At 44.3% G+C, this 44,979-nt stretch carries 35 protein-coding genes, 2 tRNA genes, 1 other RNA gene and 2 pseudogenes; 23 read left to right on the plus strand and 17 right to left on the minus strand.

Features of this window, described 5'->3' with window-relative positions; translation table 11 throughout:
* The 3 genes and pseudogenes from CXF58_RS03205 to CXF58_RS03215 form a co-directional block, all read left to right on the plus strand.
* Nucleotides 1-193 (plus strand): annotated as a pseudogene (locus CXF58_RS03205) (hypothetical protein); the annotation flags it as partial.
* A gap of 196 nt (nucleotides 194-389) precedes the next feature.
* Nucleotides 390-1,004, plus strand: a complete 615-nt coding sequence (locus CXF58_RS03210) for a glutathione S-transferase N-terminal domain-containing protein (RefSeq protein WP_068404413.1) — start codon at nucleotides 390-392, stop codon at nucleotides 1,002-1,004.
* A 140-nt stretch (nucleotides 1,005-1,144) separates the two neighbouring features.
* On the plus strand, nucleotides 1,145-1,582 hold the full coding sequence (locus tag CXF58_RS03215) for a ClpXP protease specificity-enhancing factor (RefSeq protein ID WP_068404415.1): 438 nt from the start codon (nucleotides 1,145-1,147) through the stop codon (nucleotides 1,580-1,582).
* A 148-nt stretch (nucleotides 1,583-1,730) separates the two neighbouring features.
* On the opposite strand, the gene dcd is transcribed toward CXF58_RS03215, so the two are convergent.
* From dcd to CXF58_RS03250, 7 genes are all read right to left on the minus strand, one after another.
* Nucleotides 1,731-2,306: a dCTP deaminase gene (gene dcd / locus CXF58_RS03220; protein ID WP_102076576.1), complete on the minus strand. Its 576-nt coding sequence runs from the start codon at nucleotides 2,304-2,306 to the stop codon at nucleotides 1,731-1,733.
* Between the two features lie 162 nt (nucleotides 2,307-2,468).
* Nucleotides 2,469-3,572, minus strand: coding sequence for a DUF2804 domain-containing protein (locus CXF58_RS03225; protein WP_102076577.1), 1,104 nt, complete (start codon nucleotides 3,570-3,572; stop codon nucleotides 2,469-2,471).
* 26 nt (nucleotides 3,573-3,598) lie between these two features.
* Nucleotides 3,599-4,021: a hypothetical protein gene (locus tag CXF58_RS03230; RefSeq protein ID WP_068404420.1), complete on the minus strand. Its 423-nt coding sequence runs from the start codon at nucleotides 4,019-4,021 to the stop codon at nucleotides 3,599-3,601.
* A 91-nt stretch (nucleotides 4,022-4,112) separates the two neighbouring features.
* The gene (gene apbC / locus CXF58_RS03235; protein ID WP_102076578.1) at nucleotides 4,113-5,348 is read right to left on the minus strand and encodes an iron-sulfur cluster carrier protein ApbC; all 1,236 of its coding nucleotides are present in this window, start codon (nucleotides 5,346-5,348) and stop codon (nucleotides 4,113-4,115) included.
* 260 nt (nucleotides 5,349-5,608) lie between these two features.
* Nucleotides 5,609-6,961, minus strand: a complete 1,353-nt coding sequence (gene mgtE, locus CXF58_RS03240) for a magnesium transporter (RefSeq protein ID WP_102076579.1) — start codon at nucleotides 6,959-6,961, stop codon at nucleotides 5,609-5,611.
* 187 nt (nucleotides 6,962-7,148) lie between these two features.
* Nucleotides 7,149-7,778, minus strand: a complete 630-nt coding sequence (locus tag CXF58_RS03245) for a CoA transferase subunit B (protein WP_102076580.1) — start codon at nucleotides 7,776-7,778, stop codon at nucleotides 7,149-7,151.
* A 68-nt stretch (nucleotides 7,779-7,846) separates the two neighbouring features.
* Nucleotides 7,847-8,563: a CoA transferase subunit A gene (locus tag CXF58_RS03250; RefSeq protein ID WP_102076581.1), complete on the minus strand. Its 717-nt coding sequence runs from the start codon at nucleotides 8,561-8,563 to the stop codon at nucleotides 7,847-7,849.
* Nucleotides 8,564-8,969: 406 nt separating this feature from the next.
* Here CXF58_RS03250 and metG point away from each other — a divergent pair, with 406 nt between their 5' ends.
* From metG to CXF58_RS03280, 5 genes are all read left to right on the plus strand, one after another.
* Nucleotides 8,970-11,087, plus strand: coding sequence for a methionine--tRNA ligase (metG, locus tag CXF58_RS03255; protein ID WP_180952517.1), 2,118 nt, complete (start codon nucleotides 8,970-8,972; stop codon nucleotides 11,085-11,087).
* Nucleotides 11,088-11,396: 309 nt separating this feature from the next.
* Nucleotides 11,397-12,446, plus strand: coding sequence for an ABC transporter substrate-binding protein (locus CXF58_RS03265; protein ID WP_102076584.1), 1,050 nt, complete (start codon nucleotides 11,397-11,399; stop codon nucleotides 12,444-12,446).
* 166 nt (nucleotides 12,447-12,612) lie between these two features.
* Nucleotides 12,613-13,641 (plus strand): ABC transporter substrate-binding protein, encoded by a 1,029-nt coding sequence (locus CXF58_RS03270; protein WP_102076585.1) that lies wholly within the window; start codon nucleotides 12,613-12,615, stop codon nucleotides 13,639-13,641.
* A gap of 341 nt (nucleotides 13,642-13,982) precedes the next feature.
* Complete coding sequence (locus CXF58_RS03275) at nucleotides 13,983-14,882, plus strand: ABC transporter permease (RefSeq protein ID WP_068404436.1); 900 nt, start codon at nucleotides 13,983-13,985, stop codon at nucleotides 14,880-14,882.
* Between the two features lie 31 nt (nucleotides 14,883-14,913).
* Nucleotides 14,914-15,708 carry an ABC transporter ATP-binding protein gene (locus CXF58_RS03280; protein ID WP_068404438.1) on the plus strand — a complete coding sequence of 265 codons (795 nt, stop codon included), beginning with the start codon at nucleotides 14,914-14,916 and terminating at the stop codon, nucleotides 15,706-15,708.
* Between the two features lie 75 nt (nucleotides 15,709-15,783).
* Here CXF58_RS03280 and CXF58_RS03285 read toward each other — a convergent pair whose 3' ends face one another.
* Nucleotides 15,784-16,437, minus strand: a complete 654-nt coding sequence (locus CXF58_RS03285) for a response regulator transcription factor (RefSeq protein WP_082894261.1) — start codon at nucleotides 16,435-16,437, stop codon at nucleotides 15,784-15,786.
* Between the two features lie 105 nt (nucleotides 16,438-16,542).
* Nucleotides 16,543-18,762 (minus strand): sensor histidine kinase, encoded by a 2,220-nt coding sequence (locus tag CXF58_RS03290; RefSeq protein ID WP_102076586.1) that lies wholly within the window; start codon nucleotides 18,760-18,762, stop codon nucleotides 16,543-16,545.
* 235 nt (nucleotides 18,763-18,997) lie between these two features.
* Between CXF58_RS03290 and CXF58_RS03295 the strand changes: the two genes are divergently transcribed.
* From CXF58_RS03295 to CXF58_RS03325, 8 genes are all read left to right on the plus strand, one after another.
* Nucleotides 18,998-20,374: a cytochrome c gene (locus CXF58_RS03295; protein WP_102076587.1), complete on the plus strand. Its 1,377-nt coding sequence runs from the start codon at nucleotides 18,998-19,000 to the stop codon at nucleotides 20,372-20,374.
* Nucleotides 20,374-21,342: a c-type cytochrome gene (locus CXF58_RS03300; RefSeq protein ID WP_219621717.1), complete on the plus strand. Its 969-nt coding sequence runs from the start codon at nucleotides 20,374-20,376 to the stop codon at nucleotides 21,340-21,342. The genes CXF58_RS03295 and CXF58_RS03300 overlap by 1 nt, the downstream gene beginning before the upstream one ends.
* A 200-nt stretch (nucleotides 21,343-21,542) precedes the next feature.
* On the plus strand, nucleotides 21,543-23,945 hold the full coding sequence (locus CXF58_RS03305) for an FdhF/YdeP family oxidoreductase (protein ID WP_102076588.1): 2,403 nt from the start codon (nucleotides 21,543-21,545) through the stop codon (nucleotides 23,943-23,945).
* A 132-nt stretch (nucleotides 23,946-24,077) separates the two neighbouring features.
* Entirely contained in the window at nucleotides 24,078-25,031 is a 954-nt protein-coding gene (fdhD, locus tag CXF58_RS03310) for a formate dehydrogenase accessory sulfurtransferase FdhD (RefSeq protein ID WP_102076593.1), read from the plus strand.
* 902 nt (nucleotides 25,032-25,933) lie between these two features.
* The gene (locus CXF58_RS03315; protein ID WP_198328706.1) at nucleotides 25,934-27,580 is read left to right on the plus strand and encodes a sodium:solute symporter family protein; all 1,647 of its coding nucleotides are present in this window, start codon (nucleotides 25,934-25,936) and stop codon (nucleotides 27,578-27,580) included.
* A 102-nt stretch (nucleotides 27,581-27,682) separates the two neighbouring features.
* On the plus strand, nucleotides 27,683-27,817 hold the full coding sequence (locus CXF58_RS13915; RefSeq protein WP_219621718.1) for a putative transporter small subunit: 135 nt from the start codon (nucleotides 27,683-27,685) through the stop codon (nucleotides 27,815-27,817).
* 218 nt (nucleotides 27,818-28,035) lie between these two features.
* Nucleotides 28,036-28,109, plus strand: a tRNA-Cys gene (locus CXF58_RS03320).
* Nucleotides 28,110-28,231: 122 nt separating this feature from the next.
* Nucleotides 28,232-28,318, plus strand: a tRNA-Leu gene (locus CXF58_RS03325).
* Between the two features lie 198 nt (nucleotides 28,319-28,516).
* Here CXF58_RS03325 and ssrA read toward each other — a convergent pair.
* From ssrA to prmB, 4 genes are all read right to left on the minus strand, one after another.
* Nucleotides 28,517-28,875, minus strand: a transfer-messenger RNA (tmRNA) gene (gene ssrA / locus CXF58_RS03330).
* 85 nt (nucleotides 28,876-28,960) lie between these two features.
* Entirely contained in the window at nucleotides 28,961-29,632 is a 672-nt protein-coding gene (locus CXF58_RS03335; protein ID WP_068404444.1) for an alpha/beta hydrolase, read from the minus strand.
* 189 nt (nucleotides 29,633-29,821) lie between these two features.
* Complete coding sequence (gene aroC / locus CXF58_RS03340) at nucleotides 29,822-30,925, minus strand: chorismate synthase (protein WP_068404446.1); 1,104 nt, start codon at nucleotides 30,923-30,925, stop codon at nucleotides 29,822-29,824.
* Between the two features lie 86 nt (nucleotides 30,926-31,011).
* On the minus strand, nucleotides 31,012-32,184 hold the full coding sequence (gene prmB / locus CXF58_RS03345; RefSeq protein ID WP_068404448.1) for a 50S ribosomal protein L3 N(5)-glutamine methyltransferase: 1,173 nt from the start codon (nucleotides 32,182-32,184) through the stop codon (nucleotides 31,012-31,014).
* 427 nt (nucleotides 32,185-32,611) lie between these two features.
* On the opposite strand from prmB, the gene CXF58_RS03350 reads away from it, so the two are divergent.
* On the plus strand, nucleotides 32,612-33,997 hold the full coding sequence (locus CXF58_RS03350; protein WP_180952518.1) for a L,D-transpeptidase family protein: 1,386 nt from the start codon (nucleotides 32,612-32,614) through the stop codon (nucleotides 33,995-33,997).
* 208 nt (nucleotides 33,998-34,205) lie between these two features.
* Here the strand turns inward: CXF58_RS03350 and CXF58_RS03355 are convergent, their stop codons facing one another.
* Nucleotides 34,206-34,415, minus strand: a complete 210-nt coding sequence (locus CXF58_RS03355) for a hypothetical protein (protein WP_068404450.1) — start codon at nucleotides 34,413-34,415, stop codon at nucleotides 34,206-34,208.
* 357 nt (nucleotides 34,416-34,772) lie between these two features.
* On the opposite strand from CXF58_RS03355, the gene CXF58_RS03360 reads away from it, so the two are divergent.
* The 5 genes and pseudogenes from CXF58_RS03360 (at nucleotide 34,773) to CXF58_RS03380 (ending at nucleotide 42,069) form a co-directional block, all read left to right on the plus strand.
* The gene (locus tag CXF58_RS03360) at nucleotides 34,773-36,533 is read left to right on the plus strand and encodes a TIGR00341 family protein (protein WP_228706528.1); all 1,761 of its coding nucleotides are present in this window, start codon (nucleotides 34,773-34,775) and stop codon (nucleotides 36,531-36,533) included.
* Nucleotides 36,534-36,721: 188 nt separating this feature from the next.
* Nucleotides 36,722-39,394, plus strand: coding sequence for an alanine--tRNA ligase (gene alaS / locus CXF58_RS03365; protein WP_102076590.1), 2,673 nt, complete (start codon nucleotides 36,722-36,724; stop codon nucleotides 39,392-39,394).
* Between the two features lie 298 nt (nucleotides 39,395-39,692).
* Complete coding sequence (locus tag CXF58_RS03370; protein ID WP_068404454.1) at nucleotides 39,693-40,979, plus strand: aspartate kinase; 1,287 nt, start codon at nucleotides 39,693-39,695, stop codon at nucleotides 40,977-40,979.
* Between the two features lie 373 nt (nucleotides 40,980-41,352).
* A pseudogene (gene csrA / locus CXF58_RS03375) lies at nucleotides 41,353-41,520 on the plus strand (carbon storage regulator CsrA); the annotation flags it as partial.
* Between the two features lie 174 nt (nucleotides 41,521-41,694).
* The gene (locus tag CXF58_RS03380) at nucleotides 41,695-42,069 is read left to right on the plus strand and encodes a HopJ type III effector protein (protein ID WP_068404458.1); all 375 of its coding nucleotides are present in this window, start codon (nucleotides 41,695-41,697) and stop codon (nucleotides 42,067-42,069) included.
* A gap of 158 nt (nucleotides 42,070-42,227) precedes the next feature.
* On the opposite strand, the gene CXF58_RS03385 is transcribed toward CXF58_RS03380, so the two are convergent.
* Nucleotides 42,228-42,539 carry a YeaC family protein gene (locus tag CXF58_RS03385; RefSeq protein WP_068404460.1) on the minus strand — a complete coding sequence of 104 codons (312 nt, stop codon included), beginning with the start codon at nucleotides 42,537-42,539 and terminating at the stop codon, nucleotides 42,228-42,230.
* A gap of 62 nt (nucleotides 42,540-42,601) precedes the next feature.
* Nucleotides 42,602-43,603, minus strand: coding sequence for an NAD(+) kinase (locus CXF58_RS03390; RefSeq protein WP_068404461.1), 1,002 nt, complete (start codon nucleotides 43,601-43,603; stop codon nucleotides 42,602-42,604).
* A gap of 309 nt (nucleotides 43,604-43,912) precedes the next feature.
* Between CXF58_RS03390 and CXF58_RS03395 the strand changes: the two genes are divergently transcribed.
* Nucleotides 43,913-44,635 (plus strand): Bax inhibitor-1/YccA family protein, encoded by a 723-nt coding sequence (locus tag CXF58_RS03395; protein ID WP_011280732.1) that lies wholly within the window; start codon nucleotides 43,913-43,915, stop codon nucleotides 44,633-44,635.
* Between the two features lie 89 nt (nucleotides 44,636-44,724).
* On the opposite strand, the gene CXF58_RS03400 is transcribed toward CXF58_RS03395, so the two are convergent.
* Nucleotides 44,725-44,979, minus strand: a 255-nt coding sequence (locus CXF58_RS03400; protein ID WP_145989795.1) for an IS3 family transposase, incomplete at its 5' end; no start/stop codon positions are given.

The following is a 44,979-nucleotide window of genomic DNA, read 5'->3' on the forward strand; positions in this document are numbered from 1 at the left end:
CAGCCTCAGAACCAATAGCGATTGGCTATTCACTTATCAAGAATATGAGCACTTAGACATACCAAATACCACCAATTCTCTTGAAGGATTATTCAGTGAGTTAAAGCGACAATTACACAATCATCACGGTCTAAGTGAGCAGCGTAAGTTGCGGTTTATTAAAGACTTTTTAGGGTCAAAGTCACTCAAATAGCATGAATTTTGTCCATTAGCGAGTACCTTCTACTTTTTAGCATGAATTTTGTCCATTACACCTTATGTTTGAATAAATGGTTAGTTATAAAGTTTTCTGTTAAAAATAACCTTATGGGCAATGTTTACGTACACTACCTTGATAAACGCGGCGACATTGTTTACGATAATAGGCTTTATTAACACATTAGGCTTCCATGATTGATGCGAATGACATACCAAGTAGTCAGCTGATTTTATACGCTGACGATGGCTACAACAGCCATGTGGTCCGCCTATTGCTTGAAGAAAAAAAACTTGCCTATTATTTATCACGGCTACATTCTGAGCGTCCGGAAGACTTGACCGAGCTCAATCCTTATCATACTTTGCCTGTCTTGCAACAGCGTGAGATTGCGCTATATGAGATTAACGTTATCTTCGAATACCTTGAGGAGCGTTATCATGCCAATAAACTACTGCCAGATACGCCGCAAGAGCGCGCCCAGTTTCGCCAATTGGCTTGGCGTATACAACATGATTGGTTAGTACTCGGCAAACGATTGCTGATGCATCCGGACAGTTTTAACAAAGCGCAAGCAGCCTTGGCGAAAAAGCAGCTAAGCGACTCCTTAATTACTTTGTCGCCTTTATTTGCTCATAAACCTTATTTTATGGCCGACGAGTTTGGTTGGTGCGACGTACTTCTAGCGCCGTTATTATGGCGATTGGAAGAGATGGGTATTGAGTTACCGCGCGCTATCAGTCGCCCCCTATTTGACTATCAAAAACGGGTCTTTGAACGTGACAGCTTTCAAAAAAGCGTACGTTAATTAGACAACCGCTGATGACTCCCCTAAAATAGACTTTGATATAGAGTAACGATACAGTGAATAATTTTTTAATAGATACCACTCTGTTAGGAATTACTCATTAAGCAGTATTTAATAACCATACCTAAGGAAACCAAAAGATGAGCGAAGAAACCACCTCTATTACCCCAACACGTCCCTATATGGTGCGCGCGCTATATCAATGGATAGAGGACAATGCGCTCACCCCATACCTGATGGTAGATGCTACTGCTGACAATGTCCAAGTCCCTAAAGAGCATATCCAAGACGGACGTATCGTGCTCAACATTGCTAGCCGCGCGACCGGTAATATGAGCATGGAAAATGATTATATTCATTTTAGTGCGCGCTTCGGCGGTGTCTCGCAAGAGATTTGGGTACCATTGACGGCGGTAATGGGGATTTATGCCAAAGAAAATTCGCAAGGGATGTTTTTTGACCCTAATGAATACGATGATTATGTCCCTGAAGAAGACGCAGCGACTACCTCCAAGAAAAGTACTGCTGCCCCAAAACCTAAGCGCGATAATAAAGCAGGGTTAAAAGTTTTAAAATAATTATGTTAAAAAATCGACTTTAAAATAGCCGAAAGAATTAGCCATAAAAAAGCCAGTCATATTCCATATGCTGGCTTTTTTTATGGTCAGTCCAAAATGCTAACAGGCTCAAAAACACTTAATCTCTTGGCGTTTAAGTGCTTGAGTATTAAGTTCTTGGCAGTGTCACACCGCGCTGACCTTGGTATTTACCGCCGCGGTCTTTATAACTGGTCTCACAAACGTCGTCCGCATCGCTTTGAAAAAACAGCATCTGTGCCACGCCCTCGCCCGCATAAATACGCGCAGGCAAATTGGTGGTATTACTAAATTCCAACGTCACATGCCCTTCCCACTCAGGCTCAAGTGGTGTGACGTTGACAATGATACCGCAGCGTGCATAGGTCGATTTACCAAGACAAATCGTCAATACATCACGCGGAATACGAAAATACTCCATCGTGCGCGCCAAAGCAAAAGAGTTTGGCGGAATGATACACTCGTCACCGATGACGTCAATGAAGCTTTTTTCATCGAAGTTTTTAGGATCTACAATCACTGAATGCACGTTGGTAAAGACTTTAAACTCAGGCGCACAGCGTACATCATAACCGTAGCTTGAGGTGCCATAACTGACCAAACGCTCGCCGGCATCATTAAAACGTACTTGACCTGGTTCGTATGGTTCAATCATGCCATGTTCTTCGGCCATTTTACGAATCCAGCGGTCAGACTTGATAGACATTGTTGTTCCTTAAAAAATTTTCAATAGCCAATTTTTAATAGCCATTGTGATAATAGATTTTTGGTAGCGATGATTATACGGAATTGACGGCGCAATTTATAGAGCGGCAACGACTTTAAAATTAAGCCTGCTATTTATAAATGCATAATAGGCGCTCATCAGTTACCATTTAGCAAAATGATCTTCCGCTAAGCCCATTACCTTATTAAGTTTAATCACCTCATCTGCTAGCCGTATCTCACCACTATACAAACCAAGCCATTGCTCAAAGATACTGGCGAGCACACCGAAGTTATCGGACTTTTTATAGACAGTAATCGGCGTAAAGGTTAAATCAATATCAACCTTGCTCCAGCCAAGATTTTGATGATAAATACGCCAAGTATGCTGCGCGGCTGCATCCAAATCTTGACGTACAAACATCACAGGCGGCAGATACACTATCTGCCCATCAAGCCAGCAAGCATTTTCACTAGCGCCAGTTTCGTTGACGCCCATCGATAAGTTCAAGGTAAAATGACGGCCATCGGGCAAATAACTATTGATACAGCTCCAAAACCAATTGGTCTTGTGGCGCATATAGCCAAGCGTCCAATCTAAATTGGCAATAGTCGTGTCAGTAAAGTCAATTTTTTTGAGCTGAATATCAGGAACAGTAATATTAGATGTTGAATAAGATTTAATAAGTAGATGTCCAGATATTGCTGTCAGCGGCTCTTTTTGGGTAAAGGTCCAACCGCGTCTGCCCGTTGGTGTACAGATAGCTAGTGGCCGTGATTGTCTTGCTAAGGTTGCATTGAGTGCAAGGTTTTGACTATCTAGCACAACGTCAATCTGGGAAGGCGTAAAACCCAATGTTACGGTCAGCTTATTATGGGTAAACGCCATTTGACCTTGATAGCAATCGCCTTCTAATAAGGTCTGCCGCGTCAAAGGTTGCAAGGCTTCGCAAACTTCTAGCTCATTAGTTTCTTCATGATAAATATAAACGAAGGCGCTGGTCGCAAGCTTAATCGTCGCCAGTGCTAGGCAAACTCGATAAGGCGGCTCGATAATTTGGATAAAACAAAATTGGTTGGCTTTAAGCGCTTTGCGCCAGTTTGGCAGCGCTTTTTGCGAGATAAGATAACTATGATAGTCAAGATAGTTGATGCGCTTAACGCTAGCAAAAACGCCAAAGCTAGGTTGACCGTTTTGAATAAGTTGGTCAATCTCAACTGCTCTCAAGTGATTAGCGATAGGTTGGTGATTATCGTTTTGCTTCATTTTTACGGCATCCTAGCCAAAATTCATTACGAGACTACCTGGCCTTGGTAGCTAACTGTGCTGCTAACTATTCTTCTTTTTGCTTGTCCTGAAGCAGCCCAAACGGCTTCCCTAATAGCTTTAATCTCTATCATCGTCAAACCATCTATAAGCTCTTCTGTCACATTGACTACTGCAAAAGAACTTATTCCAAACGGATGCCTAGAAAATTTAAGCAATAAATCAGTCATAGCTTGTATTGCTTGTAAAAAATCAGCAATCACCATTCGGCGATTGCTAAAATCTGCATTAACCTGATAGCGTTTGCTACTGCTATCTTTATAGTAGCAAACGGCGCTCACTTGATTGTTTGAGAGCTCAATCACGTATATAGGCGGACGAAATAGCTTTAGGAGCCGATATTGCTTGGGGATAGTATCTAAATGACGTTGATAAATGGATGGACTCACGATACTTCCTTTTTAAAATTCAAAGCCATTTAGATTGTAAGACTTTATACGCTTAGGCTATTTTACTAACTTTAGAAGCCATTAAAAACTATTAGAAAATCCGCTTATCATCGACAGGTTTGGCAAATTTATTGATATTGGCTTCGATATTTTTAGCAATACTTAGATAATACGGCGCAAATTCATCATCGGCCAACACGCTCGGCTCACCTTTATCCACTTGGGCGCGAATACCACTAGCAAGCGGCAACTGACCCAAGAGTGGCACATGGTATTGCTCAGCGATTTTTTCGCCGCCACCCGTACCAAAAATCGCTTCGGTATGGTTACAGTTGCTACAGGTATGCAGCGCCATATTTTCAACCACGCCAAGTACTGGAATATTGGTTTTATTAAACATCTCGATACCTTTTTGCGCATCAAGTAAGGCGATATGCTGCGGCGTCGTCACAATCACCGCACCCGTTACCGGAATGCGCTGCGCCAATGTCAGCTGAATATCGCCAGTACCGGGCGGCATATCAATGACTAAATAATCGAGCTGCGGCCAATTGGTTTGATTATATAGCTGCATTAAGGCGCCAGTGGCTTTTGGTCCGCGCCATGCCACAGGCGTATTGTCGCCATCGAGCAAGCTACCAATCGATAGCATTGCCAAACCATGCGCTTCAATAGGAACAAACTGCTCATTTTCCAGCTCAGGCTTGACTTTATCTACGCCCAGCATCGTCGGCATACTCGGCCCGTAAATATCAGCATCCAGCACACCAACACGATTGCCCAATTTCTGTAATGCTAAGGCGATATTAACGGTAGTGGTTGATTTACCAACGCCGCCTTTACCCGAAGCGACGACGATAATATGGCGGATACGCGGATGCGCCGTTAAGGACGCTTGCGTCGGCGCCGCTTTCGTAATCGGCGGTTCGGCCTGATTGCTGCTATTTGTATTTGCAGAAGGTTTGGTCTGCTTTTCCATCGCGTTGGTGGTTTTTGGCATGGCTTTTGGCATGGCTTTTGGCAGGCTTGACCCCGCGCCTTTTGCAGGCGCTGGCAGGCGCACATTCATATGAATCACTCTGATGCCATGCGGATGCAGCAGATTGCCAAGCTCTTGCTGAATGGCCTCAGGGTCGCTATCTTGCGGCAGACGCAAATCCAAAGTCAGCTCATCGCCATCGCGCTCTAGACCTGTGACCATAGTCGCAAGACTACTATTACCTAAATGGTAATTGAGCAACACTTGATCAACGACGCTATCACGAGCCGCTTGTTGCTGCGGAGATTCGGATTTCGAAGATGCTCTTTTTTTTATAAAATTAAACATAGCTACCTCTACTACCTATATCGATGGTTAAATTTGGCAAAAATGATGAATCTTTTTAAACAATAACTGTTTGAAATTGTTTAAAAAAACTCTTAGCTAAAACCTTAGCCCATAAAACTTTTGCCAAATGCTTTTATATAGATACAGTGTAGCTCAATGGGCGCTATAAAAAAACCACACTGTCAGTAGGTATGAGGGTCAAAATTGGTGTTATTTTTTTATTTAAGCGGTCTTATGTAAATGACCGTTTATTAAACAAACTAACCAATTGGTAAAAACCTAGAAGCGATGAATAAATAAATCAGCACGCCCGACGCATCACTGATTGAAGTAATCAAAGGCGCACTGGCGGTTGCAGGGTCAAAACCGAGTTTATTGAGTATAAAAGGCAGACTCATGCCAATGACACTACCAATCATAACGACACACAGCATACTTAGTGCCAGAACCAAAGAGACGGTCGCGTCACCACGCACATAACCAATAAGGGCAATGGCAACGGCCATCGTCGCACCGAGCAGCAGTGCAACTAAGGCTTCGCGGCCAAGGAGTGAAAACCAATCACGCATCACCACATCACCCGTCGCTAAAGCACGTACCATTAAAGTCGCTGATTGCGAGCCGGCGTTACCGCCACTATCAACCAGTAAAGGTAAGAAAAATACCAATACTAAGTTTGCCGCAATGACGTCTTCGAAGTTAGCAATACTTAGCCCCGACAGCAAGTTGCCAAATACTAAAAACACCAGCCAAAAAACCCGCTTACGGTAAAGGACAGTAATACTGACGTCTTTTAAGCGCCCAACCATGGTCGAGACACCGCCTGACTTATGGAAATCATCCGTGGCTTCATCACTTGCCACGTCCATCGCATCATCATGCGTGACGATACCAACCAACGCCCCACTGGCATCAGTAATGGGTAGGGAGATTAAGTCATAACGGGCAACAGTTTTCGCAACGTCTTCTTGATCATCGTTGACATCAGAAGAGATGACCGAGCTGACCATGATGTCTTTAATCAGCTGCTCAGGCGATGATAAAATAAGCACCCTTAATGACACCACGCCCAAGAGCTTACGCGCGTCATCAATCACATAAGCATGATAAATAGTTTCGGCATCGGGCGCTTCTAAACGTAGCGCGTCCAAGGCTTCGGCGACAGTCATCTCAGCCCCTAACGTCGCATAATCGGAGCTCATTAAGGCACCAGCCGTGCCTTCTTCATAGGCCGATAGACGGCGAATATCCTCACGCTTCGCCTGCGCTAAGGCAGGTAATAGCACGTCGCGTTGGTCTTGACTTAAGCGCTTATACAAATCAGTCCGTTCATCTGACGGCATCTCGCCGACTATCTTGGCTAAAATAGCGCGCGGAAAGACATAAGCGAGCGCCACTTGACTCTCTGGGTCTAAATAAGCAAATATCGTCGAGCGATTGGGCAAATGCGCAAGGAGCTGCCAAGCGAGTTTGGGTTCAATTAATGCCAATAAATCAGCTATATCGATAGGACGCAGGTTTTGAATCTCTTCAATCGCTTGCTCATACTGCTGCTGCTCGATAGCACGGCTTATTTTTTCGGCATAGGTCAACGCCAAGTCTTTATTATTCATTGCTTTTACTCCGTGCAGCGCAAAATAGGGCAACAGGCGCTCATAAAAAAGAGCCAATATTATTGGCTCAAATTAACATAAAATCAAATGCTAAAGGATTGGTGTTTTATTAGCAAGCGAATGATGCTTAAACCAAGCAAACACCTCACAAAGCCGAATATTTATTCACCAATCTTTTTTGACGTACTTATTGCATAATGCTCACCGGCGTCTTTTCTTGTAATTCTTTAAAACTCACTCCTTCTGCCAGCTCAACCAGTTTTAGACCGTTGTCAGTGACATCTAATACGGCAAGCTCGGTGATAATACGATCGACCACCCCTTTACCCGTTAGTGGCAGCTCACAGTCGGCAAGGATTTTTGGCTCGCCATGTTTATTGACCTGTTCCATCAGCACAATCACCCGCTGCACGCCAGCCACCAAATCCATCGCGCCGCCCATGCCTTTGACCATTTTTTTCGGAATCATCCAGTTGGCCAAATCGCCTTTTTCTGATACTTCCATCGCACCCAAGATGGCAAGGTTGACATGACCACCGCGAATCATCGCAAACGACTCTGAACTACTAAAATAGCTGGCACCCGGTTCGGTGGTGACGGTTTGCTTGCCCGCATTAATCAAATCCGCATCGACATTTTCTGCCGTTGGAAACTCACCGATACCGAGTAAACCGTTTTCAGACTGAAGCCAAACATCGACGCCTTCAGGGATATAGTTGGCTACTAAGGTCGGCAATCCGATTCCCAAATTGACATAATAGCCATCTTTTAACTCTTGCGCGGCGCGCTGTGCCATCTGCTCTCTTGTCCATGCCATGATAATTTCCTTATTTTTTACAAAGCCTATTGTTATTTTTTCATTAAAACCATTAAATAATCTTTCATTTAAGCGCTTGTAGTGGCTGCTTTGGTAGTAGTTTTTTCAATACGTTTTTCGGGATTATCATTTAAGACAATACGCTGGACAAAAATACCCGGTAGATGGATCTCATCGGGGTTTAGCTGCCCTATCTCTACGATTTCTTCGACTTCCACAACTGTAACTTTACCCGCCATCGCACAATCTGGATTAAAGTTACGCGCCGTTTTATTAAAGATTAAGTTGCCAGCTTTATCGGCCTTTTGCGCTTTGATTAGTGCCACATCTGCCCGCAAAGTATGCTCAAGCACATAGGTACGACCATCAAACTCGCGCGTTTCTTTGCCTTCAGCCACTTGTGTGCCAACGCCTGTAGCGGTATAAAACGCTGGAATACCAGCGCCGCCTGAACGCAGTTTTTCCGCTAACGTGCCTTGCGGCGTTAGCTCAACCTCTAGCTCGCCTGACAGATATTGACGCTCAAACTCTTTATTTTCACCGACGTACGATGAAATCATTTTTTTGATTTGGCGCGTTTGTAACAATAGACCTAAACCAAAATCATCGACACCGGCGTTATTACTGATACAGGTTAAATCCTTGACCCCGCTATCACGCAGCGCCTCAATCAGCGCTTCAGGAATACCGCACAAACCGAACCCTCCAATAGCGAGAGTTTGACCGTCGTTGACGATACCTTTTAACGCCTCTGCTGCGCTGCTATATACTTTTGATTGACTCATGCTTATCTCCTTGCAAGTCACATTATTTTTTATATAGGTAATGCCTCATCCTTTATATAAGACAATACATTATGTATCGATATAACTAAATTATAATCTCTTTGCTAACTTAGCATATTATTATCCTAGCGACCAGATAACAATCTTAAAATACTTATATGCTAAATCGTTGAGTAACTGCGTAGCTGCCTGCGTGATTAAGCATCGATTTAATTACCAAGGTAATATCACAAAATCGGCCGAATTACGGTATCATAGGCGCACTTTTTTAATTCTTCTCTTTTTTAGAGTTATTGGACGTTTTAAGTGTTAATAATTTAGCATTGATAATACGGTGCTGACTCCTCATAAAGTGCTCGAGACGTTTGAAAATCAACCCGTTTATATAAAAATATAGGTGACAAAAGTGCGTGAGATTTTAGTAACCAGTGCGCTGCCCTACGCCAATGGCTATATCCATTTGGGGCATCTTGTAGAATATATTCAGACCGACATTTGGGTACGTGCGATGAAAGCACAAGGCCATCAGGTCACCTATGTCTGCGCTGATGATGCACACGGTACGGCAATTATGCTCAAAGCAGAGGCCAATGGCGTCACCCCAGAAGAGCAAATCGCCTCGGTAAAAGCCTCACATGAAGCCGATTTTGCCAAATTTTTGATTGACTTTGATAATTATCACAGCACCCATTCAGAAGAAAACAAGCATTTCTCTGAGCTTATTTATCGTCGCCTTAATAGCGCCGGACATATCAGCACAAAGGACGTCAAACAGCTTTTTGACCCTGAAAAGCAGCTGTTTTTAGCCGATCGTTTTGTCAAAGGAGAGTGCCCTGAATGCGGCGCGCTGGACCAATATGGCGATAACTGCGAAGCGTGCGGTACCACTTATGATGCAACCGACCTTATCAATCCGCATTCAACGCTATCAAACGCGACGCCCGTGCTTAAAACTTCTAAGCATTATTTCTTTGATTTGCCTGAGTTTGAGCAATTCTTAAAAGATTGGACGCGCAGCGAAAACCGCTTGCAAGTCTCCGTCGCCAATAAACTGCAAGAATGGTTTGACGCGGGTCTGACCAGCTGGGATATCTCGCGTGATGCGCCGTATTTTGGTTTCCAAATCCCAGATACACCAAGCGATGAGCCAGAAAAATACTTTTATGTCTGGCTAGATGCACCAGTTGGCTATATGGCAAGCTTTAAAAACCTATGTGATAAGCGTGAAGGTACAGAGCAAGCACTTGATTTTGACCGTTATTGGATGCAAGAAAACGAGCATAAAACCGAGGTTTATCACTTTATCGGTAAAGACATCGTTTATTTCCATGCGCTATTTTGGCCTGCCATGCTAGCGGGTAGTGAATTCCGTACGCCAACCGGTGTTTTTGCCCACGGTTTCTTGATGGTCAATGGCGAAAAAATGAGTAAGTCACGCGGCACCTTTATTAAGGCCGAAACTTACGCGGAACACTTACACCCTGAATACTTGCGTTATTATTTCGCCAGTAAACTGTCTGACAAAGTTGAAGATATTAACCTTGATTTAGAAGACTTTATGCAAAAGGTCAACTCTGACTTGGTGGGTAAAGTGGTCAATATCGCCAGCCGTAGTGCCGGTTTTATCGTGAAGAAATATGACGGTATGCTGTCAGACAATTGCGTAGAATCAGAATTATTAGAAAATATCACCAAAACTGGTGATGAAATTGCCGCCGCTTACGAAAACCGTGAGTTCTCGCGTGCGATGCGCTTAATCATGCAGTGTGCCGACAAAGCCAATGAATATATCGACGAGAAAAAACCTTGGTCGCTTGCCAAGATCGAGGGCACTGAGCAAGAAGTACAAGACGTCTGCTCGGTGGCGATTAATATCTTCCGCCAATTGATGGTTTATTTGGCACCAGTATTGCCTGAGCTGACAGCCAATGCTAAAGCGTTCTTAAATATTGATGATTTAAGCTTTGCTAGCCGAAATCAATGGCTACTTGGTCATAAAATCAATAAATTTAAACCTTTGATGCAACGTATCGAAGAAAAAGACGTTGCGGCAATGGTTGAAGGTTCAAAGGCCTCGTTAGCGCAAGCAGACGCTCCTACTACTAGCAGCGATAATAATTCAGATAATAAAACAGCGGCAGTAAACACTCAGCCAGCAGAAAAGGCTGATACTGATACAAATGCTGAACAAGCTGACTATATCGGTATTGAAGACTTTGTCAAAGTTGAGATGAAAGTGGCGCACGTCTTAGCCTGTAATTATGTCGAAGGTGCGGATAAGCTTTTACAATTTACCTTGGACGTTGGCGAAGACAAACCGCGTAATGTCTTTAGCGGTATCCGTAAGTTTTATGAGCCTGAGCAATTGCTGGATAAAAAGGTAATTTGCGTCACCAATCTTGCGCCGCGTAAGATGAAATTTGGTGTCTCAGAAGGCATGGTGCTATCGACTGGCAACCCGAAAACTCAGTTAACGGTAGTGACATTACCGGACAACTGCGTGATTGGTGATGTGTTAGCTTAAATGCGGTTGTACTTATAGAATAAAAAAGATGCTTTCGTGGCATCTTTTTTATTGCTTAAAATTCATTGGTGATGAAATAAAAAGAGCGTGGGCAAAAAATAAAAATATCGACAAAAATCCATCTTTACTAACCTTTATAAAATCAATGACAAATGCGTTTTATTTTCTTATTGCCATAAGTTACATTACTGTCATAATATGGACGTAATCATCAAGGGATTGATTACCTTTATGTTCGCCCGTTATCTCAGCATCCACATAACATTGACTCGGGTAACCTGCACTCTTTAACCTATGAGCCAAAATAAAATGACCTTTGCCACTACTTTACGCCTTAGCCTGTGCGGCGCTGCTATTAGCGCGGCGCTTGGTTTAACCGCTTGCTCTAATAATGCGACCGACCCTGCCGTCAACGCTGATGATAGCGCAACTAATGATAAGCCTGCCAAAACCTTGGCCATCACGCAAATTGTCGAGCATCCTTCTTTAGATGAGATGCGCCGCGGCATTATTGATGAGCTGGCGGACAACGGCTACTCAGAAGGGCAAAACCTAACCGTTAATTTTCAAAGTGCGCAAGGGAATACCGCAACGGCTGGGCAAATTGCCAAACAGTTCGCCGGTGACAATCCAGATGCTATCGTTGCCATCTCAACACCTTCTGCGCAATCGGTAGTTGCTTCGACCAAAACTGTTCCCGTTATTTATACCGCCATTTCAGACCCTGTGGCAGCCAAGCTAATTGACGAAAATGACGTGCCTATCCAAACCAATGTGACTGGTTTGTCGAGCGAATTACCTATTGAACCGCAGTTAGACAATATTCAAAAAATCGTGCCCAATGTGAAAACCATTGGTTATGTCTATAGCCCAGGCGAAGCCAATTCGGTGGTGGTTCTTAAACAACTGGAAAAGGCAGCACCAGCACGCGGGCTTAAGATATTGGGCGTCACTGCCAATCGCCCTACCGACGTTGCAATGGCTACTCGTAGTCTGGCTGGCAAGGTAGAGGTTATTTATACCTCACTGGATAACAATGTGGTTTCGGCTTTTGAAGCGATGGCAAATGCGGCTAATGAGCTTGATATCCCAGTTATTGCCTCAGATGAATTTAGCGTCAGACGCGGTGCGACGGCAGCGCTTGGTGTCAATGATTATGACTTTGGTCGTACTACAGGCAAAATGGTGTATCGGGTATTAAACGGTGAAGCGACCAAAGATATCGCACCGCAAGTTATGAATACCTTAACGCTATATGTCAGCCCAAAACACGCCGCTGAACAAGGTACTAGCCTATCGGCAGACTTACTTAAAAATGCCATCAATGTCGACAAAGAAGCACAAAAGGCCAGCAAATAGTCACTAATAAATAGTTGCGTCTCAATAGTAAAGAATAAACGGACGGTAATTAATAATCAGCTATACAACGGATTACACAATCAGCTAGGATAATGGCTGGCAGCGCTACCCTTTTTTATCTTTTATATAATGTACGGACACATTATTATTTTCAGGAGTCAGACCCATGTTGTATCAAAATCGTTTTGCCAAAGCTTTATTATGGGGCGGTGTTTGCACCGCTATCTTGACCGGCTGTAACCAGCCAGCACAAGATGCCAACACCCCTGACGGCGCTGCTACGGGCGGCGATGCCAAAGCTGCCATGAAAACGGTCGCTATTACCGCCATCGTTGAACATCCAGCACTCGATGATGTGCGTAAAGGCGTTATCGACGAGTTAAGTGACGCCGGCTTTAAAGAAGGCGAAAACTTAACCATCAACTTCCAAAGCGCCCAAGGTAATACCGCCACTGCCGGTCAGATTGCCAAACAATTCGTCGCTGATGCACCAGATGTCATCGTGGCGATTGCCACGCCATCGGCTCAGTCTGTAGCCGCTTCTACCAGCAGCATTCCTATGGTGTTCTCAGCGGTCACCGACCCTGTCGCAGCAAAACTGGTACCGAAACTTGATGGCTCTGGCACCAACGTTACTGGCGCCTCTGATGCCCTTCCTTATGCGCCGCAAATCGATTTGATGCGTCAAATTATCCCAAGTCTAAAAAACGTCGGTTATGTCTATAGCCCAGGTGAGGTGAACTCAACCATCGTTTTAAAAGCGCTAAAAGAGAATCTGACCCCGCTTGGTATTAACGTTCACGAAGCGCCTGCGCAGCGTAGTAACGATATTGCGATGGCCGCTCGTAGCCTTGAAGGTAAAGTCGATATGATTTATACCTCAACGGATAATAACGTGGTTTCAGCATACGAATCACTGTACCAAATCGCTAAAGAAAGTAAGATTCCATTGATTGCCTCTGATACCAGTTCGGTTGAGCGCGGTGCCGTTGCAGCCTTAGGGGTGAACTATTACGATTTAGGCCGCGAAACCGGTAAAATCGTTACGCGTATCTTAAACGGTGAAAAAGCAGGCGAAATCCCTGTTTATACGCCGCAATCGCTTGATTTACATGTCAGTCCAAAGAATGCGCAAGCTGAAGGCATCACGCTACCACAAGCCGTTATCGATAAAGCAAAAGTAGTGTTAGAATAACTGCCGCTTTTAACTCTAATTCTTAGACGATAGTTTTTATCAATTATCGTCTAGGTTAATTGGATATAGCTATTTTGATATGGCTATATAGGTAGCGCAGACAAACCCAGCTCTCAGTCAGTAGGCTGGGCTTGTTTTTTCAAGGCTGTAAATAAGCAAAGCTTATAATCAAGCATTCTAAGAATAGGTTTTGCTTGACCCTAACTGCAGATACCTCTATCTGTTAAATTCACCGCTTAGTCGTTTAAGCAAAGTTGGCTGATTGATAGCGCGATATGTCGCCTATCTCAATTATCTCGCCATCATTTATTAAACGCTGGGTTATGACTTACTGATCTCTTATGTCTTTAATTGCTTTTTTTGGTGCGCTTGAAAGTGGTCTGATTTATGGCCTAGTGGCGCTTGGCGTCCTTATCTCATTTCGTACCCTCGACTTTCCGGATTTGACCGCTGACGGTAGTTTTCCGTTGGGCGGCGCTGTCGCGGGTATTTCTATCATCGCTGGAGTGAATCCTTGGCTTGCTTGTGCCTTTGGTATGCTAGCAGGGTCAGTCGCCGGTATTGTCACCGCGTGGCTACACGTTAAGCTGGGCATTTTACAGCTGCTTGCCAGTATCCTTGTGATGGTTGCTTTATACTCTGTCAATCTACGGATTATGGGTGCGCCAAACTTACCATTGTTAGGTGAAACGACCGTATTTAGTACCTTGGTCAGTGATGGTAATGGTTACTGGATGCGCTGCCTCATTATTGGTGTCGTCGTCCTATTGGCCATGTTGTTTTTAAACTGGTTTTATAGTACCGAAACGGGTTTATCGATGCGGGCGACTGGCTCAAACCTACGCATGGCACAGGCGCAAGGTATCAATACCTCATGGATGACCATCATTGGTATGGCGATTTCTAACGGCTTGATTGCGTTAGCAGGCGCATTATTTGTGCAGACGCAAGGTGGCGCTGATATCTCAATTGGTATCGGTACGATTGTCATTGGTTTAGCAGCGGTCATCATCGGCGAGACCATTATTCCAGCTAAGCGTATTTGGCTGATTACCTTTGCGGTGGTCGTTGGTGCGGTGCTTTATAAGCTCTTTATTCAAGTGGCTCTATCAAGCAGTACGCTACGTAGTATCGGATTTGGTCCCCAAGATTTGAACTTGATTACCGCGCTACTCGTGGTATTAGCCTTAGTCTTGCCAAAAGCTAAAAATAAATTTTTAAGTCGTAAAGTTCGGGCTTAATGTCAATATGCAACCATAAGGAATAATTATTATGATGCAAGCTACAGATTTGCGGTTGACCTTTAACCCTGGAACGCCCATTGAAAACCCTGCCCTACGCGGTATCAATTTAAATATCGCCGATGGTGAATTTGTCACCGTCATCGGTACCAATGGCGCAGGCAAATCGACCTTTTTAAATGCTGTCAGTGGCACCACGCGCGTGGATAGCGGTTCAATCTTGTTAAATGGTATTGATGTCACCAAAAAGACCGCGCACCAACGTGCCCATTGGGTTGCTCGCGTTTTCCAAGACCCGATGGCGGGAACTTGTGAGGCGCTAACCATCGAAGAAAATATGGCGCTAGCCTATAAGCGCGGCGGCAAACGTGGTTTGAACTTTGCCCTTAATCAAAATAACCGTGACTTATTTCGCGAGAAATTATCGGTATTAAAATTGGGTCTAGAAAATCGTTTAACCGACCGTATGGGCCTGTTATCCGGTGGTCAACGCCAAGCCGTGAGCTTACTGATGGCGTCATTGCAACCGTCTAAGATTCTACTGCTTGATGAGCATACGGCGGCCCTTGACCCTAAAACAGCGGCGTTTGTTTTAGAATTAACCGATAAAATCGTCACCGACAATCAGCTAACAACGATGATGGTGACGCATTCGATGCAGCAGGCTCTAGCTCATGGTACGCGTACTGTGATGCTTCATCAAGGTCAGGTGGTATTAGACGTATCTGGCGATATCCGTAAAGGCATGGATGTGCATGATTTACTGGATATGTTTGAGCAAACCCGCGGTGAAAAGGTCGAAGATGACAGTTTGATATTAAGCTAACTCATTTTACAAAATATTTTGAATTTAAAATAAAACGCCTTCTCATTAGGCGTTTTTTTATGGCTGTTTTAGTTTTTAAGAATCAAGCATGACCAATTTTTGAATCAATTCACTGACATGCTGCGCTTGCATTTTCTTCATCACCTGTGAGCGATGTACCTCTACCGTTCGTACCGATATGTCTAAATGGTCGGCGATATTTTTATTTAGATTGCCTTGCATCAGCTCATGAGCGACCTGTTTTTCTTTCTCGGTTAGCTGCGCATAGAGCTTTTTTATACTATAAAGCTCAGCTCGTTTGAGGGTTAATACTTGCGCACGCTCAAGCGCTTCTTGGAGACGGTGACTATTAATCGGTTTCTCTAAATAATCAGCGGCGCCTTGTTTGAGCATATTAACAGCATCAGCAATCTCACCTTGACCAGTTAATGCAATAAGCGCTATCGGACTGTCCTGTTGATTAAGGTGCGCTTGTAGTGCTTGACCGCTCATGGCTGGCATCATTAAATCACTGACGATCACCGCGGGATAATAGATATCAACTTGCTGCAAAAAAGTCAGGGCACTTGACCACACTTGGGTCGGCAATCCTAAGCTGCTAATTAAAAAATTACAGGAATGACGCACGCTTTCTTCATCGTCGATGATATGAACCAGTAGAGGTTCATTATTGCTATCAACTGGCGTTTGCCATTCTGAGTGCTTAACTGAATTATGCTGAGCATTCATACGCAACCTTATGATTAAGTTAATTTGTAAAATTTATAAATGCTTGGTTGTTGATAACCCTCTCTTGCTCACTTTCGCTTTTGCTTACTGTCTCTGTTGATTATCTTATTTCTGCGCATCATCTGCCAAATGCAGCGGCAGATAAAAAGACACTTGCGCACCTACCCTGTTTGCTAATGGATGAGTGTTTTCCATTTTTATCAAGCGCACTTTACCATTTAACGACCGCTTTAAGCGTTGCTGATAACCATCTAACGCTTGTATAGTATTAAGCTCCTGCTGGAATTCGATATTGCCAAGCTGCATCATACCGCCAATTGACTTGCACAAACGCTGACATATCATCAGCCCCAAGCCTAAACCATTTTCTTTGGTCGATTTGGTGGCGTATTTATTAGTCAGACGCTGTTGTGATTGACCCTCAACTAACTGCTGATTACCCTCTAACGGTTTATGGTCAAGCAACTGCGCCTCATCAAAACCGCCTGCATCATCGGTTATATGCAATACGATATAAGATTTACCATTATAATCTTTTGCCTGACAACGTAACATTATCTGCGTTGCCCCTTGCTGCTCGGCATTGAGCATACTATTCATCAATAACTGGTCAAGAACCAAGCTTGGCAACTGCAAAGTCTGATAGTCACTCGCCAACCAAAAGCCAATACTTGAGGCTTTTTCACCAAGTAGCAATATACACTGCGCATAGGTGGTGACGATGTCCACTTGAACGTTGTTCGGCTGCGAGCGCCCTGCCCAGCGCCGAATATTACTGATAACAGCCGCGACCCGTTCGGTTTCATTAACAATTTGCTGTAACGCACTTTCTGTCGCTTGTTTGTCTATTGCTTGCTTTTCTAGCACTTGCTTGTCCGTTAGGGTCTTTTCTAGCGCATTCAAACTATGGGCAGAGTTTTTATCCAGCACCGTACTTTCTTTACCGTCTTGGCGGCTGACACTGCTTTGACTGCGAATAAGTAAGCCTTGCGCATAATTTTGAATGGTCGCCAGCGGCTGATTGATTTCATGGGCGATGGATCCACTCATCTCACCGATGACAGCGAAGCGTTCTGATTGACGTAGCTGCTGGTCATAATCACGAATCAGTTGATTTTGCAGAATGATTTTTTGCCGTCGTCGCCATGCCAGCCAGCTCATCCACGCATAATTCACCGTTGATATCAGTACAATTAAAACGATAACTGCCATCCACAATCGATGCGCCTTTACCCAATCGACCATATGCGCGCCCAGCTGCTTTTGTGCTGGATGACGATTCATATCATAAAGGATACGTTCAGCATCGCTACTCGATTCGGCTGGTAGCCAGCGCTGTCCTATCCCTAACGACTCTTGCTCTGGTTGACTCTTTCCATATTGACTCAAACCAAATAAATTTTGATTGATTTGCCGAATCAAGGCAGCTGGCGCTTGCTCGGTCGCCGCCAATGTCCAATTGGGATATATCTTTGTTGAAGACTGACAGCTAGAAGCGGTCGCCACAGGGTGAATAAGTCGGTATTGTTTTTTGCTAATCTTCCCTTGCTGCGCCATTTCTTCCATCAAACAAAGTGGCGCAATCGCTGCATCTACGCTGCCACTGGCCAATGCATGTAAGGTACGCTCAATAGGATAACCGACGAACTGGGTCTGATAACGGTTGGATGGCACACCGTTTTGTTGTAATAAATGCGCGACGAGCAGATAACCACCAAAAGCCTCACTGTCGACGGCAGCAATTTTACGCTGCTGCAAATCTTGCAACTGATAAATGCCGCTGTCTGCCTTTACCCAAAGTGCACTGGCGACGGCTTCCATGGCGCTAGGTTCTTTTAACGGACTACCCTGACTGAGTTTATTAAATTTATTAGCTAGATTAACCGTTGTAGAAAGCTGCTTATCAGCGCTTTTATTAAAAATTTTTTTATGAAAGTTTTTACCCTGGTTATCATCAGGCCTATCCAATTGAGCGGTCTCTGTATCAGCTTGCAAGGTCGCAAGCCAGCGCCAATGGGTGGTATTCATTTTAATCAGCTGTACTTGCGGACCAAGCACTAGGGCAAACTGCTGCGCTTCGATTTCCTGCTGCCAATTTTCTAATGCTAGCGGTATCAAGACCACCGCGTCCTCTTGCAACTGTCCATTAAGCTGATTAAGCCAAGGTTGCCAACGCTCTTGTGCAGCCGTTTCCCCTTGCGGCGCGAGCACGCCTAAATAGTAAGTTTGCGCATTGGCAGTGGCTAGCATTAACCAAGTAAAGGACGCTACAACGATAATAAAATAAGCGTTCAAGCTAGCCCAGACTTTAGACTTTTTAACCATAAACCTAGCCTTACAGTTGAGCTATCAAACCGCCATTATAAATGAAAACCATAACTATAATGTGGTTTTCCACAATATCACAATGTTACACGCTCCTCTATACTGAATGACAATTGTGTAACTTTTCATTCATTAGTTTAACTTCTGAATATTTAATAAGGACGCCTGATGGACGTCATTAAATAGTGATGATGAGTGACAAGCTTAGTAAAAATATCTTATGGAGGGCAGGCTTATGAAAAAGTGGCCATTAATCATTATTATGGCAGCCATTGTCGGGCTGATTTTAGCGTTTATCATTGGGCAAATACTGCCTAATATGCGCACGAGTAGCAGTGACATCGAGGTCAATATCACCGACCCTGCACTTATTAAACAAGGGGAATACGTCGCGCGTACCGCTGACTGTGTTGCTTGTCATACCACGTTAGATGGCGAGACTTATGCAGGCGGCCTGCCTATGCTCACCCCATTGGGCGCCATTTATTCAACCAACATTACCCCTGATAAAGAAACCGGTATTGGTCAGTATACTTTTACTGACTTTAAAAATGCCGTCAAGCATGGCGTGCGTCGTGATAATAAAGCCCTTTACCCTGCAATGCCCTATCCGTCTTATCAGCTCATGCCAGATGAAGATTTGGCCGCGATGTACGCCTTTTTTATGTCAGACGTCAAACCCGTCAAGCAGACCAATCTAAAAAGCGAGCTACCACCGGTGACCAATTGGCGTTGGCCCTTAGCATACTGGCAAGCAATGTTTGACCCAAAACGTGACTTTGTGCCAGAAACTGATGATGCGCTATTGACCCGTGGACAGTATTTAATTGAAGGTCCTGGTCACTGCGGCTCTTGTCATACTGGACGCGGTATCGGTTTTCAAGAAATTGCCTTAAATAATGCCGACTCAGAAGAATATTTGAGCGGGGCGGTTATCGATGGTTGGCGTGCCAAAAGTATCCGCGGTGAGCATCGCGGTTTGGCTACGTGGACCGTCGCAGAATTAAATGATTTCTTTAAAACCGGTCGTACTGACAGCACAGCGGCCTTTGGCGCTATGGCTGAAGTGGTCGAGCACAGCACGCAATATATGACAGACTATGATATCAACGCTATGTCATCTTATTTAAAAACCTTAACGCCAGCGCCCAATAAAGAAAAAACCTTGCCGGCGAAAAAAGACATTACCACGAAAAAACTGCTTGATGGCAACTATGATTCGCGCGGCTCGATTCTATACGCCGAGTATTGCCAAGTTTGTCACCGTGCCGATGGTAAAGGCGTGGCGCGTATCTTCCCAGCCCTTGATGGCAATAGTGCGGTATATGCGAAAAATGCCGACTCGGTACTACAAATCACCTTGAGCGGTGGCCGCATGCCCGAAACCCCGCACGACCGCATGGCCTTTACCATGCCTGAATTTATTAACCTGAGTGATGCCGATGTGGCAGAAGTGGTCAACTATGTCCGTAATAGCTGGACCAACCAAGCACCTGAAGTCGATGTCGATGATGTGGTAAAAATGCGCGCTTTTCTTGCTAAAAAACCAAAAACCAGTACCGATATCGCCCCAGACTTAAGTATTGATGCGCAAACAAAAGGAGCAAAATAATGAAAAACTCTCCACTCAACTTGCCTGCTATTGTTAGCGTTATCTCTCAGAAAATAAAAATGGGCAAACTAACCACCGCTGCCCTGACTGCCTCAGTGGTTAGTATTGCCGCTATCAGCAGCGGTTGCTCACAGCCAGAGCCTATCGAGCAAAATGCCCCTAAATATGGCTTAGTTACTGCTGATGATGCCAACGAAGATGTTGGTACTTATGTGCTGCCGCAAGATACGTCTATCTTGGATGAGCCAAACGCTGATGAGATATTTTATGGTAAGCGCTTATTAAACGAAACCAAGCGCTTATTACCCGAGCACGTTGGCGCGCAAATGAACTGTAATAGCTGTCATATCTCGCAAGGTAAAATCCCCCTTGGCGACCCGTATATCAACAGTTACAACTTCTACCCGCGTGTGATGCCGCGCGCAGGTAAAGAAATCGATTTAACCAAACGCATCAATGGCTGCTTTCAGCGTTCGATGAATGGCAAACCATTAAAACCTGAATCACCTGAAATGCTAGCAATGTTGGCCTATATGAAATGGCTGTCACAAAATACGCCAAAAGAGCAAAAGGTCGATATCCAAAATGCGGGTAAAGTGGATGAATCCTTGGTCGGTAACCCTGTACGCGGTGAAAAAATATACCAAGTACAATGTGCCACCTGTCATGGTGATAACGGCGAAGGTATCAAAGACAGCCGCGGTGATATTGTCTTCCCACCATTATGGGGCGATGAATCCTTTAATATCGGTGCGGGCATGGCGCGTACTTATAAAGCGGCGGCTTTTGTGAAATACAATATGCCGATGGGCATTCAAATCAAAGGTCTATGGGGTCATGGCAATGTGCTCAGTGATCAAGACGCCATCGATGTCGCTGAATTTTTTACCCATCAACCGCGTCCTGACTTTGCTGGTAAAGTAAACGACTGGCCTAATGGCAAAAAACCTAAAGATGCGCGTTATTAAATGCACTAACCTGACAACATATCAGTCATGCTGATTTATAAAATAAAAAAACCTCAAACGCCTGAATGGCTTTGAGGTTTTTTGTTATCTATGGTTAATGCGACTAAAAAATTTTGACCAGCCATTATATAGTAGTGCTTAAGGCAATGACTTTTATTACAGTCATACTTACTTATCGCCATTCGCTTATGAGGTCTATCATGCGTAAAATCCCTATTTACTCTCACCCTGCTGCTGGTTGGCCAGCTTTGGTTGCTTCTACTCGTAAGCTAATGGATTACAAGGCTTTTTTGCGTGGCAGTATAAGTATCTTACACAGCAATCAGCCCAACGGCGGCTTTGACTGTCCGGGCTGTGCATGGCCAGATCATAAGACCCATAAAAGCCTTGATGTCTGTGAAACGGGTATTAAAGTCATTGCCAGTGAAACGATGAGTAGGCGCGCCGATGCCGCATTTTTTGCCAAACATAGCGTCAAAAAACTACAAAGCTGGTCAGGCTACGAGCTTGAGCACAGCGGCCGCTTATCAGAGCCGTTATATTATGATGCAGGGCAAGACCGCTATGTGGCAATTTCTTGGCAGGCAGCATATGAGCGTATTGCTGATACGTTGAAAAATCTCGATTCGCCAGATGAAGCGTTATTTTACACCTCAGGACGCGTCACTAACGAGCCTGCTTTTATGTATCAATTGTTTGTACGCTGTTTTGGCACCAATAATTTGCCAGATTGCTCAAATATGTGTCACGAGCCAACGTCAGTGATGCTCGGTAAACAGTTAGGCGTCGGTAAAGCCACGGTGGTTTTGGAAGATTTTGAACAGGCGAAGCTAATTATGCTGTTTGGGCAAAATCCTGCTACCAATCACCCGCGTATGCTTGAGATGCTGGCACACGCTCATAAGCAAGGCTGCAAAATCATCTCTATCAATCCGATGCGTGAGCAAGGTTTAAGCAAGTTTAGAAATCCGCAAAAACCAACCTATATGGCCGCAGGGCAAAGTGATGAAATGGTTGATGAAGTCATTCAAATTCAAATCGGTGGTGATACCGCTTTATTGACGGGCTTGGCCAAATGGCTGACCAAAAATGGCAAAATTGATAATGATTTTATTGAGCAGCACACATCAGGTTATGAGGCGCTGGATACCTGGTTACGCCAGCAGTCTTGGACAGAGGTAGAGCGTGGCTGCGGTATTAGTAAAGCAGACATTATTAAACTTGCCAAACTTGTTGCTGATAGCCCCGCAACCATTTGTACCTGGGGCATGGGTATTACCCAACATGTCCAAGGCGAAGATAACGTCGCCATGATTACCAATTTGCTACTACTCATGGGTATGATTGGGGTCGATGGCGCAGGCGCCTCACCGGTGCGCGGTCACTCCAATGTGCAGGGCGATCGCACCATGGGTATCCATGAGCGCCCTAAACAGAGCTTACTTGATAGCCTTGAGCGCGTTTTTAAGCGCCCTATGCCGCAAGAAGATGGGCTTGATGTCATCGCTGGCGCAAAAGCATTGATGCAAGGTAAGCTCAAAGCCTTTATCAGCATGGGTGGGAATTATGCCGTTGCCGCGCCCGATAAAAGTGCGATTCAAACGGCCTTAACCGCTACCGAGCTTAATGTTTTTATTGGCACCAAACTTAATGAAACTATGCTATATCCGGGTAAAAACAACCTTATTTTACCTTGTATCAGTCGTACCGAACGTTTAGTAACGGCGAAAGGTGAACAGTTCGCGACGATTGAAGACTCTATGTGCCAGATTGTTTCTACGCGCGGTCGCATTGAGCCGATTAGTGATGATTTAAAATCTGAAGCGCAAATTGTGGCCGATATGGCAACCCACGCGCTTGGCGCTGATTCGTCTATTCCATGGCAAACCATGAGCAGCGACTTCGATATCATCCGTAATTATATCGCTCAAGCGATTGAAGGCTTTGAGAATTTTAACGATCGTATTCGTGAAAATAAGCGCGGTTTTCATTTATATCACCCTGCCCGTCATCGCGTTTGGAATACCGATAGCGGCAAAGCGCAGTTTGAAGTCCCACAATATCCAATTACTTATGTCGCAGCACAGATGGCAAAAGCCACATCGAGCTATCATAGCCATGCTAAAAATAACAATGCTAAAAGTGACCATAGCAAAAATAATGAACCCGCGATTCATCCAAGCGATAGCGATAGCGATCACAATCCAACCCAAAGCGCTGAGCAAAAAGTATGGCAGCTAACCAGTGTCCGCAGTCATGATCAATTTAACACCATGATTTTTGGTCATCAAGACCGCTATCGCCAGACCAACCGCCGCGACGTGTTATTTATGCATCCCGATGAAATCAAGCGTTTAGGTTGGCAAAAAGGCGATAGCGTTATGGTATCGCGTCAAGACAGTCAAGATGAACAGCGCACCTTAGGTCCATTAATACTGACTGAGATGGATATCGCTGCCAATGCGGTGGCGACCTATTATCCTGAATGTAACGACCTTATCGACTTAGACACTCATGCACCAGACTCAAGGACGCCTTCTTATAAATCCGTCACCGTTGTTTTGCAGCGCGTTAATGAGGGCACACTAGCCGCCAGCGCTTAATAAAGATGGTTTGATAAAGGTAATGGTTAAAATATAATGCTCAGTAAACATAACGCAGTTGCAGTAGAACCTTGGTTAAATGGCTCAGCGGCCGATTTAGAAACCAATGCTGATCATGCTGCTGCGCCAATAATGGATATGCAGACCGTGCCCTTATCGCGCCTACATTTAACACAAAAACATGCTTATTTATCTACAGCAAATGTCTCTTCTAAAAATGCAGAAACAGAGGTTGATGACAAATCAGCGCTGCTGGCAGTAGAGGCAGCGGTTGCGATTGTCATTAATGGTATCCACTATGCGATATTGATGGCAAGCCCCTACCAGCTTGAGTATCTTGCTATTGGTTTTTTGTATAGCGAAGGATTGATTCATCATAGTCATGAATTATTAGAGTGGGAGGTAACGCAACTGACCGATATTGCCAGTTACCGAAAATTCACCAGTGATTTAACGGATGACTTACTTGATGAAAAGACGGCATTTGAGCAATTTTCAGCGCAGTTGCAAGACTATGATGTATATGTAGTAGAGCTGGTACTAAATCAGCGCTGTCATCAGCGTATTCAAGCGCAGAGGCGACAGCTAGCAGGACGTACAGGCTGCGGTATGTGCGGTATCACCGGGCTTTCGCAAGCGCTTCCCGATTTAAGTCATTATTTATCATCCAGCTTGCAACAAAAACAGTCAGAATCCTCCGTGCCCAGTCTTAATTATTTACTGCACATGCATCAGCAAATTAACGCCGCCCAGCATACCCATCAACTCACTGGTGCGGTACACGCTGCAGCCACCATGCAAGGCAAGGATTTGTATTTATTTGAAGACGTAGGGCGTCATAACGCACTTGATAAACTCATCGGTTGGCAATTGCGCAACAAGACCAAGCTGACATGCGTGGTGATGACCTCGCGATTGTCTATTGAGCTGGTACAAAAATCCATTCGTAGCCACATTCCTTGGCTCGTTGGTATGTCGGCACCGACCAGTACTGCAGTACGCGTCGCTGAACACTATGGTTTGGGACTGGCAGGGTTTTTACGCGATGACCGAGTTACTTATTATACCAATTATAAAGACGCTTAAAACAACAAGTTAGGGGCGACTCTTTTATTATATCCATTTAACTCTATCACTAAACCGCTAAGCAATAACTATTTTCTACTTATTTTTACTTCAACTTAACTCTCCCTGTAAGTTCGTAAAAGAGCCCCTAGCCTTTATCGTTACCTTTCCTTAATACAAGAAAATTTGTTTAAACTTCATAGTTTCTCCTAACCTCTTCTGCTTATTAGGATCATTTTAATGACGACCTATTAGTTTATCTTAATGCTGGCTGACTAAAAAGTCTGCGGTAAAATTTGAGATAGCAGACAGAATAGGTTACTCTTACCGCACAAACATGTTACGAGAATTTAACATCGCTGTAGTTTTATTTATCAATGAGAAGTAAATACTGGCAATAACTGCCGTAAAAATTTACTTATTATCACGACAGCGGATGTTCGCTCACAAGCAATAAAGGGATGAAAATCCATCCTAACTGTTGCTTAACGCAGCTACTATAAACAGCTCTATTTAGCACCGCTCAAGCAGTTTAGGCTCAGTGCTTATCCGTATTTTTGCTAGAGATGCTTAGTCAATAAGCGTCTTTTAGCGTCTCGTTACTATCGAGTAGGCATCACTTGACAGCGTAATGGTCAATCCATTAACAGACGCCTATTGAGAGTTGCCGCCGTTATTTCTAAGACAAATTTTTAGTCTATATTTTTTGTCAAATATTTGTCTAACAGGCTGTGCTAAATGAAAAAGCGGCATCACATTTAACGTGAGCGTTTGGCTTGCCTCATTGCGTGCTTGTGCGCTGTATACAAGCAGCGAATAGAACCAATGCGTCCTATTACATTCCTAACAGTTTGTGGCATGACTTTTATTGCAAACCTTTATTCTTCAAACAATTGCGAGGTATGAATTTGAAAACTGAGTCATTGTTCCAATTTTCATCAATCACCATTCTTTTACTTTTATTAGGATTTTATGGCGGTACTTACCTGCTGTCTTTATTGATTAAAAAAGATAAGGAAACCACTTCTGGATTTATGGTCGCCGGTCATGGTGTCGGTTTTGGCATGGGCGCGGCGAGTATGACTGCAACTTGGATTTGGGCAGCCTCGTTTTATGCGGCTGCAACCTCCGGTTATAAATACGGCGTTTCAGGACCGCTACATTATGGTTTTTGGGGCGCCTTGATGATTTTATTCATCTACCCTTTTGGCATGCGCTTTCGCGAACTTGCTCCTAATGGACACACCTTAGGTGAACTTATCCACGCGCGCCACGGATCATCAAGCCAATTAATTTTAGCAATATCTAATCTTATGGGCAGCTTAATTAGCTTGATGGTCAACTTCACCGCTGCTGGTGCTTTGGTATCAGTATTATCGCCGTTATCTTTTCAGACCGGCGTCATTATCGCAGGTGTCGGAGTGCTCAGCTATACGTTAACCTCTGGATTTCGAGCGTCCGTATTTACCGATTTTGCTCAATTAGTTGCTTTGATGGCGATTGGAGTCATCATCATCCCTGCGGTGCTATTTGCCATGGGCGGGCCATCGGTCATGGTCAGTGGCTTATCAAACTTAACCTTAGAGCAGCAAAACCTGTTTTCTTCCGAAGCCTTTTTTCAGCAAGGGGCGCCTTATTTTGTCGCGGTATTGGCTTATGCTATCGGCAACCAAACCATTACCCAGCGATTATTTGCCATTGATAAAAGCAAAATCAAAGCCACTTTTGTCACTGCAACGGTCGGCTACGCGGGCATCGTCATTGGACTTGGTATGATTGGCTTGATGGCTTTGACCATTGGTATTGAACCGCTCGATGGCAATATGAATAACTTAATCCCGCAAATGGTTAGTACTTATTTGCATCCGGTATTTATTGCCTTGTTCTTTATTTTGGTCATTGGCTCGTTATCCTCAACCGCTGACTCAGATTTATCGGCGCTATCAACGATTATGATGGCGGACGTTTATGGCAAAAATATCGCTAAAGGGCGCGTAAAACCAAAAACCATGATGCTGGTTGGACGCTCAACCATGATTATTGCCACCGCTGCCGGATTGATTTTTGCCAGCTTTAAGCTTGATATATTGGTCATGCTGGTCTTCGTTGGCGCATTGTGGGGCACCATTGTATTCCCTGTGATTGCTAGTGTGTTCTGGAATCGCGTCACCAATGTGGCCTTTACCTCAGCCGTCATCGTCGGGTTGTTATTATTTTGCGTCGCGCGCTTTGAGCTGATTCCCATTGAAGGCTTCACCGCACTATTTTTTGAAATTTTGGCCAGTGTTGGTGCTGCTGTCGTCATTGGACTCATGGTCTTTGGCTTTTTAGGACGCAAAATCGGTGTGGGCGCCGCCGCTATTACGCTCGTACTGATGCTCATTTTTGCCACCGGCTTTTTACGCCAATATATGGTCTTGCTGGCTTCCTTGACCGCTTACGGTGCCAGTACCATCGTCTGCGTGATTGTTAGCCTTATGGGTGACGAGCATTTTGATTTTGACCTCATTAAACAGCGGGTGGGCAACTACGATAAACAGCCGCAAGCACAAACGTTACCAAAAACTTAAGCAAAAACTCATTAGTCATTGATGGTTAACCAATGCTTGGCTAGCCATTGTTACTAAAATCTAGTAAGCAAAAAATTTATATAAACACTATAAGGAGACATCATGGAAAACGTCTTTATCTATGGATTTTATATCCTCGTCTGGCCGGCGATTACCCTTGGGGTGCTGACATTAATCTGTACCGCAACTTATCGCGATTTCAAAAAAGCAAAACGTAATAATCAAGATATTGTCTAGCAAGCGCTAAACTAGAATAACTATTTTTAACAAGTCATCACTGAATTTAGGTTTGGCGATGACTTCATTTGCACCACTTTTGCTGTCCTTTTACCTTATTAAGGCTCAAATAATGCCTCATTTATGGTTAAATAGCGGCAACTTAGCAAATAAGCGCTGTTTCGTTAAAAAATGACTTGTAATTTAAATTATTTTTGCTAATATAGGCATCCTTGATTGGCTGGGTGGCAGAGTGGTCATGCAGCGGACTGCAACTCCGTTAACGCCGGTTCGATTCCGACCTCAGCCTCCAATTATTTAGCTATAAATATATAAGTATGACGTTAATTTTAGCTTGCATTATTAATGGAAATGCTTATAATAGCGACCACTATCTAATAAGTAGAAAGCTTACTTTTAGATAAGACAAGTTTTGCCCGGGTGGTGAAATTGGTAGACACAAGGGATTTAAAATCCCTCGCTAGTAATAGCGTGCCGGTTCAAGTCCGGCTCCGGGTACCATTATATTAAAAGGCTTCCAAGCGATTGGAGGCCTTTTTCTTATAAGCGCATTAAGAAAACAGTGCTTTTATTGTCTTTGAACTCTATCAAATAGATCAATCAACCTTCTACTCTCATTAAAACTTTACATTCCGAACTTAGTAATAAATTTAAATCAAAAAAAATCCGACCACATTATGTGATCGGATTTTTAGTATTTGGTGGAGATGGCGGGAGTTGAACCCGCGTCCGCCAGCATTACGCTCATGAATCTACATGTTTAGTTTCTGTCTTTAGTTTTAATCCGCACCGATCCGACAGTCAGGATGGATTGGACGATTCTCTACTTTTGAACCCAAGCGATTGAGACAATCACTTGTGGCGAGCCTACATGCGGACGCTTCAACTTAGTTGACCAACTGTAGGTGATCAGCAACCAAGTAAGCAGGGTTTAAGCTGCTAGAGCGTAAGTTTCGTCGTTTGCGACTATAACAATATATGTTTGATTAACGAGAGGACATACACTCTCGACATGCATCATTGAGTTTCATCACCAGCGTCGAAGCCAGAACATCCCCAATAAGACTGACTATTATATAGTACCTGCCTATCAGTTTTCAACCTAAAAACCTTCTGTATTACATTAAGTTACAGCTCAATTATCTAAGCCAAAACTTTATTCATCCATTGGCCAATATTTTGAATTTGCGGCATACAAACTTGATGCGCCATCGGGTAGGTATGGTAAACGACACTATAGCCTTTCTCCGATAACAAATTTTGTGCTTGCTCGCCTAGAACCACAGGCACGACGGGGTCATGCGTACCGTGTTCAATCAATATCGGCATGTCTTTGTTGGCGGCGTTATAGTTGATATGGTCATTGGTCGCCAGATAGGTAGACAGCGCCATCAAGCCTGCTAAGCGCTGTGGATAGCCAAGTGCCACATGATACGCCACTGCCCCGCCCTGCGAAAATCCCGCAATGACAATATGCTCAGGCTTAACACCGCGCTCGATTTCACGAGCAATCAAGTCATGGATTTGCTGAGAAGATTCTTCGATTTGAGCGATATCGACTTTACGTTCAAGGCTCATTTCTAAGATGTCATACCATGCGGGCATGACCATACCACCATTAACCGTCACTGGACGATTAGGCGCATGCGGAAAGATAAAACGTACTGCCATGTCATCCGCAAGACCTAACTGTGGTACAACTGGCTCAAAGTCATGACCGCTAGCACCCAAGCCATGCAGCCAAATGACGGCTCGGTCAATCACTTTGTTTGTAGGATTATGTTCAACAATAACAGCATCTAAATAGTTACTCATGTGTTTAAGTTCCTTCAACTGATAAATAAAACCAGATTTGTTTGTTTTATTAAGCAAGACATACCGTATTTAAATAGAGTTTATAACTTACCTACTTAACTTTTTAGGCATGCATAAAAAAACCCTCTAACGTATCTAATAGAACAGCAGTAGATGCGGCAAAGGGCAAATAAATAGATGGTAGAAAATTTAAGTAATCGACTGCACTGGCAGCTTAACATCGACATTTTGACCGCGATGGCGCAGATAGTGATCGAGTAACACAATCGCTAGCATCGCTTCAGCAATGGGGGTCGCGCGTACACCCACGCAAGGGTCATGGCGCCCTTTAGTCAGCATCTCAATCGCTTCACCCTCTGTGTTGATACTCTTGCCAGCCGTGGTGATACTAGAGGTTGGCTTCAAGGCAATACTAACGCGGATGTCTTGGCCTGATGAGATACCACCCAAGATGCCACCCGCATGATTGGCCGTAAAACCACCAGGGGTCATCTCATCACGTGAGCGATGACCAAACTGTCCAGCTACCGCCATACCATCACCGACCTCTACGCCTTTGACGGCATTAATACTCATCATCGCGTGGGCAATATCAGCGTCTAGGCGGTCAAATACCGGTTCACCCAATCCGACGGGCACGCCGCTTGCGATAATCTCCAAACGTGCTCCGCAACTCGTGCCTTCACGGCGCAAGCTGTCTATCAAGACTTCAAAGCGGCTGACCGCTTCTTTATCCGCACAAAAAAACGGATTGCTATTGACAAAATCCCAGTCAATTTGACTCGGGTCTAGCACTTGACTGTATTCCGAGCCAATTTGGGTAACATGTCCGCGCACTTGTACGCCTAAGCGCTCATGCAAATATTTTTTAGCGATGGCACCTGCCGCCACCCGCATAGCCGTTTCACGGGCTGATGAACGCCCGCCGCCGCGATAATCGCGAAAGCCGTATTTCATACTATAGGTATAATCGGCATGACCGGGGCGAAAAGTGTCTTTTATTTCACTATAGTCTTTTGATTTTTGATTGGTATTACGAATTAAAAGCCCAATCGAGGTGCCCGTGGTCTTACCTTCAAATACCCCAGAGATAATCTCGACTTCATCAGACTCGCGGCGCTGGGTTGAGTATTTAGACGTTCCAGGCTTACGGCGATCCAAATCTATCTGCAAATCTGCTTCGCACAATTCTAAACCTGGCGGAACGCCATCGACGATAGCCATCAGGCCTGCACCATGCGACTCACCGCACGTCGTTACGGTGAAAACCTGTCCAATACTATTGCCAGCCATATTTATCCTTAAACAAATGAAGTCGATTTTTTAATTGCTGCTTTTTAATTGCCGTTTTTTAATTTAGTGTCAGTGACAATTTTACTTTATTGATTACCATCTAATAATTGCACATAAGCGGCAAATAATTGACGATGAGTCATAAGCTCGTCATAGGTAATAGCAAAAATACCATGACCACCGTGAGCGAATTTCAACCAATCAAATTGGATTTCAGGATACGCTTGCTTTAACGCCCATTCACTATCGCCGACTTCACAGACCAGCAAGCCTTCAGGGCTAAGATAATCTGGCGCTTCAAACAAGATACGATGTACCAAATCCAGTCCGTCCTGACCAGCAGCGAGCGCATGTTCTGGCTCATATAAAAACTCTGGTGGCAAATCGGCCATAATCGCGGCATCGACATAAGGAGGATTGGTAACGATTAGCTCATATTGATGCTCAGCAGGAATCTTGGCAAATAAGTCAGACTCAATCACATTAACTTGATGACCTAAGTCATGATGATCGACATTGACCATCGCAACTTCTAGCGCTCCTTTATCAATATCAACCGCATCGACTAAGGCATCAACAAAGCGGGTGGCAAGCGCAATAGCGATACAACCAGAACCGGTGCACAAATCCAAAATACGCTCAGGCTGCGCCAACTGCTTAATCTCTAAACCATGGTCAAAGAAGGCGGCAGCTTGATTGTTCATACTCATACCGAGCGGCTTTGCCAACTCATTAACATCGAAGTACGGATGGAACTGCTGACGAATCAGCTCGGCGATTGGTGAGCGCGGAATTAGGACGCGCTCATCGACATAAAAAGGCAGGTCACAGAAATACGATAAATTAATGAGATAACTCAACGGCTTACGCTCAGCGATACGCTCTTCTAATAAGCCCAGTACCTGCTGCTTTTCTGAAGTGGTTAAACGGCAATCGAGAATCTGATCATTGGCTGCCCAATCTAAGGACAGCGTGTGCAACACAATCGCCGACGCTTCGGCAAATTCATCCGTCGTTCCTTGAGCGACGACCACGTCATAGTTGCGCAGCTGTGTGACCGCAAAACGAATAAAATCACGGATACTGACCAGTTGCTCACGCGCCTCTGCAAGCTCTGCACGCAGATTGGCAAACTCATCGTCTTCACCGAGCAGCTCTGACTCCAAATTGTAGGTCATCTCATCACCTAAGCCTTGCGACTCATCAGCAAAGTACTGATTTTGAAACTCTTCTGCGCTCATGGTTTGGTCTTCTGACATATCACACCTTACTGATTGCACGCGTATCGACGACATGCGGATGGATTAAATCGCTGACTTTTAACAGCCGATTTATTAAATAAAAACTTGTCATACATTATAGACGTAAACCTTGCGCTGCGCCAATGGCTGTATTTTTTAGCGCAAAAAGCTACTGCAAATAAATAAGGCAACTTTTATGATAGGTAAATGTATCATTAACCTCTTATCACTCTAGCATTTAACGATAAAGCAAATAAGCAAGACTCTAACCAAATGTGAATGCTCTTTTATAACTAGCATGACTAAATTATTTCCTAACTGTAGTGAATACGTCAACTGTTGACGTTTAGCAAGCCCTAAACGAAAAAAGATGTGTCAAAAGTTTGCGAAGCGTCCAAATTATGCGCATAATAGCCGCATTAGTTATAACCATAAGTAAGCCAATATGATGAAAATGAAGCCCCTTATCACCGCTATATCTATTGCGATTGTTAGTGCCAGTGTCAGCGCTGTTGCTGCCCCTGCCGACAATACGCGCACTCTACCAGTACGTAAAGCTGACTCAATGCCTAGTTTGGCGAAAAAAGTCAGCCTTAACGTGCAAGAAAACCGCAGCAGTTCACTCGATAGTCGCGCGCCTGCCGTAGCCACGCCTGCTTTAAAGCCTAAATCGCCTGATCGTATGACGCAGCTGATTGATGAAAAACAGGAAGCTGACGAAGACGACAATGACGCGCAACAAGCAGATGAGCAACAAAGCGTCAGCGCCGATAATATGAGTGTCGAAGAGCTAGCGCGTAAAGATGTACAGTCTGATAGCACCGATGACATCAGTGATGGCCAAGCTGTTGCCGCTCCTAGTGCAGCAATAGCCAATAACCGCCCAGCCGATACTTCTATCAAAAGTATCGAAGATGTCGATGGTAAAAAATATACCACGCTAAACCTGTCTAATTATGCCAAACAAGTCAACGGTGCCACTTGGACACCGAACATGAAGGTCAACTCCGCAATGACCATCAAAATGCAGGCGTTGTTGGATTGGAATCATGCCTCACCGGGCGCTATTGATGGCGGCTGGGGTATGAACAGTAAAAAGGCACTGATTAACTTCCAAACCATGAAAGGCTTGCCTGCAACTGGTAAAATGGATCAAAAAACATGGGACGCTTTGAATAAAAATATCCCAGCCAATAAGCCAGTGCTAGTGACTTATACCATCACCGAAGATGATGTAAAAACCAACTTTGCTACCACGCCTGCAGGCGCAGAGGCTAAGTCGAAAATGAAAGGCTTATATTATCAGGACATCAAAGAGATGTTAGGTGAGCGTTTCCATATGGACGTGCGCTATTTAGACAAGTTGAATAAAAACAAACAGTATAAAGCTGGCGAAACCATCACCGTTTTAAATACGCGCGATCCACTCAAACAGCGGATTAATCACGTCGTTGCCAATAAAGCCGACAAAACCCTTTATGCTTATAACGGTGATAAACTGGTCGCCACTTATCCAACAACAGTCGGAAGTGATGCGACGCCATCACCGCAAGGCACGTTTAAAATCATTAATAAAGTAAAAATGCCGTGGTATAAAGCGACCGTTGGTAAAGGGTCAGACAAACAAGTACATATGCTACCACCAGGTCCAAACAGCCCTGTCGGTGTGGTATGGATGGGCTTGTCTAAGCCATCTTATGGTCTACACGGTTCACCGAAACCTGAAGGTATCAGCCGCCAAGCATCCGCTGGTTGCGTCCGTTTGACCAACTGGGATGTGTTAGAGGTATATGCCAATATCGAAAATGGCGCCACCGTTGAGCTAAAATAGTTGTTATTAATGAAAACGCATAACCACGCCTTATAAGCAATAAAAAAACAGCTCCTTTTTAGGGGCTGTTTTTTATTTTATATAAATTCTAAAGCTAAGCTGCCTTTCTTTATTTTTAATTTTTATGGTGGCGGGCTTTTGAAACTGCTAGCTTTTGAAATAGCCAGCTTTTGAAATGGCTTAGTCTTAAATTCGTAGCTTTGTAGCCCTAAGCCTTATGACCTTCCTTACCCGTGATACTTCCCACTTTTTTGGTAAAAAATAAGGCAGCTGGAATGGATACAATGATACCTGCGGCAACCGCCATTTGGATGTGCGGGATTTGGTTAAATCCTGTGACCAAAGCAGCAATCATTAATACACCGACGGTCACGGTTGCAGCTATTGAATAGATGACAGAAAATAGTGGCCAGTTCATGATTTATTCCTCATTTTTTGTGTGGGTATAACACCTTTATACACCAAATCCACACAAATAGTAAGCCTTTTCTTATAGACCCACAGCCCATTTATAGCAAGTGATTCATATTAAAAGCCATATTATAATTATTGATTTGTACTTGGCATTTTTCTCTTGAAAATATAGCCAAACTATCCTCTTATCTGTCTTTTATCTCCCTCTATTTAGGCACAAGAAATTTACACGATATTGGACATTTATCATTACAATAGTAGACTTCCTACTTTTTAGTTTTGGAATTTTTAACCTGCTGCGTTTAACTTATTTTAGTTACCTACTTGTTTCTAACCTTGTTCTTTAATAAAGCATTCTTTTATGACCTCATCTGATACCGATAAAGACTCACTGCCAATAAATACCCCTCAAAACGCTAGCGAGCTTGCAGCCACGCGTAAGACTGACAACATTGACAATATCGACAACGAGGCTGTTATCGAAGCACAGGCGCATAGCGAAAGTAATAGTGATAATGCATTAGCAGAAGCGTCAAAAGATGCGCAGGTGCCTGAGGCAACCATCAAAATGGAAACGGTGGCACCCGATGTGGTGGTTGCTTCCTTAGAAACGCCAGAAGAAGTTGACGACTCTCAACCTGTTGATGAATTTACAAATGATAATGCAGACATTGACTTTACCGATACAGCGGAAGCGTTTTTTCAGGAGAAGGATAAAGCTGAGGTCAGCCCAGCAGATAAGACTGACTCTAGCCAGACAAATTCAAACAATATCCAACCTGATAAGTCACTCACTAAACAGAGCCTACAAGAAGATTCAAAACCAAGTTTAAATATAGAAAACACGGACGAAAAAGAAGATAGCAAGCAAAACGAGCAGGACGTTACTCAAGTTCAAGATAGCAGCCAAACCAGCGATAGAACGGTGAAAAGTAGAACGGTGAAAGACGAAAACAACGCAGACGACACTGTAGAAGATAGCGAAGATGAAGAGATCAAAGAGATCAAAGAGAAAAAAGAGAAAAAAGAGAAAAAAGAAGCCAAACTTGAGTCTTATAAGCAGTTTGTCGCCGAGCAATTCAGTAATAAAAAAGTAGACTATCCAGAAGTACGGGTCCGGATTGAGGCCAACGCCTTGCCGAGTAAAATGTATTTTGTGATGAATATCCTCTCGGCTATCATCGCAAGCTATGGTTTGGTGACCAATTCGGCGGCGGTGGTTATCGGCGCGATGCTGGTAGCAATGATGCTCGGTCCTATCACTGGCGTGGCGTTGGCGATTATTGACCACCGTATGCCGCTATTACGAAAATCACTTATTACAGTATTTCTTGGCATCTCTTTGGTGGTGTTGGTCGGTTTCATCGTCGGCTGGCTACATAAAGATCAACCACTTACTGTTGAGATATTATCGCGTACGCAGCCAACTTCGATGGATTTGATGATTGCTTTAGCTGGTGGTACGGCAGGTGCTTATGCGATGGTTTCGCCGCACCTATCGGTCGCTGTGGTTGGGGTCGCAGTGGCTACGGCATTGGTGCCACCGCTTGCCGCCAGTGGGATATTATTTGCCAATGGTGAGATGCAAATGGGACTTGGCGCGCTGCTATTGGCCTTGACCAATATTATCGCCATTCAATTTACCAACGCTTTGGTACTATGGCTACTAGGTTTTCGCCGCTTGGTCGATGATGATTATAAATCAAGTACTTATTGGACCTTTTTACGGCGTAATGCGGTGACGTTATTGTTATTGGGCGTTTTAGGGACCTATTTAACCATCAACCTACAAACCAACGCCAAGCAGCAAGGGTTTGAAAGTAGCGTCAAAGAGACGATTAATAGCTATTTTAGCGACAAGGGCAACGTGCTGACCAATACCCAGTTCGATAAAGACACTACCAATCAAGTCGTGCGCGCGGTGATTCGCGGCGAGACCACCCCTACCTTTTATGACGTCCGCCAAATTGAGGCGATTATTAGCCAAGATATGGCAGATAATTTTCCCGACTATTTACCGATACGCTTACAGCTACGCTATATGCCCGTGCAGGTGATTGAGTCGCATCCACTTATTCAAGATAAGCTCGATAAAACCGATGTGACCATTTTAACCAACTGATGTGTTTGGCGGTTTAATTTATCCTAGTCACTTAATACAAGCGCTTGCTTAATAAAGAAAATTAAGCCTTATTTCCGCTGCGTTTGCTGATGAATCTTCAACACGCTTGGTACGTTTGTGCTAAAATCGCTTGCAAAATTATTTTACTTATTCTATTTAATAAAACCATTCGTCAGTAAGGAGCCGCTGTGAGCCAGCCATTTCGCTCAGCCGATATTCGTCAAGCTTTTATCGATTTTTTCATAAGCAAGCAGCACACCCCCGTCGCCTCGTCGAGCTTGATTCCCTACAATGACCCGACATTGCTATTTACCAATGCCGGTATGAATCAGTTTAAAGAGACTTTTTTGGGTATGGAGCCGCGCGACTATACGCGTGCGGTGAGCTCACAAAAATGCGTCCGTGCCGGTGGTAAACACAACGATTTGGATAATGTCGGTTATACGGCGCGCCATCATACGTTTTTTGAGATGCTCGGCAACTTCTCGTTTGGCGATTATTTTAAGCAAGCGGGTATTGCTTATATTTGGGAATTTTTAACTTCCGATAAATGGTTGGCAATCGATAAAGACCGCTTGTATGTGACCATTTATGAAACTGATGATGAAGCCTTTGATATTTGGCATAAAGACATTGGCTTGCCTAGTGAGCGCATCATCCGTATTGGTGATAATAAAGGCGCACCGTACGCCTCTGATAACTTTTGGACCATGGGTGATACCGGTCCTTGTGGCCCTTGTACCGAAGTTTTTTATGACCATGGCTCTGATATCGAAGGCGGATTGCCGGGTACGCCAGAAGAAGATGGCGACCGCTATATCGAGATTTGGAACTGCGTCTTTATGCAGTTTAACCGTCAAAAAGACGGTACCATGCTGCCGCTACCTGCGCCGAGCGTCGATACTGGCATGGGGCTTGAGCGTATTAGCGCCATCATGCAAGGCGTGCATGGCAACTATGAGATAGATTTATTTATCCATCTAATGGATGCGGCGGCTAAGATTTTAGATATTGAAAACGAGCAACAATCCTCATTAAAAGTCATCGCCGACCATATTCGTGCCGTGGCCTTTTTGATTGCTGATGGCGTAACCCCTAGTAACGAAGGGCGTGGTTATGTATTGCGCCGTATCATTCGCCGTGCCGTACGTCATGGCAATAAACTTGGTGCGGACAGTGAATTCTTTTATAAAATGGTCGCGCCTTTGGTTGCTGAGATGGGCGACGCCTATCCCGAGCTAAAAGACAAACAAAGCGCGATTGAAAATGCCATTCAAAAAGAAGAAGCCCAATTTGCCAAAACCTTAGCACAAGGGTTACGCTTGCTTGCCAGCGAGCTTGAAGGCTTGCAAGACGGCGATACCCTCTCTGGTGAAGCAGCATTTAAACTTTATGATACTTATGGTTTCCCCGTTGATTTGACCGCTGATATCACCCGTGAGCGCGGCATTGTGATTGATGAAGCAGAATTCGATGAGCACATGCAAGCACAGCGTGAACGTGCGCGTGATGCGGGCAAATTCGACGTTGATTATAGTAGCGTCATTCAAGTAGACAACCCAACGACCTTTGTCGGCTACGAACAGCTTGAAGAAGACGGCGTTACCATCCATGCGCTTTATCAAGACGGCAATCCAGCCGAGAGCTTGGCCGAAGGCATGGAAGGCGTTATTGTCCTTGACCGTACCCCGTTTTATGCTGAAGGCGGTGGTCAGGTGGGTGAGCTGGGTGAAATTCGCACAGCGACAGGTGTTTTTGAAGTGCAAGACACCAAAAAATCTGGCCAAGCCATTATCCATTATGGCGTGGTCACTATGGGCGAAATTAACGCTCAGCAAACGGCTGATGCGCAGGTATTGTCCAGCATTCGTGCGGCGAGTGCCAAAAACCATTCGGCGACGCATTTATTGCATGCGGCATTAAGAGAAGTACTGGGCGATGCAGTCACACAAAAAGGCTCATTAGTCTCAAGCGAAGTATTACGTTTTGACTTTTCTTATGACAAACCGGTTAGCGCTGCTGAAATTAGCCGTATCGAACGTCTTGTCAATGAGCAAATTCAAGCCAACACCCCTGCCCGTATCGAGCATATGTCTATCGATGAAGCGATGAAACAAGGTGCGATGGCGTTATTTGGCGAAAAATATGGTAATGATGTACGCGTTTTGACCATGGGTACCGATAGCATCGTTGATGGTCAACGCAAGCCGTTCTCTATCGAGCTATGCGGTGGCCTTCATGTCCAGCGTACGGGTGATATTGGGGTGTTAAAAATCACCAGTGAATCAGGTATTGCTGCGGGTATTCGCCGTATTGAAGCGGTCACTGGGATGAATGCCATTAAAAACATGCAGCAAAGCGAGCAGCAACTAAGCGAGCTTGCAGCTCAGCTAAAAGTCAAACGTCCAGAGGTTGCACAGCGTGTGCGCACCATGGCAGATAAGCAGCGTGATTTGGAAAAACAACTAGAACGCTTAGAGCAAAAAATTGCTAGCGCCCAAGCGGCAAACTTGCTTGATGACGTGCAGACCATCGCTGGTACATCGGTACTTATTAGCACTTTAAGTGGCGTTGATGGCAAATCCATTCGTACCTTGATAGACGATGTGAAATCAAAACTGCCGTACAGCATCATCGTGCTGATTGGCGATAAAGATGAGCAGCTGGCACTGGCAGCAAGCGTTGACAAATCGCTGACCGATCGCGTCAAAGCGGGCGATATTATTCGTCATTTGGCAAGCGAGCTTGGCGGTAAAGGCGGCGGTAAGCCTGATTATGCCCAAGGCGGTGCGCCAAAATCTGCCAATACCAATACCGTTATCAGTGCACTAAGCGCTTGGGTTGCAGAAAAGCTGGCGTAAATAGTAGGAATATAGGCGATTGGTTATAACGGTTATAACCAATCGCCATATATCTAATGCTTGCTAGCACTTAAAGTTATACCGCTAATATGGTATAAAGTAGCACGCTTAACGACTGTCAGCATATCAAGTGTATGGGTATAAACAGTAAAATAGCAGAGCAAATAAAGGGCGCAATTTTTATAATTCGGCTTTATCGTTATTAAAATGAATCTTGCACTGTCATGGCAGACCGCGCCATGATGGATTGATGTCGATAAGTAACAGATGGCCATTGGTGAATAATAGGTAGATTTTTATGGCGTTAATAGTACAAAAATACGGCGGCACCTCGATGGGCAGTATCGACCGCATCAAAAATGTCGCCAAACGAGTCAAACGTTGGCATGACAACGGTCATCAAGTGATCGTAGTTGTGTCTGCCATGAGCGGTGAAACCAACCGTTTGATTGATTTAGCACGCCAAATCAGCAGCCAACCTGATCCACGCGAATACGACCAAATGGTCTCAACGGGCGAACAGGTTTCTATCTCTTTACTGGCGATGGCGATTAAAGAGCTTGGTATTGGCGCCCGTTCATTCACCGGTCGTCAGGTCGCCATTAAAACCGATAGTGCCCACACCAAAGCGCGTATCGAAAGCATTGATGACAAAAACATCCGTGAGCAACTAGATGCAGGCAACATTGTCATCGTGGCAGGTTTCCAAGGTATCGATGAAGAAGGTAACGCCACAACCTTAGGTCGCGGCGGCTCGGATACCACAGGTGTGGCCATTGCCGCAGCCTTAGGCGCTGATGAATGCCAAATCTATACCGATGTCGATGGCGTTTATACCACTGACCCACGCGTGACCTCAAAAGCCAAAAAACTTGAAAAGATTACCTTTGAAGAAATGCTTGAGATGGCAAGCCTTGGCTCTAAGATTTTACAGATTCGCTCAGTAGAGTTTGCTGGCAAATACGGCGTGCCTCTACGCGTATTATCTAGCTTTGATGAAAACAACGATGGTAGCTTCGACCAAGACTTTCAAGACAATGTCGGCACCCTAATTACGATAGACGAAGGAGACAACATGGAACAGGCAATCATCTCAGGTATCGCTTTTAATCGCGACGAAGCAAAAATAGTCGTGCGCGGTGTACCCGATCATCCTGGTATCGCCTCTGCCATCCTAAGCCCTATCGGTCGCGCCAATATCGAAATCGATATGATCGTGCAAAACTTATCGACCAATGGCACTACTGACTTTACTTTTACCGTCAACCGTACGGACATGGATAAAACCATGAAAGTGCTAGAAAACGAAGTCAAAGATGAAATTGGTGCCAAAGAGATCTTGGCCAATAACGAAGTGGTAAAAGTGTCATTGGTCGGGGTTGGTATGCGCTCGCATGCAGGAGTTGCCAGCCTTATGTTCCAGACTTTGGCCGAAAACAACATCAATATCCAAATGATATCGACCAGTGAAATAAAAGTTTCGGTACTTATCCAAGAGCAGCATTTAGAAAAGGCCGTGAAATCGTTACACACCGCCTTTGGTCTTGACCGTGAAGACGGCGACAGCACAATCGCTGGGTTATAATGTGTAAAGGCTATACATTATATCGCTGTAAGATACTTCTGGTTTAATAACGATTGGCTAAATAGCGATTATTTTTTAGTAAAACTTTGATTAAATAGAGTCTTTTTAGGCTCTATTTTCTTTTATTACTATTGCTCAGGTAAGTATATACCTAATAGTTTTGTGAAAATCCGTGACAGTATCTGTTATGCCCCCTATAATGGGGCTTTCATTTGGGCTAAATGAATTTATCTATCATTACCGCTATGAGTATTAGGTGACGCAGAGTTTTTATAATGACTGCTCTGCCTATTTAGTACTAGAGTAATGTCCTGTAATTGAGACGCAATCTGATGAGTAATAATCTGTTGATGCGACATAAGGAGTGTGACGCATGTTAATTTTGACACGCCGCGTGGGCGAAACGCTAATGATTGGCGATGAGGTCAGTGTGACTGTCCTAGGCGTTAAAGGCAATCAAGTACGAATCGGCGTCAATGCGCCAAAAGATATTGCGGTACACCGTGAAGAGATTTATCAGCGTATTCAGCATGAACGCACGGTACAATCGCAAATGCAACATCTTGAGCAAGGCAGCTTTGCACCTTCATTCGATGATGAAGACTATTTTAATCGCTAAGTTGATCGCTTGTTCGTTAACTAACTATCAATAATTATTGGGCATAAATTAAGCACCCTATTTTTGCTTTCTAATCTGCTCTGAGGTCATGTATTTATGAGTATCCGTCAATCAGATGTATCGGCTCTACTTAATGGTTTGAATAAAAAAGCCATTGGATTCAATGATGTCATCAGCTTTATTGATGATTTTTATCGCTATGCGCCAGCGCCTTTTGTTAATGGTATGCTGCACAATGCAGCGGGCGAAAACGAAGGCAGCGCCAAGATTTTTGGTTTCGCTAAGCACCATGGTCTAAACCAATTGGACACGCTAAAGCTGTTTGGTGAACATTATGCCAAGGTACAAGCGACGCCAAAGGGTACCGACCATGCCAATATTCGTAACTTTTTACATTGGGGCTGGCAAGGATTTTTGATGGAAAAAAATCCATTAACGCCGCGTCCAAGTGTTGATACTAGCGCGCTGTAGTTTTCTATTTTCGCTAACTATCTATTTTAAAAGTATTAAAAAAGCCACGCTATGCAATTAGCGTGGCTTTTTGCTGTTTCCTACCTTCAATTTGGTGCTTTTGGCTTAATGCCGCTTAGCCGCTTATTTATCTCAATTAATTGCGACAAAGCTATTGCTTATTTATTATGGAATTTAACGGGTTGTACTGCCCCTTTAGGATTGGGCATATTGGGATAATGATGCTCGTGCTCGACATCACATTCCGCGCCCACGACAGAGCCATCGTCTCGTACGGGTTTATGAATATAGCCAGTACGCTCGGCTGGCGGCAGGTGCTCATGCTCCCATACCATCACCGCTTGCATACAAGTTTCGCGCTGCTCAGGCGTGAGCTTACGACCATCCGGCCATTTACCCAGCTCAATGGCTTGGCGAAACTTCTCTACCACTTCTGGTGTGACACTTGCTAATATCGTTTGTTTGTCCATCGTACCTACTCTCCGCGACTATTTTATAATCCAGTACTGTTTTGAGAAATCTAGCACTGCATTCATTCTTCTATAATATCATCATCGATGTCCATACTGAATTCTTCGGCATGGACGTTCCAGTGTAATTTGGTGCGGCAGGCTTCATAAAAATCAAACCCTGGCGGATGGAGCAAGGTCAGCTTATCAGGATGCTTACGAATATAAAGGCGCTGCTCTTGGTCGAGCGCGATACTCGGCTTACCATCGGCACTGACTTGTGGCTGGGTGCGGTTGTCCTCATGAATACGAATACAAATCTCGCTGGTGCCGCTAACCACAATCGGACGACTGGATAAGGTATGTGGATGCATCGGCACCAAACAAATGGCATCCATACTCGGATGAATAATCGGACCACCACCTGAAAGTGCATAAGCAGTGGAACCTGTCGGCGTCGCCACAATGAGACCATCGCTATGCTGACGATAGACATCGTGCCCGTCAATTTTCATCTGAAAATCAATCATGTGCACCGATTTACCCGCATGTAGCACCACATCGTTGAGCGCCATATCTTCGTGAATGATTTTTCGCCCTTCGCGAATCTCCATGGTCAGCAAAAACCTGTGGTCTAACTGATAATCGCCCATCAATACTTGGCGTAGTTTAAAGGCCGCTTCATTGGGCTTAACATCGGCCAAAAACCCCAAACGACCACGGTTGACCCCTAGAACTGGCACCCGATAACGCGCCAATGCTTCGGCGGCATGCAATATCGAACCATCGCCGCCTACTACGATAACTAAATCGCAAATCTCACCAATCAAGCTACGTTTGACGATTTTAACTTTTTCAATTTCGGTGAGGTTCAAAGTAGGCAAATTGGCCGTCTGCACATCCATAATCAATGTCAGATTCATCTCATTGATGGTATTGGCAATCTGTACCAGACTTTGGGTCACGCTGCGTTTTCCGGCGCGGCCCATCAAACCAATGCGCCTAAACGCTGGGTTTTTGATGGCATGAAACAGCTCTGATTCATGTAAGTGCGGCAATCGGGCGGACTGCGCTGAGTTTTCCATAAAACGACTCGGCATAACGATAAAATACAGTGCAATGATAACGAGAAATCAGCGCTTAGACTAGCATGTTTATGAAGTTTCGTTGTTAACTGTCGTAATTGGCCCCATATATCCTCTATCATACGCCACTTTTAAGCGTATTTGTTTTGCTAATCATTACCGCTTTATATGTCGATATTCCCTAGTTAATTAAGGCTCGATAGCCATGTGATGCCTTGCATGCGCTCACGTAAACACAGTTGACAATAATGGCGGTTTTGCTAAAGTAGCTGGCATCTTAGTTATTTATATTTTAAAAAGGACAACTTTATGGCAAATCCTATTGTCAGTCGCGCAGAGCTTGCCGTTGGCGGCGCGCCGATGACGGTAAAGGGTGTGATTCAAAAGACCAGTTTATTGCTTGGACTATCGGCGATTACGGGTATTGGATTTTTCTTTTATGCGTTAATGGCAGGCCTATCACAAGGCTTTATCACCATGGCCGCTTTTGGTAGTATGTTTGCCGCCTTTGGTCTTGCTATTTTTATTACCTTTAAGCCGCAAAAAGCCAAAACCTTTGCCGTACCTTATGCGTTATTGGAAGGTATCTTTTTAGGTGGTATCTCGCTATTTTTTATGCGCATGTACCCAAGCGTGCCTGTCACTGCGATGTGTGCGACCTTTGTCACCGCAGCGGTCATGCTAGGGCTGTATCGCTCAGGTTTGGTTAAAGTTACTGAGAAATTCCGCTCAATCGTCACCTCAGCATTGATTGCTATCATGTTGGTTTATGTGGCGCAGTGGGTGCTATCTTTAGCGTTCGGCTCGAGCTTACCTTTCTTATTCGAAGGTGGCGCTATCGCTATCGGCTTTAGCTTATTTGTGATTGTTATCGCCTCTTTTACGCTGCTATTGGACTTTGATAATATCGATCGCGGTGTGGCGATGGGCGTATCAGAAGACTACGAATGGTTATTTAGTATCGGTATTCTTGCGACGCTAGTGTGGATGTATATCGAATTTATGCGTCTGCTAAGTTACCTGCAAGACTAATCTAAACCCTGTTTAGCCGTTATTTAAAATAATTAAAATAAAAAAAACCGTCTTTATGAACTGACCCCCTAAACTTGGACGGTTTAAGTTTACAACAAGGACTGAGCTCTGTACTTAACAGGACTCAGTCCTTTTAGTTTAAGCTGAATTCTTTCATGATTATAATAATGCATATACTCATGAATCTGTTTCTCTAAAGCCTCAATCGAGGTCGGCTTTTCAAGGTAAATAGTCTCACACTTTAGTGTACCGAAGAAGCCTTCCATCAATGCATTGTCTAAGCAGTTCCCTTTTCGGCTCATACTTTGCTTAATATGATTCTCTTTAAGCGTATTCGCAAACGG

This window comes from Psychrobacter sp. Sarcosine-02u-2 (genome assembly GCF_002836335.1).
Taxonomy (GTDB): Bacteria; Pseudomonadota; Gammaproteobacteria; order Pseudomonadales; family Moraxellaceae; genus Psychrobacter; species Psychrobacter faecalis.

Excerpts from the sequence above, each read along its gene's own strand:
- CXF58_RS03210 (WP_068404413.1), top strand. The coding sequence starts at position 390 with ATGATTGATGCGAATGACATACCAAGTAGTCAGCTGATTTTATACGCT.
- CXF58_RS03215 (WP_068404415.1), top strand. The coding sequence starts at position 1,145 with ATGAGCGAAGAAACCACCTCTATTACCCCAACACGTCCCTATATGGTG.
- dcd (WP_102076576.1), bottom strand. The coding sequence starts at position 2,306 with ATGTCTATCAAGTCTGACCGCTGGATTCGTAAAATGGCCGAAGAACAT.
- CXF58_RS03225 (WP_102076577.1), bottom strand. The coding sequence starts at position 3,572 with ATGAAGCAAAACGATAATCACCAACCTATCGCTAATCACTTGAGAGCA.
- apbC (WP_102076578.1), bottom strand. The coding sequence starts at position 5,348 with ATGTTTAATTTTATAAAAAAAAGAGCATCTTCGAAATCCGAATCTCCG.
- mgtE (WP_102076579.1), bottom strand. The coding sequence starts at position 6,961 with ATGAATAATAAAGACTTGGCGTTGACCTATGCCGAAAAAATAAGCCGT.
- CXF58_RS03245 (WP_102076580.1), bottom strand. The coding sequence starts at position 7,778 with ATGGCATGGACAAGAGAGCAGATGGCACAGCGCGCCGCGCAAGAGTTA.
- CXF58_RS03250 (WP_102076581.1), bottom strand. The coding sequence starts at position 8,563 with ATGAGTCAATCAAAAGTATATAGCAGCGCAGCAGAGGCGTTAAAAGGT.
- CXF58_RS03265 (WP_102076584.1), top strand. The coding sequence starts at position 11,397 with ATGACCTTTGCCACTACTTTACGCCTTAGCCTGTGCGGCGCTGCTATT.
- CXF58_RS03270 (WP_102076585.1), top strand. The coding sequence starts at position 12,613 with ATGTTGTATCAAAATCGTTTTGCCAAAGCTTTATTATGGGGCGGTGTT.
- CXF58_RS03275 (WP_068404436.1), top strand. The coding sequence starts at position 13,983 with ATGTCTTTAATTGCTTTTTTTGGTGCGCTTGAAAGTGGTCTGATTTAT.
- CXF58_RS03280 (WP_068404438.1), top strand. The coding sequence starts at position 14,914 with ATGATGCAAGCTACAGATTTGCGGTTGACCTTTAACCCTGGAACGCCC.
- CXF58_RS03285 (WP_082894261.1), bottom strand. The coding sequence starts at position 16,437 with ATGAATGCTCAGCATAATTCAGTTAAGCACTCAGAATGGCAAACGCCA.
- CXF58_RS03290 (WP_102076586.1), bottom strand. The coding sequence starts at position 18,762 with ATGGTTAAAAAGTCTAAAGTCTGGGCTAGCTTGAACGCTTATTTTATT.
- CXF58_RS03295 (WP_102076587.1), top strand. The coding sequence starts at position 18,998 with ATGAAAAAGTGGCCATTAATCATTATTATGGCAGCCATTGTCGGGCTG.
- CXF58_RS03300 (WP_219621717.1), top strand. The coding sequence starts at position 20,374 with ATGAAAAACTCTCCACTCAACTTGCCTGCTATTGTTAGCGTTATCTCT.
- CXF58_RS03305 (WP_102076588.1), top strand. The coding sequence starts at position 21,543 with ATGCGTAAAATCCCTATTTACTCTCACCCTGCTGCTGGTTGGCCAGCT.
- fdhD (WP_102076593.1), top strand. The coding sequence starts at position 24,078 with ATGGATATGCAGACCGTGCCCTTATCGCGCCTACATTTAACACAAAAA.
- CXF58_RS13915 (WP_219621718.1), top strand. The coding sequence starts at position 27,683 with ATGGAAAACGTCTTTATCTATGGATTTTATATCCTCGTCTGGCCGGCG.
- CXF58_RS03335 (WP_068404444.1), bottom strand. The coding sequence starts at position 29,632 with ATGAGTAACTATTTAGATGCTGTTATTGTTGAACATAATCCTACAAAC.
- aroC (WP_068404446.1), bottom strand. The coding sequence starts at position 30,925 with ATGGCTGGCAATAGTATTGGACAGGTTTTCACCGTAACGACGTGCGGT.
- prmB (WP_068404448.1), bottom strand. The coding sequence starts at position 32,184 with ATGTCAGAAGACCAAACCATGAGCGCAGAAGAGTTTCAAAATCAGTAC.
- CXF58_RS03350 (WP_180952518.1), top strand. The coding sequence starts at position 32,612 with ATGATGAAAATGAAGCCCCTTATCACCGCTATATCTATTGCGATTGTT.
- CXF58_RS03355 (WP_068404450.1), bottom strand. The coding sequence starts at position 34,415 with ATGAACTGGCCACTATTTTCTGTCATCTATTCAATAGCTGCAACCGTG.
- CXF58_RS03360 (WP_228706528.1), top strand. The coding sequence starts at position 34,773 with ATGACCTCATCTGATACCGATAAAGACTCACTGCCAATAAATACCCCT.
- CXF58_RS03370 (WP_068404454.1), top strand. The coding sequence starts at position 39,693 with ATGGCGTTAATAGTACAAAAATACGGCGGCACCTCGATGGGCAGTATC.
- CXF58_RS03380 (WP_068404458.1), top strand. The coding sequence starts at position 41,695 with ATGAGTATCCGTCAATCAGATGTATCGGCTCTACTTAATGGTTTGAAT.
- CXF58_RS03385 (WP_068404460.1), bottom strand. The coding sequence starts at position 42,539 with ATGGACAAACAAACGATATTAGCAAGTGTCACACCAGAAGTGGTAGAG.
- CXF58_RS03390 (WP_068404461.1), bottom strand. The coding sequence starts at position 43,603 with ATGGAAAACTCAGCGCAGTCCGCCCGATTGCCGCACTTACATGAATCA.
- CXF58_RS03395 (WP_011280732.1), top strand. The coding sequence starts at position 43,913 with ATGGCAAATCCTATTGTCAGTCGCGCAGAGCTTGCCGTTGGCGGCGCG.